Source organism: Phenylobacterium sp., from assembly GCF_036502675.1.
Lineage (GTDB): Bacteria > Pseudomonadota > Alphaproteobacteria > Caulobacterales > Caulobacteraceae > Phenylobacterium.
This window is the reverse complement of sequence record NZ_DASXYF010000054.1, coordinates 1-40,762: the sequence shown is the minus strand read 5'-3', so window position 1 is coordinate 40,762 and position 40,762 is coordinate 1. Positions and strand designations below refer to the sequence as shown.

Sequence of the window (40,762 nt, the reverse complement as noted above, 5' to 3'; positions counted from 1 at the left end):
CTCGGTCTTCGTCTTCGCCTTCACGGCGGCCGCGACGATCGCCGTCTGGGTGGTCGCCGCCGTGACGGGAGCGGTTTGAATATGGACAACTATCGCACGCCGCTGTCGCGCGCCCGCGGCCTGGGCTCGGCCAAGCACGGGGTCGGGGCCTGGATCGGCGAACGCGTCGCCGCCATCGCCCTGGTGCCGCTGACGCTGTGGGCGGTCTTCGCCGTGCTGCGGCTCGCCGCCGGCGACTACCAGTTCGCGGTCCACTGGGTCGCCCACCCGCTGAACGCGGTGCTGATGATCCTGCTGCTGGGGATCAGCTTCTGGCACATGGCCGGCGGCCTGCGCGTGGTCATCGAGGACTACATCCACGTCGCCCTGAACAAGTCGGCGCTGCTGATCCTCAACCTCTTCGTCTGCGGCCTCGCCGGCGCGCTGTCGATCTTCTCGATCCTGAAAGTCGCCTTTGGCGGCGGAGCCTCCTGAGTCATGGCTGACTACAAGTTCATCGACCACAAGTTCGACGTCGTCGTCGTCGGCGCCGGCGGCTCCGGCCTGCGCGCGGCGCTCGGCTGCGCTCAGGCCGGCCTGAAGACGGCCTGCATCTCCAAGGTCTTCCCGACCCGCTCGCACACGGTGGCGGCCCAGGGCGGCATCTCCGCCAGCCTCGGCAACATGAGCCCGGACGACTGGCGCTGGCACATGTACGACACCGTCAAGGGGTCGGACTGGCTGGGCGACCAGGACGCCATCGAATACCTGTGCCGCAACGCGCCGGCCGCGGTCTACGAGCTGGAGCACTGGGGCGTGCCGTTCTCGCGCACCGAGGAAGGCAAGATCTACCAGCGGGCGTTCGGCGGCATGACCCGCAACTACGGCGAGGCGCCGATCCAGCGCACCTGCGCGGCGGCCGACCGCACCGGCCACGCCATGCTGCACACCATGTACGGCCAGTCCCTGGCGCACGACACCGAGTTCTTCATCGAATACTTCGCCCTCGACCTGATCATGGACGAAGGCGTCTGCCGCGGCGTCACGGCGTGGAAGCTGGACGACGGCACCCTGCACCGGTTCCAGGCGCAGCAGGTGATCCTGGCCACCGGCGGCTACGGCCGGGCCTACTTCTCCTGCACCAGCGCCCACACCTGCACCGGCGACGGCAACGGCATGGTGCTGCGCGCCGGCCTGCCGCTGCAGGACATGGAGTTCGTGCAGTTCCACCCCACGGGGATCTACGGCGCGGGGTGCCTGATCACCGAGGGCGCGCGCGGCGAGGGCGGCTACCTGACCAATTCCGAGGGCGAGCGGTTCATGGAGCGCTACGCGCCCTCCGTGAAGGACCTGGCGCCGCGCGACATGGTCTCGCGCGCCATGACCATCGAGATCCGCGAGGGCCGCGGCGTGGGGCCGAAGAAGGACCATATCCACCTGCACCTGGACCACCTGGACCCGAAGATCCTGGCGGTGCGTCTGCCGGGCATCTCGGAAAGCGCCAAGATCTTCGCCGGGGTCGACGTGACCAAGGAGCCGATCCCGGTGCTGCCGACGGTGCACTACAACATGGGCGGCATCCCCACGAACTTCTTCTCCGAGGTGGTGACGCGGCTGGGCGAGGATCCGGACAAGGTCGTTCCGGGGCTGATGGCGGTGGGCGAGGCGGCCTGCGTCTCGGTGCACGGCGCCAACCGCCTGGGCTCCAACTCGCTGATCGACCTGGTGGTGTTCGGCCGCTCGGCGGCGCTGCGCTGCGCCGACACCCTGAAGGCCGGCGACAAGCAGCCGGAGCTGAAGCCCCACCACACCGAGGGGCACCTGGCCCGCTTCGACCGGCTGCGCCACGCCAGCGGCGGCACGCCCACCGCGGCCCTGCGGCTGGAGATGCAGCAGGCCATGCAGGAGGACGCCGCGGTGTTCCGCACCGGCGAGACCCTGGTCTCCGGCGTCAGGCGCCTGGAGAAGGTGCAGGCCCAGCGGCCGGACATCCGCGTCACCGACCGCGGCATGATCTGGAACACCGACCTGGTCGAGACCCTGGAGTTCGACAACCTGGTGGGCCAGGCGATCACCACGGTGGCCGGAGCGGCCAACCGCACCGAGAGCCGTGGGGCGCACGCCCGCGAGGACTACCCCGACCGCGACGACGAGACCTGGATGAAGCACACGCTCGCCTGGTTCGACGACGCCAGCGGGGCGGTGAGGATCGAATACCGGCCGGTGCACGCCTATACGCTCTCCAACGACATCGCCTACATCCCGCCGAAGGCGCGGGTGTACTAGGCCGACGATGGGCTGGGAGGCGACACGCGACACCGACGCGGACTGGCGCGAACTGGGCGCCACCCAGCCGTATTGGGGCGTGCTCAGTCATCCGGACTACCGGATGGAGAACCTGACGCCGGAGGCCCTCGAAGCCTTCTACGCCTCGGGCCGCAACCATGTGGACGACATCCTGGCGCGGTTCGAGCAGCTGTTCGGGGGCCGCCCCGCAGGCGCGGCGCTGGACTTCGGCTGCGGGGCGGGGCGGCTCACCGAGCCGATGGCCGAGCCGATGGCCGAGCGGATGGCCGAGGCGACGGGCTGCGACGTCGCGCCCGGCATGCTGGACCTGGCGCGCCGGCGCGGCGGCAAGGCGCTCTATGTGGGGGCGCTGCCGGACGGGCCGTTCGACTGGGTCAATTCGTTCATCGTGCTGCAGCACATCCCGCCCGCGCGGGGCCTGGGGCTTGTCGAGGCCCTGTTGGCCAGGCTCGCCCCCGGCGGCTTCGCCAGCCTGCACATGACCCTGTGGCGCGAGCCGCACCTGCAACCGCAGCCCGCACCGCGCTGGCGGCGGCTGGCGCAAGGCCTGCGGGCCGGGCCGCCGGTGGGATCGATCTCGATGTACGACTACGAGCTGTCGGGGGTGGTGAAGGTCTTCACCCGGGCGGGCCTGGGCGAGCTGCACCTGGTCCCCACCGACCACGGCGGCCACCACGGCGCCATTGTGCTGGGCCGCCGCGGCGGGGCGTCGTCGTGAGCGGCGAGCCCGGAGCCGCGGCCAGGGCCGCCGCCGCCCTGCGCCAGCCGCGCCGCTCGGCGGGGCTGAAGCTGTTGCTGGTCTGTGTGCTGGCGGTGCTGATGAGCATCCCGGCGCTGTTCGTCTTCCTGCTGCTCAACGACCGCACCCACCGCGCCGAGGAGGTGACCCGCGAGATCAGCGCCGTGGTCGGCGGGCCGCAGACCTTCCTGGGGCCGGTGGTGGCCGTGCCCTACGCCATCCCCGCCGCCGACCCGAAGCAGGCGCCGGAGCGCGACGTCTTCGTGATCTTTCCGATCACCGGCGAGGCCCAGGTGGACGCCAAGTCCGAGGTGCGCCGCCGCTCGCTGTTCAAGGTGCCGGTCTACCAGGCGGACCTGGCGTTCAAGGCGCACTTCGACCTGACCGGGTCGGCGGCCAGGGCGCCGGTGGGCGCGGCGCTGGACTGGAGCCGGGCGGAGCTGGTGGCGGCGGCCTCCGACGCGCGGGGCGCGCGTTCGGACATCACCCTGACGGCGGCGGGCCGAACGCTCCCGGTGGCGCCGGCCGCGACCTTCAGCCAGATCGCGCTGAAGGGCGACGACAACAGTCCGTCGCCGGCGGGGCTGACCTTCTTCGGGGCGCCGGCAGCCGAGGTCGTGCGGCCGGACGCCGTGTTCGACGCCACGGCGCGGATGCGGTTCTCCGGCGCCCAGCGGCTGGCGGTGCTGGCCTTCGCCAAGACCACGACGGTGAGCGCCCGCAGCGATTGGGCCAACCCCAGCTTCGACGGCGGCTTCCTGCCGGACCCAGGCCGGCGGACCATCGGGCCGCAGGGCTTCACCGCCGCCTGGAGCGTGCCATTCATCGCCCGCGGCGTGCCGGCCCAGGGCGCGTCGGAGACCCTGGGGCGGCTGGGCCAGACGGCGATGGGCGTCTCCTTCGTCGAGCCGGCCAACCCCTACCGGTCGGTGGCCCGATCGCTGAAGTACGCCCTGATGTTCGTCAGCCTGGTGTTCCTGGCCTACTTCCTGTTCGAGACCCTGTCGGGCAAGCGGGTGCATCCGGCACAGTACCTGCTGGTCGGGCTGGCGCAGGTGATCTTCTACCTGCTGCTGTTGTCCATCGCCGAGCGGATCGGCTTCGACGGCGGCTTCGCCGTGGCGGCCGTCGCCACCGTCGGGCTGATCTCGGCCTACGCCGGCTGGGTGTTCGAAAGATGGAAACAGGGGATCATCGCGCTGATCGCGTTTTCCCTTCTCTACGCCCTGATCTATGTGCTGATGCGCTTGGAGGACTTCGCCCTCCTGGTCGGGGCGGTGACAAGTTTCGCGGCGGTCGCCGCCGTCATGTATTTCACGCGCCGGATCGACTGGTATGGATCGCGCGATCCTGCCGCCGCTCCGGATCTTTGAGGAATAGCGCGTCCGATGGTTCAGCTGAGTCTGCCCAAGAACTCCCAGGTCGCCAAGGGCCGCCGCCACGCCGCGCCGGCCGGGGCGAAGCGGGTGAAGTCCTTCAAGGTCTACCGCTACGACCCGGAGACCGAGGGCAACCCGAGCTGGGACACCTACGACGTGGACGTGGACGCCTGCGGCCCGATGGTGCTGGACGTGCTGATCCACATCAAGAACACCATGGACCCGACGCTGACCTTCCGCCGCTCCTGCCGGGAAGGGGTGTGCGGCTCGTGCGCCATGAACATCGGCGGGCGCAACACGCTGGCCTGCACCCACGGCTGGGAGGAGGTCCCCGGCGCGGAGGTGACCATTAGCCCGCTGCCGAGCCAGCCGGTGGTCAAGGACCTGGTGCCGGACCTGACGCTGTTCTACGCCCAGTACGCCTCCATCGAGCCCTGGCTGCACACCGAGACGCCGGAGCCGCAGAAGGAGTGGATTCAGACGCCGAAGGATCGGGAGAAGCTGGACGGCCTCTACGAGTGCATCCTGTGCGCCTGCTGCTCCACCTCCTGCCCGAGCTACTGGTGGAACGGCGACAAGTACCTGGGGCCGGCGACCCTGCTGCACGCCTACCGCTGGCTGATCGACAGCCGCGATGAGGCCGCCGGCCAGCGGCTCGACGCCCTGGAGGACCCCTTCAAACTCTACCGCTGCCACACCATCATGAACTGTGCGCAGGTCTGCCCGAAGGGACTGAACCCGGCCAAGGCGATCGCGGAGGTCAAGAAGATGATGGCGGAGCGGATCGTATGACGCGCGCCGGCCCGGTCCCGGCCCTGACGCCCGCGCTTGCGGCGGCGGGGGGAGGGGCGGGCGCGGCCCCCTTCGCCCGACCGAAGCGGCGAAGCGGGGTCTTGAACGTGTCAGCATTCTGTATCGGACGGCGATGAGCGATCCCCAAGCCCATGTGGTTATTCTTGGCGCCGGCCACGCCGGCGGTTCGGTGGCGGCGCTGCTGCGCCAGTACGGGCACGCCGGCCCCATCACCCTGGTCGGCGAGGAGCCGCTCCCGCCCTACCAACGGCCGCCGCTGTCGAAGGCCTGGCTGAAGGGCGAGGCGGACGCCGAGTCCCTGGCCCTGAAGCCGGTGGAATTCTACGGCGAGGCCGACATCGACTTCCGGCCCAGCACCACCGCCGTGGCGCTGGAGCGCAGCGCCAGGCGGGTCAAGCTGTCGGACGGCTCGAGCCTCGCCTACGACATCCTGATCATCGCCACGGGCGCCCGGGCCATCGCGCTGCCGGCGCCGGGGGCGGACCTGAAAGGGGTGCTGTTCCTGCGCACGGCGGCGGACGCCGAGGCGCTGAAGGCGGCGGTGGGCCCCGGCAGGCGGCTGGCCATCGTCGGTGGCGGCTACATCGGCCTGGAAGCGGCGGCCTCCGGCCGCGGGCTGGGCGCCGAAGTGGTGGTGATCGAGCGGGAGGCCCGGCTGCTGGCGCGGGTGGCCTGCGAGCAGCTCTCCAGCTTCTTCCAGCGCTACCATGAGGAGCGCGGCGTCGAATTCATCCTGGGGGCCAGCGTCACCGGCTTCCAGGGCGAGAACGGCCATGTGACCGGGGTGACGCTTGCCGCGGGCCGCACCATCGCCTGTGACGCCGTGCTGGTGGGGGTGGGCGCCGCGCCCAACGACGAGATCGCCCGCGACGCCGGCCTGGAATGCGCCCGGGGCGTGGTGGTGGACCTGGCGGCCAAGACCTCGGACCCCTCGATCTACGCCATCGGCGACGTAGCCCACCGGCCGCTGCCGATCTACGGCCGCATGTTCCGGCTGGAGAGCGTGCCTAATGCGCTGGAGCAGGCCAAGCAGGCGGCGTGCGACATCACCGGCCGGCCGGCGCCCGCGCCCGAGGCGCCCTGGTTCTGGTCGGACCAATATGACCTGAAGCTGCAGATCGCGGGCCTGGCCTTCGACGCCGACCAGGTGCTGCTGCGGGGCGACCCGGCCAGCAACAAGTTCGCGGTCTTCCACCTGAAGGGCGGTCTCGTCCAGGCGGTGGAGGCGGTGAACGCCCCGCCGGAGTTCATGGCGGGGCGCCAATTCATCCTTAACCGCAAGCCGGTCTCGGCCGAAAAACTTGCGGATCCCTCAGTTTCTATGAAAGAGGTCGCCGCCTAGTCCGGCGGGCAGGAAACCATGGCCAAGATCACGTATATTCAATTCGACGGCGCCGAGCACACCATCGACGTGCGCAACAGCTTGACCGTCATGGAAGGCGCCGTGAAGAACAACGTCCCCGGCATCGACGCCGACTGCGGCGGAGCCTGCGCCTGCGCCACCTGCCACGTCTATGTCGACGAAGCCTGGCGGGAAAAGACCGGCACGGCCTCGGCCATGGAAGAGTCGATGCTCGACTTCGCCGAGAACGTGAAGGAGAACAGCCGCCTCTCCTGCCAGATCAAGGTCAGCGACGCGCTGGACGGCCTGATCGTCCGCCTGCCGGAAAGCCAGCACTGAGTTCCTGACCTTCTCCCGCAAGGAAAGAAGGATAGCTCCCTAAAAATCCAGCTCGGGCGCCGACGCCGCCTGGGCGGCTTCGGGGAGGTGGCAGGTGAAGGTCGCGCCGGCCCCCGGCTCGCTTTCCAGCGCCACCCAGCCGCCGTGCAGTTCGGTCAGCGCCTTGACCAGCGCCAGGCCCAGGCCCGGACCGCCGCGCTCGCGGCCGATGAACCGGTCGAAGATGTGCGCCTGCACATGGAAGGGGATGCCCCGCCCGGTGTCGGCCACCTGCAGCTGGATCTCGCCCAGGGCCCTGCGGGCCGAGACGGTGACCCGGCCGCCGGACGGGGTCTGGCGGATGGCGTTCTCGACCAGGTGGTCGAGGATCTGGCCCAGGCGCTTGGCGTCGCCGCGGATGACCCCGATGTCATCCTTGTGCTCCAGGGCGATGGCGACGCCGCCGCTCCTGGCGTCCTCCGCCCAACGGGCGGCGGCCTCGCGCAGCACCTGGGCGACATGGACGTCTTCCAGGTCCAGCGCCATCTCGTCGGCGTCGATCTGGGCCATGTCGAGCACATCGTCGATGGAGCGGGCCAGTTGGGTGGCGGCGGCGCGCACCGCCGCGGCGTGGCCGCGGCCGCGCTCGGAGAGGTTCTCGCCGGAGCGCTCGAGCAGCTCCGAATAGCCGATGATGGTGGTGAGCGGGGTGCGCAGCTCGTAGGAGACGTTGCCCACGAAGTCGCGCTTCAGGCGCTCGGCGTCGGCCAGGGCCGCGGAGCGCTCGGCCAGCGCGCTCTCCAGCCGCCGCGCATCGGTCACGTCGGTGAAGCCGATCAGGGTCGCCCCGTCCGGCAGCGGCCGCGACTGGTAGAGCACGATGCGTGAGTCGGAAGTCTTCACCTCGCCGGTCATCGGCGCGCGGGCGCCCGGGTCCGGATCGGCGACGCGGCCCTTCAGTTCCCGCCAGAACTGCAGGTCGTGCAGGCGGGGTATGCAGAGCTCGACCACCCCCTCGAAGTCGCCGGCCAGGTCGAGCTGCACGGGGGTGACGTTCCAGAATCGTTCGAAGGCCTCGTTGTGCAGCCTCAAGCGGCCGTCGGAGCCGAACACCGCCACCGCGTCGTTGAGCTTGTCGAGGGTGGCCTGCTGCACCTGGATCTGCGCGTTGTACTGGCTCTTGAGCTTCAGCTCGCCGGTGATGTCGGAGAACAGCACCAGCAGGCCGCCCAGCGGGTGCGGCTGGCGGACCACGCGCAGGGTGCGGCCGTCGGGCAGGCTCCAGAGGTCGTCGGCCCCGGCCTCCAGGCTCTCGTAGCGGCCGAGCTCGGCGGCCTTCCAGCGGGCGTAGTCGGCGCTCTCCGGCAGGCGGCGGCGCTGGCGCAGCCGGTCCAGCACCTCGGAGTGGGTCGGACGCTCGGAGAGCCAGGCGGGCTCCAGGCCCCAGAGGTTGGCGAAGGCGGTGTTGTAGAAGATCAGCCGCTTGGCCTGGCTGAAGATCGCCACGGCGTCGGCGATATGGTTCAGGGTCTCGTCGTTGGCCTCGGTCTGGCGCTTGAGCTGCTCGCGCAGCTCCTCGGCCTCGGTGACGTCGTCGGTCCACACCCCGACCCCGCCGCCTTCCAGCGGCCGGGCGGTGACGTGGAAGGCGCGGCGGCGTCCGTCCAAGGTCGCCCAGCGCACGGTTTCGCGGACCTGGCCCAGGTTGGCGGCCTCGCTGGCCAGGGCGTCGGCGGCCTTCTCGAAGCTGGCGCCGGCGGCGGCGGCCTCGTCGAGGCTGGCGGCGCCCACCGCCGTCAGCCAGGGCTTGTTGACCCAGACGGGCGAGCCGTCGGCCGCGGCGATCCAGGCCGGGGTGGCCCGGGCGTCCATGAAGGCGGCGAAACGCGGCGCGGTGGGCAGGCCGGAATCGTCGCCGATCACCGCCGACAGCCTGAGCCACGCGAGCGCGCCGGCCGCCCGGCCCTCCACCGACACCACCCCGCCCGCGCCGCGCACCTCGAAGGCGCAGGCCTCGCCCCGCTCGAACAGGCCGCGCAGGCGCCGCGCGTGGTCAGGGTCGGCGCGCATCAGGGCGTTGACCACGGCCTGCGCCTCCGGCGAGGCCAGGCCCAGGACGGCTGCGCAGGTGGCGAACGACTCCTCGCCGGAGGCCAGCATGGCGCGGCCCTCCTCCACCGCCAGCAGGGCGGAGTCGAAAGCTTCGGCGGAGGCCTGGGCGGCCTCGGCGCGGCCCTCCACCACGGCCAGCTTGGCGGCCAGGGCCTCGATCCGCGCCTGGCTCTGGCGGCCCTGCGCCAGCGCCCAGACGGTCGCGCAGATGGCCAGCGAAACCGCCCCGGCGGTGGCGAGCAGGATCAGGGTGTCTTGGCTCATTCGGGGATCCATCGGCGACGGCCCGCCGACAAGCGAATCATTCACTTTGCAACATAGGCTGCGGCGAGGCTTGCCGCACGCTCGCCGAATTTCCCGTATCCCACGGAATAGGCGATGATGCGGGCGATGACGGCGATCCTCTATCCGGTGGCGGAGAACGCCGACGCGGCGCTCAGCCGGCCGCAGGGCCGGGCGGCGCGGATGCGCGAGGCCGAGCGGCTGGCCGGCCAGCCGGTGGCCTTCGCCACCGAACCCGTGGGCCCGGCCTTCACCACCCGCGAGGCGGCGCTGGACGCCTATGGCGGGCGCCTGGAGGATGAGCGGCCGGGGCGGGCGGCGCCCGCTCCGGAGGATCGCTACTGCCGGCTGACGGAGACCCTGGCCGGACGGGCGCGGCCCGTGGCGGTGACCCCGGCGTTCGCCGGCGGCCGCCGCTGGCCGGAGCCCAGCGCCCAGCCGCTGCGCACCGTCTGGCGGCTGGAGATCTCCTACTGGCGGCTGGCCGCCGCAACGTCCGGGGTCGAGGCGCCCCAGGCGCGGCGCGCGCGCAAGCGGCGGCGCGCCGCCGGGCTCGCGCCCGAGACCCTGCGGACCATGGCCGGCCAGCCGCTGCGCCCGGTGGAGCCGCAGCAACCGCTGGACATCGGCCTGTTCGAGGCGCGCCTGCCCGAGGCGCCGCACATCGTGGTGCCGGATGAGTGACGTCCGGCCGGCGCGCGGGCTCGCGCCCTCGCTGGACGACCTGGCGGCGCTGGCCGAGGCGGCGTTCGCGGCCCTGCCGGCGGGCTTCCGGCGAATGACCGGCGACGTGACGTTCCGGGTGGAGGACTTCGCCGACGCCGAGGTGCTGGAAGCGCTGGAGATCGAGAACGCCTTCGAGCTCACCGGCCTTTACCAGGGCGTCGACATCGGCCACCGTTCGGTGTTCGACGCGCAGCCGCAGCTGTCGCTGATCTTCCTCTACCGGCGCCCCATCCTCGACGAGTGGGCCGAGCGCGGCGACGTGACCCTGGAGGAACTGGTCGCCCATGTGCTGGTGCACGAGATCGGCCATCATTTCGGCCTGTCCGACGACGATATCGCCGCCGTCGAGGCGTCCTGAGGCCGCGGCGACATGTCCGCGACGGAACGACGCCCAGCCTCCATGTTCAGTCGATGTTCAGGCCCCGGCCGCTAACCCGCCGCACATGATCCGCACGCCCCTCGCCCTGATCGCCGCCTGCGCCGCCCTTGCCGCCGCGGCCCCCGCGCTGGCCTCCGCGCCCCAGCCCACGGCCCCGGTGGACGCCTCGGCCATGGCCGGCCGCTGGTACGAGGTGGCGCGCATCCCCAACAGGATGCAGAAAGATTGCCAGGCCGGGACCTCCGACTGGGTGCGCAGCGGCGACGGCTACACGGTGATCCAGGTCTGCCACAAGGGCGCGCCCACCGCGCCCGGGACCGAATGGAGGGCCAAGGCCAAGGTCGTCGACCCGCGGACCAACGCCAAGTTCAAGATGAGCTTCTTCGGCGGCCTGCTGAACCAGGAATACTGGGTGCTGGACAACCGCCCGGACCAGGGCTGGCTGATCCTGGCCACTCCCGGCGGCCACTTCCTGTGGCTGATGTCGCAACGGCCGTCGCTGGCGGCGACGGCGAAGGCCCAGGCGCTCTCCCGCATCCGCCAACTGGGCTATGACGTGGGCCGGCTGGAGTTCCCGGCGCCGGCGCGGGACTGACCGCTTCCCGATCCGGACCCCTTGATTCCGGAACGAAGACGGAACAGGATTTCGCCATGGAGCTCACCGCCCCCCCGCCCGGCTTTTCGCGACCGGAGACCACCGCCGCCGTCACCCGCGGGGCGGGCCGGCTGCTGGGCGCGCTGGGCTATGCGCCGCTGGCCGAAGTCACCCTGCCGAACGGGCGGCGCGCCGACCTGATGGCGCTGGGGCGCCGCGGCGAGATCTTCATCGTCGAGGTGAAATCGGGGCTGGAGGACTTCCGCACCGACCTGAAGTGGGGCGAGTACCTGGCCTATTGCGACGCCTTCGCCTTCGCCGTGGGGCCGGAGTTCCCGCGGGAGCGCCTGCCCGAGCATCCCGGCCTGATCGTGGCCGACGGCTTCGGCGGGGCGGTGCTGCGCGAGGCGCCCCGCACGCCCCTGGCCGGCGCGCGGCGCAAGGCGCTCACCCTGGCGTTCGGCCGGCTGGCGGCGATGCGGGCCGCAGGGGCGGTGGTGACGGCGCTGGAGTAACCCGCTCGTCCCGGCTTTCGCCGGGATGAGCGGACAACAATGACCTACCGCGGCGCGCGCTTGGCCAGGATGCGTTGCAGGGTGCGGCGGTGCATGTTCAGCCGCCTCGCCGTCTCCGAAACATTGTGGCCGCAGAGCTCGTACACCCTCTGGATGTGCTCCCAGCGGACGCGGTCGGCGCTCATCGGGTTGTCCGGCGGGGCCGGGTTCTCGTCGGGACGGGCCAGCAGGGCGCGGGCGACGTCGTCGGCGTCGGCGGGCTTGGAGAGGTAGTCGACCGCTCCGGCCTTCACCGCCGCCACCGCGGTGGCGATGTTGCCGTAGCCGGTGAGCATGATGATCTTCGCATCCGGGCGCAAACCGCGCACCGCCTCCACCACCGACAGGCCGGACCCGTCGTCCAGGCGCATGTCGAGCACGGCGAACGCCGGCGGACGGGCCTTCACGGCGGCCAGGGCTTCTCCCACGCTGCCCACCAGGGTCGGCTCGAAGCCCCGTTGTTCCAGCGCCCGCCCCAGCCGGGTGCGCAGCGGCGCATCGTCGTCGAGCACCAGCAGCGACTTGTCCGGCAAGCCGGCGATTGCCGAGGAAAGGTCGGTCACTTCAGCGCCTCCCGTTGTGGGCCTGATTCGCGCCAAGCCTGCGACATCATGTCGCCCCTTTAGTTAAAACTGCAAGTGGTGTCCGCTTTCACTTGGTCTGGACCTCGATCCGGGTGCGCGGCCAGCGGGCGGAGACGACCGCGCCGCGCGGACGGCCGTTCTGGGCGGCGACGACGGCGCCGGTGCGCTCCAGCAGCGTCTTGGAGATGAAGAAGCCCAGGCCCATGCCGACATGGCCGGTGCGCGAGCCTTCCGCCCCGGGCCGGCTGGTGAGGTAGGGCTCGCCCAGCTTGGCGAGGATCTCGGGGGCGAAGCCGGGGCCGTCGTCGCGCACCTCCATCGAGACGGTGTCGGCGTCGAAGCGGGCGGTGATCAGCACCTCGGAGGCGGCGAAGTCGACGGCGTTCTCCACGAAGGTGGTCAGGGCGTGCAGGATTTCGGGCATCCGCCAGATGTCGGGCGCCTTGACCCCGGTGGCGCCGGAGACGATCGCCTCGACGCGGACTCCCTGGATGGCGGCGTGCGGCTCGATCACCTCGTGGACCAGCTGCAGCAGGCTCATGCGCTCGTGCACCTCGTCGGTGGCCTCGGGGCTGTCGCTGAGATTCTTCAGGATCTCGCGGCAGCGCTGGGCCTGGGCGATCAGCAGGTCGGCGTCCTCCTTCACCGAGGGCGTCGGCGCGCCGCGCGACAGCTCCTTGGCGACGATGGCGATGGTGCCGAGCGGGGTGCCCAGCTCGTGGGCGGCGGCGGCGGCCAGGGCGCCCAGGGCGGACAGCTTCTGCTCCCTGGCCAGCACCGTCTGGGTGACGTCGAGGGCCAGCACCATGCGGGCGGATTCGGCGGCGGCGTGGCTGACGTAGCCGGCCACCACCACGATGGAGGCGGCGCTGGCGGCCGCCGCGGCCAGCCGGTGGGCGAGCGGGGCGAGCTCCGCGCCCGGGGCCGCCGCCGGCCAGGCGAACAAGGCCAACAGCACGGAGGCGGCGACCGCCAGCGCGCCCAGGAGCGCCAGCGGCCGCACCGGCAGGGTGGCCGCGGCCAGGCTGACCGGGGCGATCAGCAGCAGCATGAACGGATTGGCCGAGCCGCCGGTGAGGAAGATCAGGGCGGTGACCTGCAGGATGTCAAAGGCCAGCTGGCCGGCGGCCTCGGCGTCGCCGAACAGCCGCTGGCCGGGGGAGGCGACGCCGGTGAGCACATTGATCCAGGCCGCGGCGCCGATCACCCCGATGGCGACGGGCCAGGCGCCGTGGAAGCCCAGGACGAGGGTGGAGATCGCCAGCGCCACGGCCTCGACGCCGATCAGCAGCCACCGCAAAGTCACCAGGGTGCGCACCCGCAGGCGGCCGCGGCGGGCGCCGGCCATGTCCCATTCCTGGGTGGCTTGCACCGCCGCCGAGCCCGGCCTATCGAGGCCGGACGGGGGCGTTAGTCCCTTGGTCGACGGGGTGATCGACGGCGCCATCAGCCGAGGATCGCCCGGTTCGCCGCGCCTGACGAGCCCCAAAGGAATTTCCGCGTGACGCGCACCCCCCTGATCGTCGCCGCCGCCGTGGCGGTCCTGCTGGCGGGTTTCGTGGGCTTCGCCCTGCGGCCGGGCGCGCACCGGACGGCGGCGTCCGCGGTGGCGGTGGGCGGACCGTTCCACCTGGTCGACCAGGACGGCCGGCCGGTGGACGACGGCGTGCTGAAGGGCAAGTGGAGCGCGGTGTTCTTCGGCTTCACCTACTGCCCGGAGGCGTGCCCCACGACGCTGCTGGCGCTCGGCCAGGCGCAGGAGCTGATGGGCCCCAAGGCCCGGGACTTCCAGACGGTGTTCATCTCGGTCGATCCCGCCCGCGACACCCCGGCGGCCCTGAAGGCCTACCTGGCCAATCCGGCGTTTCCCAAGGGCGCCCTGGGCCTGACGGGAACCGCCGCCCAGGTGGACGCCGCAGCCCGCGGATACCATATATTCTATGAGAAGGCGGGGGAGGGGTCCGACTACACGGTCAACCACTCCACCATGACCTATCTGATGAACCCCAGGGGCCAGTTCGCCTGCGTGCTGCCCTACGGCCTGACCCCCGAGCAGGCGGCTGAACGGATCGGCAAGGCGATGCGCGCCGGCCGCGACGCCCGGAACTGCTGAGGATGCAGTCCATTAAGCGTCGCGGGGTATGTTGCAGCGCACAAAGGACGGACCATGCTCTATACGCTCTATGAGGCAGGCTATTACGCGTCCACGCCCCTGCGCTCCGCGACGCGGCTGGTCCGCGATTTCTGGGGCTCGCCGCTCAACCCGGCCAAGGACACCGACCTGGCGCGGCGGATCTTCGCCGGCGCCGACCTCGCCGCCAACCTGACCCGCCGCTACGGCCGCCCGGCCTGGGGGATCGACCATGTGGAGATCGACGGCCAGCCGGTGCGGGTGCGGCCGACCGAGGTTTGGTCCAGCCCCTGGGTGAAGCTGACGCACTTCGCCCGCGACATGGCCGACATGCGCCGCGCCGGGCGCCGGGCGCTGGAGCCGGCGGTGCTGATCGTGGCGCCGCTGTCGGGCCACTACGCCACCCTGCTGCGCGGCACGGTGCAGGCCTTCCTGCAGGACCACGAGGTGTTCATCAGCGAGTGGTCGAACGCCCGCGACGTCTCGATCCTCGACGGCCGCTTCGACATGGACGACTACATCGACCACGTCCGCCAGATGCTGCAGCAGATGGGGCCCCGGCCGCATGTGGTGGCGGTCTGCCAGCCGGGTCCGGCGGTGCTGGCGGCCGCGGCGCTGATGAGCGAGGACGAGGACCCCTCGCGCCCGGCGACCATGACCTTCATGGGCTCGCCCATCGACGCGCGGCTGTCGCCGACGGTGACCAACAAGCTGGCGGAGGAGAAGCCCTTCGCCTGGTTCGCCTCCAACATGATCTACACCGTGCCGCCGCCCTATCCGGGGGTGGGCCGCCGGGTCTATCCGGGTTTCGTGCAGCTCTACGGCTTCATCTCCATGAACGTGGAGAAGCACCAGGAGGCGCACCGGCGCTACCTGCTGCAGCTGATGGAGGGCGACGGCGACTCCGCCGAGAAGCACCTGGAGTTCTATGACGAGTACCTGTCGGTGCTGGACCTCACCGAGGAGTTCTATCTGCAGACGGTGGACGTGGTGTTCCAGCGCTACCTGCTGCCCAAGGGGGAGCTGACGCACCGCGGGCGGCCGGTGCGGCCGGAGGCGATCCACGACGTGGGCCTGCTCACCGTCGAGGGCGAGCACGACGACATCTCCGGCGTCGGTCAGACCCAGGCCGCGCACGCCCTGTGCTCCGGCCTGCCGGCGGCGCTGAAGGAGGACTATGTGCAGCCGCACGTGGGCCACTACGGCGTGTTCAACGGCCGCCGGTTCCGGGAGGAGATCTATCCCCGGGTGCGCGCCTTCATCGCCCGCGGCGAAATGGGCTTCGACAGCCAGGAACTGGCCGCCTAATCAGGGACGCATGTCCCTGTTGCGCCGCGCGTTGTCCGACGGCGACCGGCTGGAAGTGGCCGGCGCCCCCGTCCGCCTGAAGGTGAACCGCCAGGCCCGGCGGGTGTCGCTCAGGCTCGACCGCACGCGGCGCGAGATCGTCGCCACCGCCCCCACCGTTCGCCGCCTGCCCGAGGCGCTGGCCTTCGCCCGGTCGCGGGAGGCGTGGATCGCCGAGCGGCTGGCGGAGCTGCCCGGCGGCTGGCCGCTGGCGGCGGGGATGGCGCTGGAGGTGTTCGGCGTCCCCGTGCGTCTGGAGGCGGGCGCAGGCCGGGCGCGCTGGATCGAGGCGCAGGGCGCGGAGCCGGCGCGGATCTGCGCCCTGGGCGAGGGCGAGGGCTTCGCCCGAGCGGTGTCGCGGCAGATCCGGTTGCGGGCGCTGGCCGTGCTGACCGGGCGGACGGCGGCGCACGCCGCGGCGCTGGGGGCGGCCATGCCGGAGGTGGCGGTGGGCGACCCGCGCTCGCGCTGGGGGTCCTGCTCGCCGGCGGGCGCCGGGCGGGGGGCGGCGGCGATCCGCTACTCCTGGCGCCTGGCGCTGGCGCCCTTCGCCGTGGCCGACTATGTGGCCGCCCACGAGTGCGCCCACCTCCTGGCGCCCAACCACGGGCCGCGCTTCTGGGCGCACGTCAGGGCGCTGGGCTTCGACGCGCGCCCGCACCGGGCGTGGCTCAGGGCGCATGGCGCGCGGCTGCACGCCTTCGGGACGGAGGCGTAGCCATCCTCTCCCCTACGGGGGGGCATGGCTATGGACGGGGCACGCGGGTCCTCAGAATGTCCGTTCGCTGTACAGCAGGCTGGCGGTGTCGAAGCGGGGATTGAGCGGGGAGCCGTCGGCCTTCTTCTGCTGCACCAGCACGAGGCCGGTGGAGACCTTGTCGGTGTAGTATTCCCACGACAGGGTGACCCGCTTGATGTTGTCCTGGCCGACGATGAAGTCGTTGCGCTGCATCGGCATCTCCGGCTGATGCAGGAAGGCGTAGATGTTCAGCGCCGTGACGATCGGCTTCTCCGTCCCCACCGCGTAGTGGATCTCCACTTGGCAGACGTTCCTGTTGGAGCCCTGCGGCTGGACGGCCACGGTATAGGCCTTGTCGCCGCCGAGGCCTATGGACCAGACGCCGTTGCGGCTCTTCTTCATGCCCAGCGCCTTGGCGCGCGCGTCGAGGTCGCCCGCCTTCACCGCAGGCACGCAGACGTTCTGCAGCACGTTCAGCACCGTGGCGCCGTCGCCGGTGGTGGGCAGGGTGGGGTTGGCCGCGGCCTCGGGCTGGGGAGCGGACTGGGTGCTGCCGGCCGGCGCCTGCGGCGAGGAGGCCGGGGCGCCTGCCGGCGGCGAGGCGGGGGGCGCTGCGGGAGCCGGAGTCGCAACCGGGGCCGGCGTCGCGGCTGTGGCCGGCTGCGCCGCCGGAGCTGTGGGGGCGGCCTGCTGCGCCTGGGCGGAGGTCGCCAGGCCGGCGAGGGCGATCAAACTGACGAGGGCGGTGCGCATGGAGGGCTTCCTGGCTTGTTTGTCGTCACGGCGTGAACGATGCGGAGACGACGCGCTCCGCGTCAACCTTCAGTGTAGCGGAGTCCCCTACGCGGCCGGCTGGGCGTGCTCGGCGAGGATGGTCAGGCCCTCCGGGGTCACGTCCGCGAACCCGCCCCGCACCTCGTACACCGTCAGCCGGCCCTCGTCGTGGACCGTCACCCGTCCTTCTTTCAGGGCGGTCATGAACGGGGCGTGACCGGCCAGGACGCCGAAGTCGCCTTCGGAGCCCGGGGCGTCCACCTGGTCGACCTCGCCGGAGAACAGCTCCCGCTCCGGCGAGACCAGGGAAAAGTGCAGCTTGTCGGCCATGCCTACGCTTCCGCCGCCAGCTGCTCGGCCTTGCGGACCGCGTCGTCGATGGTGCCGACGTTGTAGAAGGCCTGCTCCGGCAGGTGGTCGTACTCGCCGTCGCACACCGCCTTGAACGAGCGGATGGTGTCCTCCAGCGGCACGAAGATGCCGGGCATGTTGGTGAACTGCTCGGCGACGTGGAAGGGCTGCGACAGGAAGCGGCTGATCTTGCGGGCGCGGGCCACGATCAGCTTGTCGTCTTCCGACAGCTCGTCCATGCCCAGGATGGCGATGATGTCCTTCAGCGCCTTGTACTGCTGCAGGATCTCCTGCACCCGGCGGGCCACCTGATAGTGCTCCTCGCCGATCACCAGCGGGTCCATGATCCGCGAGGTGGAGTCCAGCGGGTCCACGGCGGGGAAGATGGCCTGGGCGGCGATGTCGCGCGACAAGACGGTGGTGGCGTCCAGGTGGGCGAAGGAGGTGGCCGGCGCCGGGTCGGTCAGGTCGTCGGCGGGCACGTAGATCGCCTGCACCGAGGTAATCGAGCCCTTGGAGGTGGAGGTGATCCGCTCCTGCAGGTTGCCCATCTCGGTGGCCAGCGTCGGCTGGTAGCCCACGGCGGAGGGGATGCGGCCCAGCAGCGCCGACACTTCCGAACCGGCCTGGGTGAAGCGGAAGATGTTGTCGATGAACAGCAGAACGTCCTTGCCCTCCTGGTCGCGGAAGTACTCCGCCTGGACCAGGCCGGTGAGCGCCACGCGGGCGCGGGCGCCGGGGGGCTCGTTCATCTGGCCGTAGACCAGGCTGCAGCGGCTCTCGCCGCCGCCGCCGGCCTGGTTCACGCCGGACTCGATCATCTCGTGGTAGAGGTCGTTGCCCTCGCGGGTCCGCTCGCCGACGCCCGCCAGCACGGAGTAGCCGCCGTAGGCCTTGGCGATGTTGTTGATCAGCTCCTGCATGGTGACGGTCTTGCCGACGCCGGCGCCGCCGAACAGGCCGATCTTGCCGCCCTTGGTGTAGGGGCAGAGCAGGTCCACCACCTTGATGCCGGTGACCAGCACCTCGGCCGAGGTGGCCTGCTCGGCGAAGGAGGGGGCCTCGCGGTGGATCGGGCTCGAGAACGTCCAGGCGATCGGCCCGGCTTCGTCGATCGGGTCGCCGATGACGTTCATGATCCGGCCGAGCGTCGCCGGCCCCACGGGCACGGTGATCGCGCTGCCGGTGTCCGTCACCGGCTGGCCGCGGGTCAGGCCTTCGGAGGTGTCCATGGCGATGGTGCGCACGGTGTTCTCGCCCAGGTGCTGGGCCACCTCGAGCACCAGGCGGAACGGCTGGCCGGTCCGCTGGTCGATGTTGGTGGTCTCAAGGGCGTTCATGATCGCCGGCAGGTGGCCTTCGAACTCCACGTCGACGACGGCGCCGATGACCTGGACGATGCGCCCCGTGGCCACGCGCTGGACGGCGGGCGCGCCGGAGGCGGCGGCCGCGGCGGGCGTCTTCTTCGCGGCGGGGGGCTTCTTGGCGGTGGTCGTAGCCATTTGATCCAACTCTTTCGGTCTAGAGCGCTTCGGCGCCGGAGATGATCTCGATCAGCTCCTTGGTGATCTGCGCCTGGCGTGTGCGGTTGTACTTCAGCGTCAGCGCCGAGATCATGTCGCCGGCGTTGCGGGTGGCGTTGTCCATGGCGGTCATCTGGGCGGCGAAGAAGCCGGCCTGGTTTTCCAGCATGGCCGAGAACACCTGGGTGGTGATGTTGCGCGGCAGCAGGGCGGCGAGGATGCCCTCCTCGTCGGGCTCGTACTCGTAGGCGGCGCCCTTCAGGTCCAGGGCGGGGGCGTCGCCACCGACGACGGCGGGGATCAGCTGCTGGGCGGTGGGGGTCTGGGTGACCACCGACTTGAAGTGGCTGAAGAACAGGGTGACCACGTCGGTCTCGCCGGCCTCGAAGCGGGCGCGGATGCCTGTGGCCACCGCTTCGGCGACCTCCAGCGACGGGCTGCCGCCGGCGTCGAAGTGGGCGACGAAGCGGTCGCCGTAGAGGCGGCGCAGCTGGTCACGGGCCTTCTTGCCGACGGTGATGATCCGCACGTCCTTGCCTTCGGCCAGCAGGCCGCCGATGCGGTCGCGGGCGAAGCGCACGATGCCGGAGTTGAAGCCGCCGGACAGGCCGCGGTCGGCGGTGGCGACCACCACCAGGTGGCGCCGGTCGGAGCCCGTGCCCACCAGCAGCTGCGGCGCGCCGTCGCCGGAGACGCCGCGGGCCAGGTTGGCGATGACGGCGGCCATGCGGGCCGCGTAGGGCCGTGCGCTCTGGGCGGCGTCCTGCGAACGGCGCAGCTTCGCCGCCGCGACCATCTGCATCGCCTTGGTGATCTTCTGCGTGGCTTTCACGCTTCCGATCTGGTTGCGCATGTCCTTCAGGCTAGCCATGAAGCGTATTCAGTCCTTGGCCGGCGTCGAGGCCGGCGCGGAAAACGAAGTGGGGGAAGACCTGCTCGCTGTGCACGCGCCGGTCGGCGATGAGCTCTTCCACCGCCTGGGTCGCGCCGATGCACGTGGAGGCGGTGGCGTCGTCATAGACCACATAGCCGCCGGGCGTCATGCGGCCCCAGACGGCGTCCTGGACATATTTGATCGGCGCGTAAAGGTCGAGGTCGATGTGCGCCAGGCCGAAGGCCGCGTCGCGCGGCGCGCCTGAGGGGAAGGTATCCTGCACCAGGCCCTCGACCAGGATGACGTTGTCCAGGCGCAGCGCCCGGGCGGCCTTGCGGATGTCTTCGACGGAGGTGTCGGCGAACTCGCCCTCGCCGTGCAGGTCGAGCTCGCGGTCGTTGCGCGGCATGCCCTTGAAGGTGTCCAGGCCATAGACCTTGGCCTTCGGATAGAGGCGCTTCAGGAGGGTGGCGAAGAACAGCACGCTGCCGCCCTTGTAGCAGCCGAACTCGATGATGTTGCGGCTTTCCAGCGCGTCGAAGAACACCGCCACGATCAGGAACAGGTTCTTCAGCCGGTCGCCCGACATCACCGTGCGGCCGGTCGCGGCCTGCAGGGCCTCCTGGTAGAGCGGGTGGCCCTCCACCGCCGCGCGCAGGCCGCCGTACTCCAGCCCCACCCCGCGCTGGTAGCCCTCATAGGGCGCGCGGCCGCCGTGCACCCCCGGCGTCACGGCGGACGCAGGCAGGCTCAGCGGCGGGTACCCGCAGCGCTCCAATGTGGAGGGGGTCGGCAAGCCTGGGCCCGTCCTCAGCCGAAGGTTTCGACGAAGCCGGAGAGCGCGGTCTTCAGCTCTTCCTCCAGCTCCGGCTTCAGCTCGCGCCCGGTGCGGATCTTGTCGAGGAGCGGCTGGTGCTTGTTGTGCATCAGGGCCAGGAACTCCTGCTCGAAGCGGCCCACGTCGGCGGTGGCGATGCCGTCCAGGTAGCCGCGAGTGCCGGCGTAGATCGAGCAGACCTGCTCCTCCACCGCCAGCGGCGAGTACTGCGGCTGCTTCAGGAGCTCGGTGAGCCGTTCGCCGCGCGCCAGCATCTTCTGGGTGGCGGCGTCGAGGTCGGAGCCGAACTTCGCGAAGGCGGCCATTTCCCGGTACTGGGCGAGCTCGCCCTTGATGGGGCCGGCCACCTGCTTCATCGCCTTGATCTGCGCCGAGGAGCCCACGCGGCTCACGCTGATGCCGACGTTCACGGCCGGGCGGATGCCCTGGAAGAACAGGTCGGTCTCCAGGAAGATCTGGCCGTCGGTGATCGAGATCACGTTGGTGGGGATGTAGGCCGACACGTCGTTGGCCTGGGTCTCGATCAGCGGCAGGGCGGTCAGCGAGCCCGAGCCGTTGTCCTCGTTCAGCTTGGCGGCCCGCTCCAGCAGGCGGCTATGCAGGTAGAACACGTCGCCCGGATAGGCTTCGCGGCCCGGCGGGCGGCGCAGCAGCAGCGACATCTGGCGGTAGGCGACGGCCTGCTTGGAAAGGTCGTCGTAGATGATGACGGCGTGCATGCCGTTGTCGCGGAACCACTCGCCCATGGCGCAGCCGGCGAAGGGGGCCAGGAACTGCAGCGGGGCCGGTTCCGAGGCGGTGGCGGCCACCACGATGGTATAGTCGAGCGCGCCGCGCTCCTCGAGGGTCTTGACGATCTGGGCGACGGTCGAGCGCTTCTGGCCGATGGCCACGTAGATACAGTAGAGCTTCTGGCTCTCGTCGCCCGAGGCGTTGGTGCTCTTCTGGTTGAGGATGGTGTCGATCGCCACGGCGGTCTTGCCGGTCTGGCGGTCGCCGATGATCAGTTCGCGCTGGCCGCGGCCGATCGGGATCAGGGTGTCGATGGCCTTAAGACCGGTCTGCACCGGCTCGTGCACCGACTTGCGCGGGATGATGCCGGGGGCCTTCACGTCCACCCGGCGGCGCTCGGCCACGTCCTTGAGCGGGCCCTTGCCGTCGATCGGCTCGCCCAGCGGGTTGACCACCCGGCCCAGCAGGCCCCGGCCCACCGGCACGTCGACGATTTCCGACAGGCGGCGGACCTCGTCGCCTTCCTTGATGGCGCGGTCTTCGCCGAAGATCACCACGCCGACGTTGTCGCGCTCCAGGTTCAGGGCCATGCCCTTCACCCCGGCCTTGGGGAACTCGACCATCTCGCCGGACTGGACGCTGTCCAGGCCGAAGACCCGGGCAATGCCGTCGCCGACCGACAGCACGGAGCCGACGTCGGAGACGTCGGCCTCTTCGCCGAAGTTGGCGATCTGCGACTTGAGGATGGCCGAAATCTCGGCGGCGCGGATGTCCATGGGTCTTACGCTCTCTTGAGGGCGAACTTGAGGGAGTCGAGCTTCGAACGGAGCGAAGCGTCGAACAGACGGGAGCCGACCTGCACCTTGATCCCGCCAAGGATCGAGGGGTCGACGCGGGTTTCGATTTCCGGGTCCTTGCCCAGGGCCTGGCGCAGGGCGGCGGCGACGCCCTTGCCCTGGGCGGCGGTCAGCGGCACGGCGGTGGTGACCTTGGCGGCGACCACGCCGCGGGCGGCGGCGGACAACGCCTCGAAGCCGGTGATCACCGAGGCCAGCGCCGAGGCGCGGCCGTTGGCGGCCAGCAGGCCCAGGAACTTGCGGGTGGTGGCGTGGAACCCGGCCTGGGCGGCGATCCCCGCCAGCCCCTTGGCCTTGTCCTCCGCCGAGAAGGCCGGCGAGGCCAGCAGCAGCTTCAGCTCACGGCTCTCCGCCAGCGCCGTCTTCAGCGACTTCAGGTCCGCCTCGACGGCGGCCACGGTCTTTTCGTCGTTCGCCAGGTCGAACAGGGCCTGAGCGTAGCGCTCGCCCACATTGGAAGCCTTGGAATCGTCCGCCACTGAGTTGCCCGTCCGGTGCGTCATGAAAGCCGCGGCGGATCAATATCCACTGCGGACTAAAGGCTTGAAGACGCTTGAAAAAAGCGCGCTGAGCCGCAGAGATTGAATGCCCCCTGGCCCTAAGCCGCGCGCCTGATAGCACGCGCTTTTCGGCGCCGCAACCAAGCCCGTCCCCCGTCGCCCGCCGATTTGCCTGCAGATCGCCCGGCGCCTGCCTGACGGGCGTTCATCTCTCGTCAATCTTGTCGCGTGCTTGGTCGGCTTCGGCTAAAGGTCCCGCCGGGCGGGGCGCCCCCTATCCACGCGGCAGGACGAGACATGGCCAACGCGCAGTCGCCAGGTTCCGGCGGTCGTCGGCCGCCGCCCCGCCGCAGCCGGTCGCCGCTGCGGACGCTGTTCTACTGGACCATGGTGCTGGGGGTGTGGGCGGCGATCTTCGTCGCGGCCTTCTTCGCGGTCTTCGCCATCGACCTGCCCGACACCTCCAAGCTGTACGACGTCAAGCGCCAGCCCTCGATCTCCTACCTGGACCGCTCGGGGGCGGTGGTGGCGGTGCGCGGCAGCCAGTTCGCCCCGCCGGTGGACCTGGGCAAGCTGCCGCCCTACGTGCCGAAGGCGTTCATCGCCATCGAGGACCGCTGGTTCTACTACCACCCGGGATTCAACCCCTGGGGCATCGTGCGCTCGCAGGTCTATAACGCCACCCACCACGGCGGCGCGCTGCGGGGCGGCTCGACCATCACCCAGCAGCTGGCCCGCAACCTGTTCCTGACGCCCGCCCAGACCTACCGGCGCAAGGCCCAGGAGCTGATCCTGGCCATGTGGCTGGAGGCGAAGTTCTCCAAGAAGGAGATCCTCGCCCTCTACCTGAACCGGGTCTATTTCGGCGCCGGCGCCTACGGGATCGAGGCGGCTTCGCAGCGTTACTTCGGCAAGCCCGCCTCCGAGCTCACCCTGGGCGAGGCCGCGCTGCTGGCCGGGATGATGAAGGGGCCCTCGCGCTACAGCCCGGTCTCGGCCACCGACCGGGCGGAGCGGCGGGCGACCGTGGTGCTGGACGAGATGGTCCGCGACCACGCCATCACGCCCGAGCAGCGCGCCCAGGCCTTCGCCACGCCGGTAAGGGTCAACCCGACCCTGGCCAGCCAGCGGGCGCAATACTTCATCGACTGGGTGGACGACCAGGTCCGCGCCCTGGTGGGCGAGCCCACCGAGGACCTGGTGGTGGAGACCACCCTCGACCTGCCGCTGCAGGCCGCCGCCGAGGCCGCGGTGCGCAACGGCGTGGCCGCCGGCGGCAAGGAAGGCGTCCGCCAGGGCGCGCTGGTGGCGCTGGACGGCGAGGGCCGGATCCGCTCCTACGTCGGCGGCGCCTCCTACGCCCAGAGCCAGTTCGACCGGGTGTCGATGGCCCGGCGCCAGGCGGGCTCGTCCTTCAAGCCCTTCGTCTATCTGACGGCGATGGAACAGGGCCGCACCCCCGACGTCACCGTGGTCGACGAGCCGATCAAGATCGGCAACTGGGAGCCCAAGAACTACACCGGCCGCTACCTCGGCCCCATCACCCTGCAGACGGCCCTGGCCCAGTCGATCAACACCGTGGCCGCGCGGCTGGCCAACGAGGTGGGCACCGGCAACGTGGCGGCCACGGCGAGGCGCCTCGGCATCACCTCGAAGATCCAGCTCGACCCCTCCATGGCCCTGGGCGCCGTCGAGGTAAGCCCGATGGAGATGGCCCAGGCCTTCGCCCCCTTCGCCAACGGCGGCTTCTTCGCCAAGGGCTATGGGGTGGAGCGGATCCGCACCGCCTCGGGCCGGGTGCTCTACGACCACGGCGTGGAGAAGGCTGGGCGCCGCACGGTGATCGGCACGCCGGCGCTGCAGTACATGAACCAGATGCTGCGCCAGGTGATCGCGGCCGGCACCGGCGGACGGGCCAAGGTCTCTGGCTACGACATCGCCGGCAAGACCGGCACCACCAGCGACTACCGGGACGCCTGGTTCGTGGGCTACACCGGCGGCTTCGTGACCGCCGTCTGGGTGGGCCGCGACGACAACACGCCGATGCGGAAGGTCACCGGCGGCGGCGCGCCGGCCGGCATCTGGCGCGACTACATGACCGCCGCCCTGCCGCGCCTGAGGGTGCAGCCGATTCCCGGCGGGACGGTCACGCCGCCCGGCGAGGCCGCGCACGACCCGATCGGCGACCTCCTCGACCCGCAGCCCCCGCCGCCCGTGGAGGGCCAACCGCCGCCTCCGGCCGCCGCCGAGCCGGACGCCGCGCCCTATTGACCGACATTCGGGTCCGCCTCCGCCGACCGGACCAGGGCGCTTGATTTAGGCGGCGGCCGTCAAAGCTTCGCCAGCCACGCCAGGATCAGGTCGGCGGCTTCGGCGGAGCCGGGCCCGCCCAGCATCCAGTGGCTCATCTCCGGGATCAGGCGGTAGTCGGCGCCGATGCGCGTGGCCGTGCGGCGGACGCTGGCCGGGGCGTGGACGCGGTCGTGCTCGGCGGCGAACGCCAGGGCCGGGACCTTCAGCGGGCCGGCGCCCAGGCTGGTGGTCATGAAGGGGTCGAACCACCAGGTCAGCGTCTGGGCCATCGCCCGGCCGCTCTCGGGCCGCAGGCGGGCGAGGATCTTTTCGCGGGCCGGCGGGGAGAGGCGGTCCAGGGCGTAATGGCCCATCACGCCGCGATCGGGCGGCACGGCGCCGGTCCAGAACGGCCCCATCATCTGCACGCCGAAGGCGGCCGCCGCCTCCTCCAGGCTGGAGACCGGCACGCCCCAGGGTGCGGACGGGGCGAGGAGGGCGAGCGCGCAGAGCGGGGTGCGGGCGGCCACCAGCTGGGCCACCAGCCCGCCCAGGGAATGGCCGATCAGCACCGGCGGCTCAACCTGGCGGGCGCACAGGGCGGCGATCTCGCGGACGTAGTCGGCCATGGAAAGTCCGCTCACCGCGTCCGGCCCGTCCTCGGCGCGGTGGCCGGGCAGGTCGGGGCGCAGGACGGCGTGGCCGGCGGCCAGGAACGGCGGCGCGAAGTCCTCGAACGCCCAGCCGCCGCAAAAGGCGCCGTGCACCATGACGACGGGGGCGGGCATGCAGGGGCTGGCGGTTCGGGCTCAGGCGGCGCGGGCGCGGGCGGCGAAGGGTCGGAAGGCTTCCACCACCGCCTCATAGGCCTGGCGCTTGAACGGCACAACCAGGTCGGGCGTCTCGGCGAGATAGCCCCAGCGCCAGGCGTCGAACTCCGGCTGGCCGTGGCCCGCCAGGTCGATCTCGCTCTCCTGGCCGTCGAAGCGCAGGGCGAACCACGCCTGGCGCTGGCCTTTCCACCCGCGGGCCTGCTTGGAGCCGCCGTGGTCGGCGGGAAAGTCGTAGGTCAGCCAGCCGTCTGTGCGGCCTAGCACGGTGGCGGTGACGACGCCGGTCTCCTCGCGCAGCTCGCGGCGGGCGGCGGTCAGCAGGTCCTCGCCGGCGTCGACGCCGCCCTGCGGGAATTGCCAGTTGTAGGGCCCCGGCGTGTTGATCCGCCGTCCCAGCCAGACGCGCCCGTCGGCATGGAACAGCACGACGCCGACGTTGGGACGGTAGAGGTCCAGGTCATTCATCGACGGACCGTAAGCGCAGAGGCGGGGGCCAGTTGGAACCCCCGAGTCTCTACTGCTTCGGCCCAATGCGCCACCTGCGTCAATGTCACGGGATAGGCGAATCCCGAGCCCAGCGCCTGGCCGCGCTGCGTGGCGCCGGTCTCCAGGGCGGCGAGCTGCTGGTCGATGGCGCCTTCGGAAAGCTGGTCGTCGACGATGCGGTCGGCCGAGGCCCGCGGCAGGCCGCCGCCCTTGCGGGCCGCCTGGCCGTCGTCGATGAACGCCAGGCCGCGGATCTTCAGGGCGCCTGCGATGCCGGCCACCGCCGTGTCGGAGGCGAGGAACCGCGAGCCCAGGTAGTTGGTCAGGCCGAAGTAGCCGGTGGCGCGCGACAGCACCCACTCCAGCTTCTTGGCGGTGTCGGCGCCGGAGGCCGCGGTCATCAGTGTGTAGGGGCCGGGGTCGTTGTCCGGATAGTCCACCGGCTCCATGGGCGCTTCCAGCAGCACCTCGTGGCCGTTGGCGCGGGCCAGGTCTATCCAGCCCTGCAGGCCCTCGGCGTAGGGCACGAAGGACAGGGTGATCTCCGGCGGCAGGCCCTCGATGGCCTCGCGGGTCGCCTTGGCGTTGAGGCCCAGGCCGCCGATGATCAGGCCGATCTTCGGCCGGCCGTTGGAGGCGAAGGGCCGGGCGTAGGCCTCGAAGGGGGTGCGGCCGTCGGCGCCGACGATCGGCAGCGGCCCGCCCGGGCCGGTGACGTAGAGGCCGGCGATGGGCGCCTGCGGCAGCGCCGCGCCGCCCGGGGCCGGCGAACGGTCGCCGGACATGGTGATGATCGCCTGGCCCATGCCGGCGGTGGCGGCGGGCGGCGGCGCATCGGAAAGCTCGAACACCCCCTCGCTGACCCTGGGGCCGCCCGTGGGATCGGGAGCCAGCGCCTCGCGCCAGCCCGGCGGCGCCGGGTGGGCGGGGGACAGCGCGAGGGAGATGCGCACGGCCGGCTCGCCGGCCTTGGGATCGCCCGTCAGGCCGATCAGGGCCACGAGCGTGATCAGCAGCAGCAGGGCCGCGCCGCCGGCGGCGACGTAGGGCCTGTCCAGCGCCAGGCGCACCAGTTCCTGCGCCCGGGGCGCGGCGGACACGGCGGGTCCGGCCGGTTGAGGATGCAGCTGCTTTTTTGAGAACATGGCCCAGGACGAAGTGACGACGTCGCCACGCACCCTGCCCGATCATGGTTAACGAAGGGCTTAAGGTTCAAGCTTCAAGCCCTTCCCCCTCAATGGGGGAAGGGCTTGGATGGAGCGTGGGCAGGGCGTCGAAGTGAAGGTCTCGACCGGCGCCGGCCCGGGTGTTCTTTCCGACTCGGCGGCCACACCCCCGCTCCGACCTCTCCCCCATCGAGGGGGAAAGGCTGAGGGCCTACTTCGCCGTCGCGGTCGCCGCCGGCGGCTTGACCTCGGCGACCTTGGCGCGGGAGACGACCTCGGCCAGCTTCGCCGTGGGCTTGGGCAGCTTGGGCGTGGCGGCGACGGAGCCGTACTTCAGCACGTCCTTGGCGCGGGCGAGCTGGAAGTCGCCGGTCTTGACGTCATAGGCCTCCGGCGGCGCCTCGGCGGGCTGGTGGGCGCCGCGGCGAACCTTGCCCTCGTCGGCGTTCAGGGCGTTGCGGAACGACGCCTCGCTGAACTGGAACGCGCGGTTGGCGATCGACTGGGCCTCGTCGCGGGTGGAGGCCACCTCCAGGTCGGGGTCGATGCCGGTCTTCTGGATCGAGCGCCCGGAGGGGGTGAAGTATTTTGCGGTGGTGAGCTTCAGGGCGCCGTCGAGGCCGCCGCGCAGCGGGATCACCGTCTGCACCGAGCCCTTGCCGAAGCTGGTGACGCCCACCAGCTCAGCGCGCTTGCGGTCCTGCAGGGCGCCGGCGACGATCTCGGCGGCCGAGGCGGAGCCGGAATTGATCAGCACCACCATCGGCAGGCCGTTGGTGATCTCGCCGGGCCGAGCGTTGTAGCGCTCCACGTCGCGCGGGTCGCGGCCGCGCTGGGAGACGATCTCGCCGCCGTCGAGGAACAGGTCCGCCACGCCCACCGCCTGGTCGAGCAGGCCGCCGGGATTGTTGCGCAGGTCGACGATCAGGCCCTTCATCTTCGGGTTCTTGAGCTTCAGCTCGTTGAAGGCGGCCTCGGTCTCGTCGGTGGTCTTCTCGTTGAAGGCCGAGATCCGCAGGTAGCCGTAGTCGCCCTCCATCTTGGCGACAGCCGACTTGGGCTTGATCACCTCGCGCACGATCTTGACGTCGAAGGGATCGCTCTTCTCGCGGGCGATGGTCAGGGTGACGGCCTCGCCGGCCTTGCCGCGCATCTGCTTGACCGCCTCGGTGACCGACAGGCCCAGGACGCTCTCGCCGTTGACGGCGGTGATGTAGTCGCCGGCCTTGACGCCCGCCAGCGCCGCCGGCGTGCCGTCCATCGGCGCGATCACCTTGACCACGCCCTCTTCGCTGGTGACCTCGATGCCCAGCCCGCCGTACTCGCCGCGGGTCTGGTCGCGCATCTCGTCGAAGCTCTCGGGGTTCAGGTAGCCCGAGTGCGGGTCGAGCGAGGTCAGCATGCCGTCGATGGCCGCCTCGATCAGCTTGGTGTCGTCGACATCGGTGACGTACTGGCGCTCGACGGTGTCGACCACGTCGCCGAACAGGCCCAGCATCCGGTAGGTCTTGGCGCGCGGCTGCGCGGAGGCCATCGCCTGCTGGCTGACATAGGCCATGGTTCCGGCGCCCAGGACGAAGGCCGAAACGCCGATCAACAGGTACTTTTTCATTCGCCTACGTCAGGCTCCCTTGCGGCGTGGCCGCCTTAAGCGTTCGGGCCCCGGGATCGTTCAGCCCGCCTTGGTTCGCATCCAGCGGGCCGGATTCACCGGCACGCCTTGCTCACGGACCTCGAAGTACAATTCCGAGGCCGACTGTCGCTCATCGGGCATCCAACCGACAGGCGTGCCGACCGCGACGGATTGTCCGACGTCCACCGACGTCCGGTCGAGGCCGGCCAGCACCAGATGGTATCCACCCGCCATCCTTAATATCAAGATCACGCCCCAACCCTTCACCGGACCGGCGTATTGCACCAGCGCGTCGCCCGGACTTTGCACAGCGGCGCCCCGGGCGGTGAGGATGCTGAGGCCGTTGGAGCGGCCGCCGCCGGTCAGCAGGCTGCCGAAGGCGTGGGTTATGCGCCCCTGGCTGGGCGCCAGCAGGAACTGCGGCTGGACGCGGCCGCCCTCGCCGGATGGGGGCAGGCGGGCCACGTCGGGCTCGGCGGTGACCAGGCTGTCCGACGCGTCGGCCGCGACCCTGCCCCGCAGGCCGTCGGCCCGCTCGCTCTCGGCGGTGAACAGGGCCTCGCTCTCCACCGCGGCCAGCCGCCGCTGCCGTGCGATCTCGCCGGCCTCTGCGGCGAACACCCGCGCGCGGTCCTGCAGCTGCGGCGTCATCGCCTTGACCAGGATGGCGGCGCGCACGGCGTTGCGGGCGTCGCCGGGGCTGACCAGCAGGGCGGGCGGCGGGTCGCGGCGCAGGCGCTGCAGCACCGAGAGCAGGCGGGCGAGCTGGTTGCGGTTGCGGCCCTGCTGAGCGGACAGCGCGCTCTCCTCCAGGTTCAGCCGCTCCAGCCTGGCGCGCTCGTTGACCGCCGCGACCGCGCCTGCGCCCAGCGCCAGGGTCAGGACGGCGGCGGCCAGACCCAGGACCCGGGCCGGCGGCTTCAGGGCGAGCTCAGTCGCGATGATAGGGTCCTCCCGCCAGGATCGTCCCGGCGCGGTAGATCTGTTCAGCCAGCATCGCCCGCGCAAGGGCGTGCGGCCAAGTTTGCGGCCCGAAGGCCAGGCGGGAGTCTGCCGCGTGCAACAGGTCGGAATCGAGGCCGTCGGCGCCACCGACCAGAAATGCGAGCCGCCGCACGCCGGAATCCCTCAGGCGGCCGATCTCCTCGGCCAGCCCGCGGGAGGTCCGCACGCTCCCGTGCTCGTCGCAGGCGATGACGTAGGACTGCGCCAGGTGGGGGCGAAGCGCCTCGGCCTCGGCGGCCTTGCCGGGCTTGCGGCTTTCGACTTCGATCACCTCGACGGGGCCCAGGCCGAGCGCGCGGCCCGAGGCGGTGGCGCGCTCGGCGTAGGTCTTGACCAGGTCGGATTCCGGCGACCGGCCCAGGCGGCCGACCGCCACGATCGCGATCCTCAAATCGCCTGGGTGCGGTGCGGCGCGTCCACCGCCCAGATCTTCTCGATGTTGTAGAAGCTGCGCACTTCGGGGCGGAACAGGTGGACGATCACGTCGCCCGCGTCGATCAGCACCCAGTCGCAGTGGGGCATGCCCTCGACCCGCACCTTGCCGTAGCCCTCGTCCTTCAGGGCGCGCAGCAGGTGGTCGGCCATGGCGCCCACATGGCGGTGCGACCGGCCGGAGGCGACCACCAGGCCGTCGGCCATGGCGCTCTTGCCTTTCAAGTCTACGAAAACGACGTCCTGCGCCTTATCGTCGTCGAGACGGGCCAGGATCAAAGATTCCAGGGCGCTCACGCGGTCCTGGCCGGGGGTGGAGGGCAGGGCGAGGCCTGCGGTCTCCGGCGCGCGCTGCGCGGGTTCGGGGGTCAGCGAAATGCTCCTTGATGTTGCTCGCTGGGATCGACCCTAACACAGGTGGGGGCTCCGGTCAGCCGCCTCAAGAATCCTTGAGCGGAGCGCTGCGCCGCAGGCGCTCGCGCAGCGCGGTCGAGGACTGGAAGTTGAGCGGCCCGCGCAGGAACACCCACCGCGGCGGGCGGGCGTCGGGCAGCAGGCGCGCGCGGCGGCTGGGCAGGCGGGCGTGGGCGAACCGGCGGGCGGCGTGGGCGAACCGGCTCTTCAGCGAGATCCACGGCCGCGAGACCACCGCCACGGGGACCTCGCGCATAATCTGCGTCCAGCCGCGCCAGCGGTGGAAGGAGGCCAGGCTGTCGGCGCCCATCACCCAGACGAAATGCACGCCGGGGAAGCGCGCTTTCAGGCGGCGGACGGCGTCGATGGTGTACTGCACCCCCATCCGGCTCTCGGCGTCGGAGACGATCATCTGCCGTCCGCGGGCCAGCGCCCGGGCGCCGGCCATGCGCGCGGCGAGGCCGGCGGTCTCGTCGCTGGCCTTCAGCGGGTTCTGCGGCGAGACCAGCCAGATCACCCGGTCGAGGCCCAGGCGCCGTCGCGCGGTCTCCGCCACGTGGGCGTGGCCGCCGTGCGCCGGGTTGAACGAGCCGCCGTAGAGGCCCACCCGCATGCCGGGCTTGAGCGGGAAGCCCAGGCGCAGGGCCGCGGGCCGTCCGCCCGGACGCACGCGTCGGGCCGCGCCTGCCGACCACATGCCCATCGGGCGTCAGGACCCCGTCGAGCGGGGCGGCGTAGGGACGCCGGCGCGGTCGAGGTGGAGGTCGGACTGGCGGGCTCGGGCGCGGACGGTGAACACCCCGTCGCCGGAGAGCACCCCGCCGCGGGCGAACAGCCGGCCGCCCTGCCAGTTGGAGAGGCCGAGCTCGGGCCGGTTCAGCGCATACTGCCCGTCGACCCAGCGGGTGAAGCCGTCGCCGACGAAGGGGGCGTCCACCGCGGCGTAGAACCGCTCGTGCGCGGCGGGGTCGGCGCTCACCAGGCTGGCCGCGAAGCGGGGGCTGTAGCGGTTGAACAGCGCCGCGGCGTGGGCGGCGTCGTTCACCAGCGCCAGGGTCAGTTCCGGCGTCTCCTCCCATTCCCACTCGCGGCCGAGGTCGGCTTCCGCCAGGCGCTCGACCCGCGGCTCCTCGCGCACGCCCTCGGCCCGGACCACGGGGACGCGCGCATCGCGCCAGGCGGCGGGAAGCAGGTCGAAGGCGTCGCCCACCGCGTGCAGCTTGGCGCCCTTGCGCCGCTCGCCGGCCTGCTGGACGGCCGCCAGCACCGCCGGGACCAGGGCCGGGGCCGCCTCGCGGGCGACGCAGCAGACGTTCAGCGTGTTGCAGACCTTGCGGTCCAGCGAATGGAACACCGCCGCGTAGAGGCGGTCCGGGTCGGCGTCGGCCGCAGCCACCAGCCAGGCGCCCCCCGTGCCGTGCAGGCTGACGGGCGTGCCGGCCTGGCGGGCGATGGCGCCCAGCTGCGCCACCGCCGGGCCGGAGCCGCGGGCCACGGCCAGCGCCAGGCGCGGGTCGGAGAACATCGCCCAGCCGGCGGCGTGCTCGGCGCTTTCCAGCAGCACGGCGGCGCCCTCCGGCAGGCCGGTGGCGGCCAGCGCCGGCGCCAGCGCCGCGCGGACGATGGCCTGGGCGGTGGCCAGCGCGTCGGAGCCGATGCGGAACGCCACGGTGTTGCCGGAGCGGATTACGCCGGCGGCGTCGGCGAAGACGTTGGGCCGCCCCTCGAAGACGAAACCCACCACGCCCAGCGGTGCGGCCGCCTGCTCGACGCTCCAGCCGTCGTGGTCGATGCGCTCGATCACCCGGTTGCGGCCGGCCTCGGCGCGGCCCCAGGCCCGCAGGCCCGCCGCCATGTCGCCGCGCATGGCGGCGGTGGTCTCGAGCCGTGTGGCGGAGCGGCCGCGGCCCTTGGCGCGAGCCACGTCGGCGGCGTTGGCCGCAGCGATCTCCGCCCAGGCGGCGTCGGATTCAAGGTTGGCGGCGAAGGCTTCGAAGAAGGCGCTGATGGCGTCGTCGGAGACCGCGGCCAGCGCATGGAAGGCGCAAAGCGCGCGGCCCACAGCGGCCTGGGCCAGGACCTGCTCGGCGGCGGGGACGCGCAGCAGGGCGCCGGTCTCCTGCACCACGATCAGCCGGTCACCGGGCTGGAAGGCCGCCGCCAGCTCCGGCGAGACCCGGGCGATCCGGTCGCCGCCGTAGACGATGGGCATGCCGGGGGCGAGCTTTTCCAGCCGCCCGTCGCCAGGGGCGTCCGCCGTCCGCCGTGCGCCGCCGTCGTCCATGAACCCGCCGATATGCTCAGTCCGAGCCTTACCTAGGCGTCTTTGGGCGGGGGGGCAAATTGGGGGGAGGGCCGGCCGGTCGCCGCAGGCGGTGATGGAGAGCGTGGTGAACCGGCAGCTCATCCGCCGCCCCGGCGTCCCGGAAGACCTGGTCGGGGCCCTCATGTTCCTGGCGGCCGACGCCCCGGCGGACCGACCCGCCCCTACGCCCCCGTCTCCTCCGGATGCGCCGCCGCCGGCGCCAGGTCGTCGGCGTGGATCATCGGCCCCGAGGTATAGCCCAGCGCCCCCTCGATGGCGTCGGAGCGCAGGCCGCAGATGCGTTCGGCGTCGGCGGCTTCGTAGCGGACCAGGCCGCGGGCGATCTCGTGGCCGGCCTCGTCGCGCACCAGCACGGCGTCGCCCTTGTCGAAGCGGCCCTCCACCCCGCACACGCCCGCGGCCAGCAGGCTCTTGCCGCGCTTCAGCGCCGTGGCGGCGCCGGCGTCCACCGTCAGCGCTCCGGCGGGGGCGAGGCTGCCCGCGATCCAGGCCTTGTAGGCGGCGGCCGGCGTGACGGAGGGCTCGATCACCGTGGCCCGCGCCCCGGCCTCCAGCGCGGCCAGCGGCGAGGGGCGGCGGCCCAGGGTGATGATCGTGGCGCAGCCGGCGGACTGGGCGATGCGGGCGGCGGCCAGCTTGGTGGTCATCCCGCCGGTGCCGACGCCCGCGCCGGCGTTGGCGCCCCCGGCCATGGCCTCGATCTCGCGGGTCAGGCGGGAGATCCGCGGCAGGTGCCGGGCCGTGGGGTCGTTGCGCGGGTCGGCGGTGTAGAGGCCGTCCACGTCGGAGAGCAGCACCAGGGCGTCGGCCCCGATCATCTGCGCCACCCGGGCGGCCAGCCGGTCGTTGTCGCCATAGCGGATCTCCTCGGTGACCACGGTGTCGTTCTCGTTGACCACCGGGATCACCCCCAGGGACAGCAGGGTGTCGACGGTGGCCCGCGCATTCAGCCAGCGGCGGCGCACCTCGGTGTCGTCGCGGGTCAGCAGCACCTGCGCCACCCGCAGGCCGTGCGGCTCGAAGGCCTCCTCCCAGGCGCGCATCAGGGCCGACTGGCCGGCGGCGGCGGCGGCCTGCTTTTCGGCGAGGGTCAGCGCCCGGCGGGTGAGGCCCAGCCTGCGGCGGCCGATGGCCACGGCGCCGGAGGAGACCACCAGCACCTGCTGGCCGCGCCCGCGCAGGTGGGCGGCGTCGGCGGCGAAGGCGGCCAGCCAGGCGCGGTCGGCGGCCCCCGCCTCGCCCACCACCAGGGCCGAGCCCACCTTGATCACCAGACGGCGCGCGTCCTGCAGCCGGCTCACGGACGCCACGCCTCGTCGTCCGCGGCCGCGGGGGCGCGGCGGGCGAGCACCTCCCGCCAGGCGGCGCGCAGCAGTTCCGTGACGCCCTCCCCGGAAACGCCGGAGACCAGGCGCGGGGCGACGCCGGCGGCGGCCTCCAGCTCGGCGGCCCGCAGCTCGCGGGTCTCGGGGTCGAGGGCGTCGACCTTGTTGAGCGCCAGGATTTCGGTCTTGTCGCCCAGGCCCTCGCCGTAGGCCTCCAGCTCGTGGCGGACGGTGCGCCAGGCTTCGGCCACGTCACCTTGCGTCCCGTCCACCAGGTGGATCAGCACGGCGGTGCGCTCCACATGGCCCAGGAAGCGGACGCCCAGGCCCGCGCCCTCCGAGGCGCCCTCGATCAGGCCCGGGATGTCGGCGATGACGAACCGCTCGCTGGTGGAAAGATCGACGACCCCGAGATTGGGAACCAGCGTCGTGAACGGATAGTCGGCGATCTTCGGCCGCGCGGCGGAGGCGGCGGCCAGCAGGGTCGACTTGCCGGCGTTGGGCAGGCCCGCCAGGCCCACGTCGGCGATCAGCTTCAGCCGCAGCCACAGGTTCCGCTCGATCCCCGGCAGGCCCGGGTTGGCCCAGCGCGGGGCCTGGTTGATCGGGCCCTTGAAATAGGCGTTGCCGAAGCCGCCGTTGCCGCCCTTGGCCAGCAGGACGCGCATGCCCTCGTGGTCGAGGTCGGCGATCAGCGCCTCCTTGTCCTCGTCCAGCACCTGGGTGCCCACGGGGACCTTCAGCACCACGTGCTCGGCGTTGGCGCCGTGACGGTCGCGGCCCATGCCGTGGCCGCCGGTCTGGGCCTTGAAGTGCTGCTTGTAGCGGTAGTCGATCAGGGTGTTCAGCCCCTCCACCGCCTCGATCCACACGTCGCCGCCGCGGCCGCCGTCGCCGCCGTCCGGGCCGCCGTGCTCGATGAACTTCTCGCGGCGGAACGAGACCGCGCCCCCGCCGCCGTCGCCGGAGCGGATGTAGATCTTGCACTGGTCGAGGAATTTCATCGGGGGCGGGAACTGCGGCGGGGGTTGAGAAGGCGGTGGACGCGCCGGTTCGCCATAGCACGAACCGGCGCGCCTTGCCTCAGGCGAGCCAGACCATCATCCGGGTGTCGGCGACGGCGGCGCGGGCCAGCGACCAGCGGCGCTGGACCTCGCCGGTGTAGAGGAAGCCCGCCTTGCAGAGCACCACGCCGGAGGCGGGGTTGTCCGCGAAGTGGCCGGCCATCACCATCCGCCGGCCCCAGACGTCGCGCGCCCAGGCCAGGGCCGCGACGACCGCTTCGGCGGCGTAGCCCAGGCCCCAGTACGGCCGGCCGAGCCAGTAGCCCAGCTCCGCCCGCCCGGCGTCGGACGGGTGGAAGCCGATCGCGCCGATCAGGCCGGGCTTCGGCGCGTCGATGGCGAACACCGCCTCGCGCGCCGGGTCGTTGACCCGCACGCGGCGCAGGAAGCGCTCGGCGTCGGCCACGCCGTAGGGCCACGGCATCTGGGTGGTCATGCGCCCGACGCCGGGGTCGTCGGCCAGCAGGGCCATCCGCACCGCATCGGCCGCCTTGAGCGGGCGCAGCGTCAACCGCGCCGTGGATATGACGGGCGAGATCTCGAGTTCGAGCATCTGCGTAACCTCCCGGCGCGCCGTCGCGCCGTTGCGAAAACCAAAACGGGGAGTCCGGCGTCCCGGACTCCCCGCTAGGATTTCCGTCCGGCCCGCCTGTCTGTCTGGCGGACCCGGATCAAGGGGGTCGCGCCCTATTCGGCCGCCATCGGGGACGGCGCCACGTTCACGTAGGTGCGATCGTTCTTCTTGGTGCGGAACTGCACCGCGCCCGCCACCTTGGCGAACAGGGTATGGTCCTTGCCCATGCCGACGTTGTCGCCGGCGAAGAACTTGGTGCCGCGCTGGCGGATGATGATGTTGCCGGCGAGCACCGCTTCGCCGCCGAACTTCTTCACGCCGAGGCGGCGGCCGTCCGAATCGCGCCCGTTGCGCGAGGAACCGCCTGATTTCTTGTGCGCCATTGCGCTCTCCTGTCTGTCGAAGGCCCTTGGGCCTTACGCGTCCTTGTCGGTCTTCTTGGCCGCGGCCTTCTTCGGCGCGGCCTTGGCTTCTCCGGCCTCGGCCTTCGGGGCCGCCTTGCGGGCCGGCGCCGTCTTGGCCTCGGCCGGGGCGACCGCCTCCGTAGCCGCAGCTTCCGCCGCAGGCGCGGGCTTGGCCTTGGCGGCCGGCTTGGCCGGGGCGGGGACCGCGGCAGGGGCCAGGGCTTCCGCCACACCTCGCAGGTTGCGGGCGCGGGCGTCGAGCACGGCCTTGGTCGTCAGGTCGACCGTGCCGTCCCAGGTGGCGCTCTTGCCCTCGCCGGTGATGCCGGTGACCCGCAGGACGGACTCGAACTGGCGGTGGCCCCGCGTCCGGCGATAGCCCTGGCGGCGCTTCTTCTTGAAGATCTTGATCTTCTCGCCCTTGCGGGTCTCGATCAGCGTGGCGTTGACCGAGGCGCCGGCCAGCGTCGGCGCGCCGACGAACACGGCCTCGCCGTCGCCCAGCATCAGCACGTCGCCAAAGGCCACGTCGGCGCCGGGCTGACCGTCGAGCTTCTCCACGACCAGCACGTCGCCGGGCTGCACCCGGTACTGCTTGCCGCCGGTCTTGATCACCGCATACATGGTTGGCGCCTTAAGAAATGTCTTCAGCAAAAAGCATTGCGCCCGCGAGCGGCCCCGCGGGCGAGAGGGGCGGTCTTATACAGAGAGGGCCGGGCAAGTCAACGCGCGCCGGCGGGGCGCCGGCTCAGTACGGCGGGACCTCCGGCGGCGGCGGCAGGCCGCGTTCCACCGACCAGTGGCGGACCACCGCGGCGGAGACCGCCTGCATGAACATCAGCCGCGCCGGCACCGGCTGGCGGGTGCGGCGGATCATGACCGCGACGGCGTAGGCGCGGCCGTCGGGGGCCGTGATCAGGCCCACGTCGTTGATGCCCACCGCGGCCCCGCGCCAGTCCTGGCCGGTGCCGGTCTTGTGCGCCAGGGTCCAGCCCGGGGGCAGGCCGCCCTTCAGGCGCCTGGGGCCGGTGGTCGCCCGGGTCATCAGGGCGATCATCCGCCCGGTGGAGGACGCGGACAGCAGCTCGCCGCGCTGCAGGGCGGCCAGCGCGCGGACGACGCCCGCCGGCGTGGCGCGGTCGGGCGGCTCGGCGAGATAGGCGTCCATGGCCGCGTCGCGGACCGCCGCCGGCAGCTGGGCGCGGGCGGTCTTGAAGGCGTTGTTCAGCCCGTATTCCGGTCGCCAGACCATGCCGGAGATGCGGGCCTGCAGCTCGCGCTCCTCGCCGCCGGCGCGGATGCCGGTCAGGCCCTTGCGCCCCAGCGTCGCCTGGATGGCCCCGGCCCCGCCCACCTGGCGCACCAGCCGGTCGGCGGCGGCGTTGTCGCTCTCGACCAGGGCGCGGGCCAGCAGGTCGTCGAAGGTGGTGGCGTAGCCGTCGGGGCCGTAGCGCGCGAAGATCGGCTGGTAGAAGACGCTGAGGTCCTCGATCCGCATCACGACGGGATCTTCCAGCCGGTAGGCGCCGTGGTCCACCTGGTCCAGCAGGGTCAGCGCGATCCACAGCTTGGAGACGCTCTGCTGCGGGAAGTCGACATCGCCCAGCGCCTGGGCGGTCCAGCCGGCCTCGACGTCGGAGACCGCGATCCCCACCGGCTCGCCGTAGCCGGCGGCGAGCGCGGTGATCTCGGCCTGCAGCGCCGCGGGCGCCGGCGCGGGCTTGCGCGGCGCGGCGACCGCGTGGGCGGCGGGGAGGGCGGGCTGCGGCCGGGCTGCGGTCAGGGCCGCGGCGGTCCCCAGCAGGACCACGACCAGGGCCGCGCCCAGCGTCCACCGCCAGAGCCGGCTCGCCGGTGAGAACAGGTAGTCGAGGATGCGCCGGACAGCTCGCCCCATCACGGTTGAACGCGGCAGGGGCGGAAAAGGCGCAGCTCGCGCCTCACGCTTCGCGCCGCACCTCGACGGTGACGTGGGAAAGGCCCGCCAGCCCGTTCAGCCGGGCGCGGTAGGCGTCCGGCGGCAGGGGGGCGCCGGACGCCACCACGGCGACGGCGGCGTGGTGGCCGGGCCCCAGGCGCCAGAGATGCAGGTCCACCACCCGCTCGCCCTCGGCGCCCAGGCGGGCGCGGATCTCGGCGGTGAGCTCGGGGCTGGGGTTCATGTCCAGGAGGGCGGGGCCGGCGCGGCTGAGCAGGCTCCAGGCGAACCTGGCCACCAGCACGGCGCCGACCAGCCCCGCGGCCGGGTCGGTCCAGGTCCAGCCGAAGCGCTGGCCGGCCAGGAGGCCGCCGATGGCCAGCACCGAGGTCGCCGCGTCGGCCGACAGGTGCAGGTGGGCGGCGGAGAGGTTGAGGTCGGCCCCGTGCTCGTGGACCGCGCGGCTGGGCTGCAGCAGCCAGACGCAGACCAGGTTCACCGCCAGGCCCGCCACCGCCAGGGGCACGGCCTGGGCGTAGTCCACCGCCTCGGGCGAGATGACGCGCTGGACGCTCTCCACCCCGATGGCGATGGCGGTGACGGCCAGCACCACGGCGTTGGCGAAGCCCGCCAGGTAGCCCAGCTTGCCGGTTCCGAAGCTGAAGCGGGCGTCCTGGGCATGCCGCCGCGCCAGCGCATAGGCCGCCGCCGCCACGCCCAGCGCCGCCACGTGCGCGCCCATGTGCAGGCCCGACGCGGTGAGCGCCATGGAGTGGAAGGCCAGCCCGCCCGCCACCTGGGCCACCAGGGTCGCGGCGCAGACGCCGGCGACGATCCAGGTGCGCCGCTCGTTGCGGGCGTGGTCGGCGCCCAGGTAGACCCGGTCGCCGCGGAACTCGTCGAGCGGCGCGGCCTGGGGCGTGGGGGGATCTGTGGCGGTCACGGCGGGCTCGTACGGGCGGGGAAAGTGTTATTGTATAACGTTCCCGGCGGGTCAAGCGATGCGCGAATCCTGCAGGAAGGTTTGCACACGCGCCCGCTGCGACTAGATGTGGGCCATGACCGACAGGACTCCCGTGACCGTGCTGACCGGCTACCTCGGCGCCGGCAAGACCACACTCCTCAACCGCATCCTCTCGGAGGACCACGGCAAGACCTACGCCGTGATCGTCAACGAGTTCGGCGAGATCGGCATCGACAACGACCTGATCGTCGGCGCCGACGAGGAGGTGTTCGAGATGAACAACGGCTGCGTCTGCTGCACGGTGCGCGGCGACCTGATCCGGGTGCTCTCGGGGCTGATGAAGCGCAAGGGCAAGTTCGACGCGATCATCGTCGAGACCACCGGCCTGGCCGACCCGGGCCCGGTGGCCCAGACCTTCTTCGTCGACGAAGAGGTGCGCGCCAAGACCCGCCTGGACAGCGTGACCACCGTGGTGGACGCCAAGCACCTGCCGCTCCGGCTGGCGGACTCCAGGGAGGCGGCCGAGCAGATCGCCTTCGCCGACCAGATCGTGCTCAACAAGACCGACCTGGTGAGCGAGGCGGAGCTGGCGGCGGTCGAGGCGGCGATCCGCAGGCTCAACCCGCTGGCGCCGATCCACCGGGCGCAGCGGTCGGACGTGGCGCTGGACAAGATCCTCGGCCGCGGCGGCTTCGACCTGGAGCGGATCACCAGCCTGGAGCCGGAGTTCCTCAATCCGGCGCACGGCGAGGCGGGCCATGTGCATGACGAGCATTGCGACGACGATCACGACCACGACCACCACCACGATGAGGTGCTCGACCACGCGGCGGCGGCCGGCATCCGCGGGGTGTCGCTGAGCTTCGACCGGCCGCTGGACGGCCAGCGGGTGACCGACTGGCTGAACGGGGTGCTGCAGGCCCAAGGTCCCGACATCCTGCGCGCCAAGGGCATCCTGGATGTGAAGGCCGAAGACCGCCGGCTGGTCTTCCAGGCGGTGCACATGATCCTGGAGGGCGACTTCCAGGGCGAATGGGCCAAGGACAAGCCCCGCACCAGCCGCCTGGTGTTCATCGGCCGCAACCTCGACGAGGCCGCCCTCAAGGCCGGCTTCGAGGCCTGCGCGGCTTAGGCGACCCTCAAACGCAAAC

42 protein-coding genes are annotated in these 40,762 nt (G+C 71.8%); 16 read left to right on the top strand and 26 right to left on the bottom strand.

Annotated features, from left to right (window positions below; all coding sequences use genetic code 11):
• The first annotated feature begins 81 nt into the window (after window positions 1-81).
• The 7 genes from sdhD to VGL30_RS06340 all read left to right on the top strand — a co-directional run bounded on the left by sdhD (window position 82) and on the right by VGL30_RS06340 (window position 6,898).
• On the top strand, window positions 82-474 hold the full coding sequence (gene sdhD / locus VGL30_RS06370) for a succinate dehydrogenase, hydrophobic membrane anchor protein (RefSeq protein ID WP_331537964.1): 393 nt from the start codon (window positions 82-84) through the stop codon (window positions 472-474).
• A gap of 3 nt (window positions 475-477) precedes the next feature.
• Window positions 478-2,265 (top strand): succinate dehydrogenase flavoprotein subunit, encoded by a 1,788-nt coding sequence (gene sdhA / locus VGL30_RS06365; RefSeq protein ID WP_331537962.1) that lies wholly within the window; start codon window positions 478-480, stop codon window positions 2,263-2,265.
• Between the two features lie 7 nt (window positions 2,266-2,272).
• The gene (locus VGL30_RS06360; protein ID WP_331537960.1) at window positions 2,273-3,004 is read left to right on the top strand and encodes a class I SAM-dependent methyltransferase; all 732 of its coding nucleotides are present in this window, start codon (window positions 2,273-2,275) and stop codon (window positions 3,002-3,004) included.
• A complete protein-coding gene (gene creD / locus VGL30_RS06355) occupies window positions 3,001-4,398 on the top strand; it encodes a cell envelope integrity protein CreD (protein ID WP_331537958.1) in 1,398 nt (465 codons plus the stop codon). The genes VGL30_RS06360 and creD overlap by 4 nt, the downstream gene beginning before the upstream one ends.
• 15 nt (window positions 4,399-4,413) lie before the next feature.
• Window positions 4,414-5,196: a succinate dehydrogenase iron-sulfur subunit gene (locus VGL30_RS06350; protein WP_331537956.1), complete on the top strand. Its 783-nt coding sequence runs from the start codon at window positions 4,414-4,416 to the stop codon at window positions 5,194-5,196.
• A gap of 133 nt (window positions 5,197-5,329) precedes the next feature.
• Window positions 5,330-6,559: an NAD(P)/FAD-dependent oxidoreductase gene (locus VGL30_RS06345; RefSeq protein WP_331537954.1), complete on the top strand. Its 1,230-nt coding sequence runs from the start codon at window positions 5,330-5,332 to the stop codon at window positions 6,557-6,559.
• 18 nt (window positions 6,560-6,577) lie between these two features.
• Window positions 6,578-6,898 (top strand): 2Fe-2S iron-sulfur cluster-binding protein, encoded by a 321-nt coding sequence (locus VGL30_RS06340; RefSeq protein ID WP_331537952.1) that lies wholly within the window; start codon window positions 6,578-6,580, stop codon window positions 6,896-6,898.
• A gap of 39 nt (window positions 6,899-6,937) precedes the next feature.
• Here VGL30_RS06340 and VGL30_RS06335 read toward each other — a convergent pair whose 3' ends face one another.
• Entirely contained in the window at window positions 6,938-9,253 is a 2,316-nt protein-coding gene (locus VGL30_RS06335) for a sensor histidine kinase (RefSeq protein ID WP_331537950.1), read from the bottom strand.
• A gap of 114 nt (window positions 9,254-9,367) precedes the next feature.
• Here VGL30_RS06335 and VGL30_RS06330 point away from each other — a divergent pair, with 114 nt between their 5' ends.
• From VGL30_RS06330 to mmcB, 4 genes are all read left to right on the top strand, one after another.
• On the top strand, window positions 9,368-9,955 hold the full coding sequence (locus tag VGL30_RS06330; RefSeq protein ID WP_331537948.1) for a hypothetical protein: 588 nt from the start codon (window positions 9,368-9,370) through the stop codon (window positions 9,953-9,955).
• Window positions 9,948-10,355 (top strand): metallopeptidase family protein, encoded by a 408-nt coding sequence (locus tag VGL30_RS06325; protein ID WP_331537946.1) that lies wholly within the window; start codon window positions 9,948-9,950, stop codon window positions 10,353-10,355. The genes VGL30_RS06330 and VGL30_RS06325 overlap by 8 nt, the downstream gene beginning before the upstream one ends.
• An 85-nt stretch (window positions 10,356-10,440) precedes the next feature.
• Window positions 10,441-10,971, top strand: a complete 531-nt coding sequence (locus VGL30_RS06320) for a lipocalin family protein (protein WP_331537944.1) — start codon at window positions 10,441-10,443, stop codon at window positions 10,969-10,971.
• 56 nt (window positions 10,972-11,027) lie between these two features.
• The gene (gene mmcB / locus VGL30_RS06315) at window positions 11,028-11,486 is read left to right on the top strand and encodes a DNA repair putative endonuclease MmcB (RefSeq protein ID WP_331537942.1); all 459 of its coding nucleotides are present in this window, start codon (window positions 11,028-11,030) and stop codon (window positions 11,484-11,486) included.
• Window positions 11,487-11,530: 44 nt separating this feature from the next.
• Here mmcB and VGL30_RS06310 read toward each other — a convergent pair whose 3' ends face one another.
• The gene (locus VGL30_RS06310; protein ID WP_331537940.1) at window positions 11,531-12,088 is read right to left on the bottom strand and encodes an ActR/PrrA/RegA family redox response regulator transcription factor; all 558 of its coding nucleotides are present in this window, start codon (window positions 12,086-12,088) and stop codon (window positions 11,531-11,533) included.
• Between the two features lie 88 nt (window positions 12,089-12,176).
• Entirely contained in the window at window positions 12,177-13,556 is a 1,380-nt protein-coding gene (locus VGL30_RS06305) for an ActS/PrrB/RegB family redox-sensitive histidine kinase (protein WP_331537938.1), read from the bottom strand.
• Window positions 13,557-13,610: 54 nt separating this feature from the next.
• On the opposite strand from VGL30_RS06305, the gene VGL30_RS06300 reads away from it, so the two are divergent.
• The 3 genes from VGL30_RS06300 to VGL30_RS06290 are packed head-to-tail and all read left to right on the top strand — an operon-like array spanning window position 13,611 to window position 16,305.
• Window positions 13,611-14,222: an SCO family protein gene (locus tag VGL30_RS06300; RefSeq protein ID WP_331537936.1), complete on the top strand. Its 612-nt coding sequence runs from the start codon at window positions 13,611-13,613 to the stop codon at window positions 14,220-14,222.
• Between the two features lie 54 nt (window positions 14,223-14,276).
• A complete protein-coding gene (locus VGL30_RS06295) occupies window positions 14,277-15,548 on the top strand; it encodes a polyhydroxyalkanoate depolymerase (protein ID WP_331537934.1) in 1,272 nt (423 codons plus the stop codon).
• Between the two features lie 10 nt (window positions 15,549-15,558).
• On the top strand, window positions 15,559-16,305 hold the full coding sequence (locus VGL30_RS06290; RefSeq protein WP_331537932.1) for a M48 family metallopeptidase: 747 nt from the start codon (window positions 15,559-15,561) through the stop codon (window positions 16,303-16,305).
• Window positions 16,306-16,356: 51 nt separating this feature from the next.
• Here the strand turns inward: VGL30_RS06290 and VGL30_RS06285 are convergent, their stop codons facing one another.
• The 7 genes from VGL30_RS06285 to VGL30_RS06255 all read right to left on the bottom strand — a co-directional run bounded on the left by VGL30_RS06285 (window position 16,357) and on the right by VGL30_RS06255 (window position 22,754).
• Window positions 16,357-17,079, bottom strand: a complete 723-nt coding sequence (locus VGL30_RS06285) for a hypothetical protein (protein WP_331537930.1) — start codon at window positions 17,077-17,079, stop codon at window positions 16,357-16,359.
• Window positions 17,080-17,166: 87 nt separating this feature from the next.
• Entirely contained in the window at window positions 17,167-17,430 is a 264-nt protein-coding gene (locus VGL30_RS06280; protein ID WP_331537928.1) for an ATP synthase F1 subunit epsilon, read from the bottom strand.
• A 2-nt stretch (window positions 17,431-17,432) separates the two neighbouring features.
• Window positions 17,433-18,953, bottom strand: coding sequence for a F0F1 ATP synthase subunit beta (atpD, locus tag VGL30_RS06275; RefSeq protein WP_331537926.1), 1,521 nt, complete (start codon window positions 18,951-18,953; stop codon window positions 17,433-17,435).
• A 19-nt stretch (window positions 18,954-18,972) separates the two neighbouring features.
• Window positions 18,973-19,845 (bottom strand): F0F1 ATP synthase subunit gamma, encoded by an 873-nt coding sequence (locus tag VGL30_RS06270; RefSeq protein WP_331537924.1) that lies wholly within the window; start codon window positions 19,843-19,845, stop codon window positions 18,973-18,975.
• Window positions 19,838-20,644 carry a TylF/MycF/NovP-related O-methyltransferase gene (locus tag VGL30_RS06265; protein WP_331537922.1) on the bottom strand — a complete coding sequence of 269 codons (807 nt, stop codon included), beginning with the start codon at window positions 20,642-20,644 and terminating at the stop codon, window positions 19,838-19,840. The genes VGL30_RS06270 and VGL30_RS06265 overlap by 8 nt, the downstream gene beginning before the upstream one ends.
• Before the next feature lie 14 nt (window positions 20,645-20,658).
• Complete coding sequence (atpA, locus tag VGL30_RS06260) at window positions 20,659-22,194, bottom strand: F0F1 ATP synthase subunit alpha (protein ID WP_331537920.1); 1,536 nt, start codon at window positions 22,192-22,194, stop codon at window positions 20,659-20,661.
• A gap of 5 nt (window positions 22,195-22,199) precedes the next feature.
• The gene (locus VGL30_RS06255) at window positions 22,200-22,754 is read right to left on the bottom strand and encodes a F0F1 ATP synthase subunit delta (protein ID WP_331537968.1); all 555 of its coding nucleotides are present in this window, start codon (window positions 22,752-22,754) and stop codon (window positions 22,200-22,202) included.
• A gap of 318 nt (window positions 22,755-23,072) precedes the next feature.
• Between VGL30_RS06255 and VGL30_RS06250 the strand changes: the two genes are divergently transcribed.
• A complete protein-coding gene (locus tag VGL30_RS06250) occupies window positions 23,073-25,046 on the top strand; it encodes a penicillin-binding protein 1A (protein ID WP_331537917.1) in 1,974 nt (657 codons plus the stop codon).
• 59 nt (window positions 25,047-25,105) lie between these two features.
• Here VGL30_RS06250 and VGL30_RS06245 read toward each other — a convergent pair whose 3' ends face one another.
• The 16 genes from VGL30_RS06245 to VGL30_RS06170 form a co-directional block, all read right to left on the bottom strand.
• On the bottom strand, window positions 25,106-25,855 hold the full coding sequence (locus tag VGL30_RS06245) for an alpha/beta hydrolase (protein WP_331537915.1): 750 nt from the start codon (window positions 25,853-25,855) through the stop codon (window positions 25,106-25,108).
• Window positions 25,856-25,876: 21 nt separating this feature from the next.
• Complete coding sequence (locus VGL30_RS06240; RefSeq protein WP_331537913.1) at window positions 25,877-26,365, bottom strand: RNA pyrophosphohydrolase; 489 nt, start codon at window positions 26,363-26,365, stop codon at window positions 25,877-25,879.
• Window positions 26,362-27,486, bottom strand: a complete 1,125-nt coding sequence (locus VGL30_RS06235; RefSeq protein WP_331537911.1) for a divergent polysaccharide deacetylase family protein — start codon at window positions 27,484-27,486, stop codon at window positions 26,362-26,364. Before VGL30_RS06235 ends, VGL30_RS06240 begins: the two co-directional genes overlap by 4 nt.
• Window positions 27,487-27,763: 277 nt before the next feature.
• A complete protein-coding gene (locus VGL30_RS06230) occupies window positions 27,764-29,164 on the bottom strand; it encodes a S41 family peptidase (protein WP_331537909.1) in 1,401 nt (466 codons plus the stop codon).
• Between the two features lie 60 nt (window positions 29,165-29,224).
• Complete coding sequence (locus tag VGL30_RS06225; protein WP_331537907.1) at window positions 29,225-30,193, bottom strand: murein hydrolase activator EnvC family protein; 969 nt, start codon at window positions 30,191-30,193, stop codon at window positions 29,225-29,227.
• Window positions 30,117-30,581, bottom strand: a complete 465-nt coding sequence (rlmH, locus tag VGL30_RS06220; protein ID WP_331537905.1) for a 23S rRNA (pseudouridine(1915)-N(3))-methyltransferase RlmH — start codon at window positions 30,579-30,581, stop codon at window positions 30,117-30,119. Before rlmH ends, VGL30_RS06225 begins: the two co-directional genes overlap by 77 nt.
• Window positions 30,578-30,919, bottom strand: a complete 342-nt coding sequence (rsfS, locus tag VGL30_RS06215; protein WP_414694962.1) for a ribosome silencing factor — start codon at window positions 30,917-30,919, stop codon at window positions 30,578-30,580. Before rsfS ends, rlmH begins: the two co-directional genes overlap by 4 nt.
• A gap of 142 nt (window positions 30,920-31,061) precedes the next feature.
• On the bottom strand, window positions 31,062-31,733 hold the full coding sequence (locus VGL30_RS06210; RefSeq protein ID WP_331537903.1) for a nicotinate-nucleotide adenylyltransferase: 672 nt from the start codon (window positions 31,731-31,733) through the stop codon (window positions 31,062-31,064).
• A gap of 12 nt (window positions 31,734-31,745) precedes the next feature.
• A complete protein-coding gene (locus VGL30_RS06205; RefSeq protein ID WP_331537901.1) occupies window positions 31,746-33,320 on the bottom strand; it encodes an aldehyde dehydrogenase family protein in 1,575 nt (524 codons plus the stop codon).
• A gap of 203 nt (window positions 33,321-33,523) precedes the next feature.
• Window positions 33,524-34,672 carry a glutamate 5-kinase gene (proB, locus tag VGL30_RS06200; protein WP_331537899.1) on the bottom strand — a complete coding sequence of 383 codons (1,149 nt, stop codon included), beginning with the start codon at window positions 34,670-34,672 and terminating at the stop codon, window positions 33,524-33,526.
• The gene (gene obgE, locus VGL30_RS06195; protein WP_331537896.1) at window positions 34,660-35,691 is read right to left on the bottom strand and encodes a GTPase ObgE; all 1,032 of its coding nucleotides are present in this window, start codon (window positions 35,689-35,691) and stop codon (window positions 34,660-34,662) included. The genes proB and obgE overlap by 13 nt, the downstream gene beginning before the upstream one ends.
• 79 nt (window positions 35,692-35,770) lie before the next feature.
• The gene (locus VGL30_RS06190; RefSeq protein ID WP_331537893.1) at window positions 35,771-36,304 is read right to left on the bottom strand and encodes a GNAT family N-acetyltransferase; all 534 of its coding nucleotides are present in this window, start codon (window positions 36,302-36,304) and stop codon (window positions 35,771-35,773) included.
• Between the two features lie 134 nt (window positions 36,305-36,438).
• Complete coding sequence (gene rpmA / locus VGL30_RS06185) at window positions 36,439-36,708, bottom strand: 50S ribosomal protein L27 (protein ID WP_331537891.1); 270 nt, start codon at window positions 36,706-36,708, stop codon at window positions 36,439-36,441.
• A 33-nt stretch (window positions 36,709-36,741) separates the two neighbouring features.
• Window positions 36,742-37,353, bottom strand: coding sequence for a 50S ribosomal protein L21 (gene rplU / locus VGL30_RS06180; protein WP_331537889.1), 612 nt, complete (start codon window positions 37,351-37,353; stop codon window positions 36,742-36,744).
• 124 nt (window positions 37,354-37,477) lie between these two features.
• Entirely contained in the window at window positions 37,478-38,626 is a 1,149-nt protein-coding gene (locus VGL30_RS06175) for a serine hydrolase (RefSeq protein ID WP_331537887.1), read from the bottom strand.
• A 43-nt stretch (window positions 38,627-38,669) separates the two neighbouring features.
• On the bottom strand, window positions 38,670-39,590 hold the full coding sequence (locus tag VGL30_RS06170; protein WP_331537885.1) for a cation diffusion facilitator family transporter: 921 nt from the start codon (window positions 39,588-39,590) through the stop codon (window positions 38,670-38,672).
• Window positions 39,591-39,696: 106 nt separating this feature from the next.
• Between VGL30_RS06170 and VGL30_RS06165 the strand changes: the two genes are divergently transcribed.
• Entirely contained in the window at window positions 39,697-40,743 is a 1,047-nt protein-coding gene (locus VGL30_RS06165) for a CobW family GTP-binding protein (protein ID WP_414694961.1), read from the top strand.
• Window positions 40,744-40,762 lie beyond the last annotated feature (19 nt).

Coding starts and splice junctions, on each gene's coding strand:
- sdhD (WP_331537964.1), top strand. CDS start 82: ATGGACAACTATCGCACGCCGCTGTCGCGCGCCCGCGGCCTGGGCTCG.
- sdhA (WP_331537962.1), top strand. CDS start 478: ATGGCTGACTACAAGTTCATCGACCACAAGTTCGACGTCGTCGTCGTC.
- VGL30_RS06360 (WP_331537960.1), top strand. CDS start 2,273: ATGGGCTGGGAGGCGACACGCGACACCGACGCGGACTGGCGCGAACTG.
- VGL30_RS06350 (WP_331537956.1), top strand. CDS start 4,414: ATGGTTCAGCTGAGTCTGCCCAAGAACTCCCAGGTCGCCAAGGGCCGC.
- VGL30_RS06345 (WP_331537954.1), top strand. CDS start 5,330: ATGAGCGATCCCCAAGCCCATGTGGTTATTCTTGGCGCCGGCCACGCC.
- VGL30_RS06340 (WP_331537952.1), top strand. CDS start 6,578: ATGGCCAAGATCACGTATATTCAATTCGACGGCGCCGAGCACACCATC.
- VGL30_RS06335 (WP_331537950.1), bottom strand. CDS start 9,253: ATGAGCCAAGACACCCTGATCCTGCTCGCCACCGCCGGGGCGGTTTCG.
- VGL30_RS06330 (WP_331537948.1), top strand. CDS start 9,368: ATGATGCGGGCGATGACGGCGATCCTCTATCCGGTGGCGGAGAACGCC.
- VGL30_RS06325 (WP_331537946.1), top strand. CDS start 9,948: ATGAGTGACGTCCGGCCGGCGCGCGGGCTCGCGCCCTCGCTGGACGAC.
- VGL30_RS06320 (WP_331537944.1), top strand. CDS start 10,441: ATGATCCGCACGCCCCTCGCCCTGATCGCCGCCTGCGCCGCCCTTGCC.
- mmcB (WP_331537942.1), top strand. CDS start 11,028: ATGGAGCTCACCGCCCCCCCGCCCGGCTTTTCGCGACCGGAGACCACC.
- VGL30_RS06305 (WP_331537938.1), bottom strand. CDS start 13,556: ATGGCGCCGTCGATCACCCCGTCGACCAAGGGACTAACGCCCCCGTCC.
- VGL30_RS06295 (WP_331537934.1), top strand. CDS start 14,277: ATGCTCTATACGCTCTATGAGGCAGGCTATTACGCGTCCACGCCCCTG.
- VGL30_RS06290 (WP_331537932.1), top strand. CDS start 15,559: ATGTCCCTGTTGCGCCGCGCGTTGTCCGACGGCGACCGGCTGGAAGTG.
- VGL30_RS06285 (WP_331537930.1), bottom strand. CDS start 17,079: ATGCGCACCGCCCTCGTCAGTTTGATCGCCCTCGCCGGCCTGGCGACC.
- VGL30_RS06280 (WP_331537928.1), bottom strand. CDS start 17,430: ATGGCCGACAAGCTGCACTTTTCCCTGGTCTCGCCGGAGCGGGAGCTG.
- atpD (WP_331537926.1), bottom strand. CDS start 18,953: ATGGCTACGACCACCGCCAAGAAGCCCCCCGCCGCGAAGAAGACGCCC.
- VGL30_RS06270 (WP_331537924.1), bottom strand. CDS start 19,845: ATGGCTAGCCTGAAGGACATGCGCAACCAGATCGGAAGCGTGAAAGCC.
- atpA (WP_331537920.1), bottom strand. CDS start 22,194: ATGGACATCCGCGCCGCCGAGATTTCGGCCATCCTCAAGTCGCAGATC.
- VGL30_RS06250 (WP_331537917.1), top strand. CDS start 23,073: ATGGCCAACGCGCAGTCGCCAGGTTCCGGCGGTCGTCGGCCGCCGCCC.
- VGL30_RS06245 (WP_331537915.1), bottom strand. CDS start 25,855: ATGCCCGCCCCCGTCGTCATGGTGCACGGCGCCTTTTGCGGCGGCTGG.
- VGL30_RS06240 (WP_331537913.1), bottom strand. CDS start 26,365: ATGAATGACCTGGACCTCTACCGTCCCAACGTCGGCGTCGTGCTGTTC.
- VGL30_RS06230 (WP_331537909.1), bottom strand. CDS start 29,164: ATGAAAAAGTACCTGTTGATCGGCGTTTCGGCCTTCGTCCTGGGCGCC.
- VGL30_RS06210 (WP_331537903.1), bottom strand. CDS start 31,733: ATGTGGTCGGCAGGCGCGGCCCGACGCGTGCGTCCGGGCGGACGGCCC.
- VGL30_RS06205 (WP_331537901.1), bottom strand. CDS start 33,320: ATGGACGACGGCGGCGCACGGCGGACGGCGGACGCCCCTGGCGACGGG.
- obgE (WP_331537896.1), bottom strand. CDS start 35,691: ATGAAATTCCTCGACCAGTGCAAGATCTACATCCGCTCCGGCGACGGC.
- VGL30_RS06190 (WP_331537893.1), bottom strand. CDS start 36,304: ATGCTCGAACTCGAGATCTCGCCCGTCATATCCACGGCGCGGTTGACG.
- rpmA (WP_331537891.1), bottom strand. CDS start 36,708: ATGGCGCACAAGAAATCAGGCGGTTCCTCGCGCAACGGGCGCGATTCG.
- rplU (WP_331537889.1), bottom strand. CDS start 37,353: ATGTATGCGGTGATCAAGACCGGCGGCAAGCAGTACCGGGTGCAGCCC.
- VGL30_RS06175 (WP_331537887.1), bottom strand. CDS start 38,626: ATGGGGCGAGCTGTCCGGCGCATCCTCGACTACCTGTTCTCACCGGCG.
- VGL30_RS06165 (WP_414694961.1), top strand. CDS start 39,697: ATGTGGGCCATGACCGACAGGACTCCCGTGACCGTGCTGACCGGCTAC.